The organism is Paenibacillus glycinis (genome assembly GCF_009909185.1).
GTDB classification, from domain to species: domain Bacteria; phylum Bacillota; class Bacilli; order Paenibacillales; family Paenibacillaceae; genus Paenibacillus_Z; species Paenibacillus_Z glycinis.
The window spans coordinates 57,672-115,342 of record NZ_JAAAMV010000001.1; the positions used below are offsets into that span (position 1 = coordinate 57,672).

Consider the following 57,671-nt stretch of genomic DNA (forward strand, 5'->3'; position numbering starts at 1 on the left):
CGATCACGGTCGCTCGATCGCCGATGCGAACGTCCAATTTATCGATGCCGCCCAAGCAGCAATGCAGCGTTTCCGCTTGGGTGGCTTCCGCGAAGCCGATCGCGCCCGGCAGCCGGTACAGGTTGGCCGACGGGACGACCATGAACCGCTGCCACCCTCCCGGGTAACGAAGGCCGAATTCCCCGGCATCGGGGCAGCGGTGCTTGTTCCCGGATAAGCATTCGCCGCACTCGCCGCAACCCGTTAGCGGGTCGATGCACACGCGGTCGCCGGTCCGCCATGCGGTGACGCCCGCGCCGACCCGCTCCACGACGCCCGCCAATTCGTGTCCGAGCGGCAGCGGCGGCTCGCCGAACTCGGCATGGCCGCTCATGATGTGCAGGTCGGTGCCGCAGATGCCGATCGCCCGAATGCCGACTTCGACTTGACCGGGGCCCACATCGGCGCGTTCGGCTTCGCGCGACATCACGGCGTTCAATCCCGTCCATTCCCAGATTTGGTTTCGCGTGCTTGGATTGCGCATGTTATGGCGCGACCTCCGAATCGTATTCGACGTATGCGCCCGATCGATCCAGTACGGCGAATGACAACGGCTTCAGCCGAACCGGATACCGGTTGCCCGACCATTTCACGACGCCTTCCGTTTCGGTTTCCGCCAGATTGAACAGCACCGTTTTTCCGCTGTCCGCAAGCCAGGTTAGTCCGATATTTTCGCCCTCGGCGATCCAAGGGAACGCCCAGGCTTTCCGGTTCGCCAGCTCGCGAAGCTGCGCGATGCCTTCCGCGGCGCTCGCCGCGGACGCGTCCTGATCCCAGAAAACCCAATTGGAGGCGGACGTCTTCGATTGCTCGAGTATTTCTTTGTTTCTTGCCGTGGCCGTCCGGTCGAAAATGACCTGCTTGTAGTTCGGCAGCTTCGCTTGCCATAGCTCGCTTAACCGGTAAGCTCCGAAGAACAAGAGCAGCTCCCCGTCGCCCGCGGATTGGTCCGCTCGAACCGGCTTCGCGGGCAAGCCCGCCAACACGGGCAAGGTCGCGGGGATGAACGCTTCCGAATACGCGCCGTTCGTGCCGTAGGCGACGTGCACCGGATAGTTCCGGACGGTATCCGAGCACGCTCGGTCGAGCGCTTCCAATACCGGGCGCGCGGCGGCCAACGCTTTCCAGTAGCTTTCGTCCAGCAGCCACGTGCCGCTCATGAACAGCACGTTCTCGATGCCGGCCGTAATCGCCAGTTTCGCTTTATAGACCAGATTGTGCGCCTTGAGCGATCTCGGCGGGAAAATCGTCGATTCGCTGTACGCTTCCGCGCCGGCCATGAAATTCAGGTGATAGGCGATGCCCATCATCTCTTGCGCCTTCCCGTTCGGGTTGCCGAAGGTCCCGTCGTGGAAGTGAAGCTCCCCGACGCGGAATATCGCGTTCGGAATCCGCTCGCGGATGGAGGGAACGTCGATGCCGTGCCGTTCGTCCCCGTAATGCATGACCATGATGCCCGGCCGAACGCCTTCGATGTCCGTCGCTTTCACGACGTCCGTCACCTTGTCGCATTGGAACGCCGCCCAATCCAGCATCAAGTCCGCGTCCAGCTTATCCGTCGTCGCGTCGCGGAGCGATTCCCTTGTCGCTTCCCGATGATAGAGCCGGTTGAATTCCGCGATGCAGGCTTCGCAATAGCAGCCTTCGATGTCCGGACCGTAGTTGGCGGCCCGGAGGTCGTCGTCCAGAAACACTTCATGGAAGCCCGCTGCCTTCAAATTCCTCGCCGCCTGCGCGTTGTCCGCGATCAAGCTCGCATCGATCGCGCCGCAATAATAGACGGTTTCGCCCGATTTATCGATCCGATAATGCCAATGCTTCGGAATTTCCAGATGGGCGAGATCCGGATCGTCCGGGTTCAGCGCGTTGCCGGGATGCCCGATCGGAATGGTGACCGCTCCGACCTCGAGCCCGTGCTGCTCCGCGAAGGCCTTCGCCTGCTTGAGTTCTTCGGCATCGATCATTTTCCCGGAGAAGAAGCCGGCGATCCAAATCTTCCGTATCCCCGCGTCCTTCATGAGACCGATCAGCCGATCGCGCGAGGCGACGTCCAGCAGCGGTCCATGCTCCATGCTATAATTCAGCTTCATTGGTTTGCTCCTTTGCTTAGTCGTCTCTTCATATGGCAATCGGTCCGAACACGACGAGCGGAATGCCTAATTCGTCCTTCACGTTAACGACGGGGTTGAAGCCGGCGCCATGGGACAGCCGACACGCGGCCGGGACGGATTGCGCGAAACGCAATCGGATCCGCTGCCGGTCTTCCGTCAATTCGGCCGAGAACGGAATGCTCCGCTCCTCCGCCTCCGCCCGGAATCCGCACGCGCGGCCGATCTCCTGCAACCGGCCGTTGACTCCGGACAGGGCGATCGTCAGCTCCGTTCGTTCTTCGTTCCAATGATACCCGGCCGGGCGAGGCCCTCTCTTCGCGACCTGCATGCCGTAGGCAATCCGCAGCGCCTGCCAGGCCATTCTTCGTCCGACTTGCCGAAGCGATTCCGTATCCAGATGGATGATGTCCGCCAATCCGGCATCTATCGTCGGAACCATGGCCGAATGCGGGATGGCTTTCTCCAGCGCCAACTGATCGTCTTGCACGCGGTTCCACAAGGCCGGATCCGGCCACCTCGCATCCGGCTCGAGGACGTAGAACACGGAGAGCTGCGCGTAGATAAAAGGAAGCCGCGGTGCGTTCAGGTCCCGGCGCAAGGCGGCTACCCAGGAAACCATCGCGTCGTAATACCGGGGCGCCGTTTCCGCGCCGGTATCGCTTTCCCCTTGATACCAAAGGCAGCCTTTGACTTTGCCGCCAAGCTTGTCGACCCGGCGAAGCAGCGCTCCATAGAAGGAATGGCCTCCTTTGCCTGCCAGCCGGTAATCCCAATGCGCCATGCTCGTGCCGGAATGGGAGCAAACGACGAGGCCGATCGGCACTTGGACATGCTGCCTGACTTCCTTGGCGAACGGAATGCCCAACCCCGCGCCATGCTGGCGAAATTGCCGTTGTTCGGCAATCGCGCGCGCAAGCTCGGCGTCCGGCACCTCCCGGTTGACGGGATCGACCGATTCCAGCAGCCAACACAGCGGATCGCTCGCGACATCCCAGCGATCGCCCAAGTAGAAGCAGCTGATTCCGGTTTCCGGCGGCGGAATCTCGCCGAGCTTGCCTACGCCGTCCATATTCGATTGGCCGGCCATGATCCAGAGATCTCCGACGAATACCGGCGCGGCATGAATGCTCGCCAAGTCGGAATCGGCCATGGCCGATACGATGCGTACTTCTATGGCATATTCTCCGACGGGAACGTGCTTCAAAACGCCCGAAAAGGCGCTGCCCGCTGCCGAATCCAGAGGATTCCACGGGCCGACCGCGTTCGCCCCGACGATTCGCGCTTCCGCGCGGAGCTCCGAACTTGCCGGCGGAACGCCCGCCCATTCCAGCTTGACCGGAATGACGGCTTCGTCCCGTTCGTCTCTTTGAAATACCTGATGCGGCGAAGGCTCGACGAGCTTCAATGAATATGCCGGATCGCTCATGCGAATGCCCTCCTTCTCCATCGGGAATGACCGTGCGTTATCCGTCGATATTCATTTCCGCGTATTCGGTTTATTGCCGTTCTTCCTCCGTCAGCAAGATCAGCTGCGACGTCAAAGCCGTGTCCAATCGGATCTCCAGCCCTTCTCTCGACAGGTCGTAGCCGCCGCGAGAGAACTCGCTGCCTTCCGGCTCGATGTTCACCCGGTAAACGGCATTCTTCTTCAGACCTTTGAACTTGATCGGATACGCGCTTTCTTCCGCGTTGACGAGACGGAATACCGCGGCGACGGCTTTGCTCCGGTCCTCCGATACATACTCCAGCGCGGCCCAACCGCTGCCGTCGGCTCCGGGAATGACCGGGGTATGATGATAGACTTTCGCCGTCCGATGGAAGGTTCGAATGAAATTTTTGTAGATGTCGATATATTTGCGGGTCGTCGCCATAATGGCCGGGTTGGCCTTCTCCAGCGACGGCGTTATGCCGAACAATGTCGGATGCCCCATGACGATCGCGTGCATTTGCGTGTCGAGATTGCCGACGTACGCGCTTTCGATGCCGGTCGACCGGTTGATGTATTCGGGCGGCAGCGCCATGCTCATGCCGTTCAGGATGCGAACCGTCCGCGGCATCTTGAACCAATCGGACACCCAGGTCGTCGTGAACCGGCTGACGATGCCGATATCCGTCCGCCCGCCTCCGCTTGCGCAGTTCTCCAGCTGCAAGTTCGGAAACCGCGTCCCCACGCGCTCGAAAATATCGTATACGGCTTCGACGTGCCTCCAATGCGTATTCTCGTTCCGCCCGTCGCGAAGGTTGAATCCGCCTTCGTTCGAGCTGGAGTTGTAATCCAGGCGGAACATATCCAGATCGTACTTCTCCACGAGCCGGACGATTTCCGATTCCACGAATGCTTTGACCTCCGGTTTCGCCAAATCGAGGACGCGCTCGACGGCGTTGCCGTGCTTATGGAGGAACCAATCCGGGTGATCTTCCGCCAGCTTCGATTTGGAGCCCGCCGTTTCCGCTTCGACCCACAATCCGACCTTCAGGCCTTTGGCGCGCGCGTAGTCGAAGACGGGGAACAGATCGTTCGGCAGACCTTCCGCGGGATGCCAGTCTCCCGTCGTGTTCCCCCAATCCGTGCCTTCTTTGCCGTTGTTCCCGTACCATCCCGCATCCACCATCAGGAGCTCGGCTCCCAATGCCGCCGCGATATCCGCCTCCCGCTTCAATCCTTCCTCGCTCATTTGCGGCTGCTTGTAGCCCGGCTGCATGTAACCGGCCTGGTTGTAGATGACCGGCTGCAGGCCGTCGCCGACTTGGCGCAGGACCGACTTTCGCAGATGCGAATGGAGGTGCTGGACCGCCGTATCCAAGTCGACATGGCTCATGCCGAAATGCACGACGGGCGCTTGGATCGATTCCCCCGGCGCGATCAGTCTGGCCGGGGCCGACGTCGCCGGCATGATCTCGAAATTCAAGTTCACTTTCATGGGCAGCCGGCCGTCGTTGAAGTAATCCGCGAAGAAGGCCGTTTTCCAGTTGGAGGACCAGCCCATTTGGCAAACGAAGTAGCCGCCGTTAATATTGTTGCGAAGCACGAAGAAGGGATGGCTGTGCCCGCTCATGCCGAAGGTCGACTGGAAGAATACGCCGGTGTTCAAGGGGATGTCCTGCCAATCGAAGTTGCCCTCGTGCGACCAATACAGATCCTTGAACCGTCCGACCGAATACGGAGCTACCGTATTGTCGCGCAGATTATCCGCCAAATTGTCGGTTACGTTCCAGAGGCATCCCTTAAACGGAACCATGCTCGTCAGACCCAGCGTCGCATCGTCCGAGAGATTCGTGAGTTCCATCGCTCTCGTGAAGAAGCCGAATCCGCAGCAGCTCGTCGTGATTTTCAATACCAACGGCTTCCTCGCATGTTTCAACGTCAACGTTCCGCGCGCGTTGCCGACCGCGTCTTCGTCCGTGACGAAGTCCGCAAATTCCCACCCGTAGTAGAGGGATTCGCCGTCCACGACCAGATCGAACGCCGGCTTATCCTTGAGGTCGCTTAACTCGTAGATCGTAATGCCGTTATCCTGAAATCCCGCAGCCAGCAGCCTGCCGTCCACGAGCGATTCCGTGTACATCGACAACTCCGATCCGTATTGGAAGCGTTGCTTTTCTACATCCGCGAATATGGCACGGGACGATACGCTCATTCGGCATCCACCTTCTCTTTACTGGAAAAGGGACTCCTCTAGGCAGTCCCGCGTCTTATGCACTCATTATAAAAAAGGGATTCTCCGAGAAACATGGACATTTCGGCGGAATCTATAACAATCCGGCGCCTCGCTTGCCATGCGGAATTCGTTCGGGATAAAAATTGTATTTTCTTTATGATTTTTGGACTTTCGGCATCGGTCAGGCCGATTCGGTTCCCATATCCTCGTGATGCGACAGTTCTTCTACGCAATGATCACCGGCTCACGACACTCGTATTTAAGACTGGCTTTTTGACATAAAAAAAAGCCGCAACTATGCGGCTTCTAAAGCATTATTGTTCTTGTCCTCCTACACCGTCTCTAACGAACGCGAATGCGACTCCCTGCAAGTAGACGGTAGCCGATATTGATTTACTTGGTAATCGCGTTATGTTTGCTTTGCGACGATTCAATCGTAACCGCGAACGTATTCCGCTTCAACTAAAGCAGTGGCTGCGTCACTTTATATCGCCGGATGCGTCTGCGAAGGTTAACATGCAACTTATCTTCGCTTCCGCTCCCTCTTTGAACCACCGCCGCGGTGCCTCGCCGGCCAGTGCTGCCAATTCCTTCGCGCTGAGCGGCGAAGCCTTCCAGTTGCTCTTGATTCCACCTCGATGGTTAGTTCTTTATCCGGCTGGCTATAAGGGGGATTGAACCGAAGAAATCACGAACCAACGGCCGTTAAAAAACGTAGGATTGCGCGGAGACGCGATGAATTCTTCTCGCGGCTCGTGCTCCGGAGGATCGTCGGGAAAGTTGTACTTCACCTTCTGCTTGAAGCTATGCAGAGGGCCTGCCGCCATATTCTTATCTTCGTCCATCGGCCAAAGGTTCGCATAAGTATCTGCTCCGCCGAACGCCAAGTCGACGACGTGGTCCGGTTGACAGCTTTTTTCCCACATGTCGAATCCGAACTCTTCCAGGTCCTCCCGGTATTTCTTTGTCACGGACGCGTCTCTCGGGGTAGGATTGCGCTGCAGCTTCGTTCCGATTTTCGGCCAGAAGTTCACGCCGATGAACTTCGAAGAGCGCGGGAGCCGTTTTCGCAAATTCCGGTAGTAGGGCTCTTTCTTATCGTATGGATCCGACGGGTCGGACGGATCGAACTTTAAGTAGATCGGATTTCGGTATGCTCGAAGCGGCTTATACCAAATCATCTTGATCGGATCGTCTAATTCGCCGGTCGGAGCTTTATGTTTAGCCTCCGGCCTGGGCTTCGGCTTGCAGATGGCCATCGCTTTTGACTGATCGTCGACGCTGAGCGGCCCGAGCATCGTGAATTCCGGTTTCGCGAAGCCGAATAGATTATGAAGAACGCCGGACGCCGAGAAGACACCGTCAAGGCTTGCCGGCGAGATGCCGATCAAGTTGTCGGCAGCGCCGCTTTGTTCTTCTCCCCATGAGTCGGTAGACCCGCCTCCACCCGAAGATCCGCCTTGCGCGGCTGGATTGTTGTTTGCAAGCGTAATAGGTATGTTCCAGCAATTCTCCCAAGCATGATCCGCAAGATGCCAGGAGCCGGATGCGACCGGATAGTCCAATATGAATAGTCTAAGCATTCCGTCCAAGGACAGCGCGAAACTGACGCACGGATCGAAAGATATGCTATCCTGCAAGGTAAATTCTCCGTTCTCGTAGTTGAGCATCACCCGCCTATTCAACGCGGCGGCTAGGGAAGGAGAGCCCGTCACCGAGAGCCCGCCCTCGATCCTGACGATCTCCTTGGCGCAATTCCAATCGGCCACTCCGCTCAAGATACCGGTCATCATAAGAGAAGCAGCAACGTCGGCTTGACCCGATAACGTACCCCAACCGCTAAAGTTATTTGTCTTGGTATCGTAGCGAAGCATGATGTCCTTTAATTGCACAGGTCCGACCCCGACTTCGCCGGATACGTCCATTTCTCCCCGTGCGAGCACGGATATGAACAGATAACCGAGCTCCTCCAGTTCCATTGTATATTGCCCGACCAACGCATCGTCGGTGCCATCGTTCCATGCCGCTCCCTTCGCGAATCTGCGGAGCAGCGTCACGTTAGGCAGGTCGAGCATGATGACGCCATCTTCGACCGTGAGTTTGCCGCCGAATCGGCTGACGATCGCCTGCGCGGCGCTCAGAGCGAGTCCGAGTGCGGCGTCCTTCGCGCTTCCCTCCGCAGTCTCGCTAACCGCATCCATGGCTCCGGAAGCCGCGCCCGTCGCCGTATCCCATGCCTCGCCGGCGGCGGTTGTCATGGCATCCCATGCGGACGTTGCGCCCTCCTCGATTACGCCAAGCGATTCGGAGACGTCGTCGAAGAAATCCCGCTGCACCCGGCGGTTGCCGACCTTGGTCTGTTGTATCACATGTGTCAATTCATGTGCCAACAACCGGTCTCCTTCCGGGGTGTAGGGTTGGTATTCACCCGAACCGAATGCGATATTGCAGCCAACGGTGAACGCCCGCGCCTGAAGCTTTTGGGAAGTTCTTGCCGCCTCGGCGTCCGTATGGACGCGCACGTTTCCGAAGTCCCACCCCATGCGATTTTCGAAGAAGGCGCGTGATTGCGGTTGAAGAGGTGCCCCTTTTCCTTGAAGTGAACTAATCGAACTTTCCATACTCGGGGAAAGTATTCGCGCAGATTTGGCGTCGCCTCCATCGATGGACTGCGTTTGTATATGTTTGTCGGTGGACCTTCTTATGGTTTGAAATTGCTTGTCTTCATCCTCAGCTTGGCATGCTGCGCACTTTCGTTGAATATGACTATCCTTTGCCGCCGCAGAAAAATGAGATTCCGAAGAATTGTAAGCTCTCGGCATCCGCATCACTTGCTCCGCCACGCGGTCCGCTTCCCGCTCATACGGGTCCCCGGGCTGGCTCACGGTCAGCTTGGTTTGTATCCAGGGAGACGGCTTGGATGTCCGTCCCCCTTGTCTATTCGACGTGGAGCTCGACTTCTTCTCTGCCTCCATTGCGCCTCTTATGGGAACCCCTCCCGTTCGGAATCATTTTGCGCGAGCAGTATTTTTTGATCATTAAGCAGGATTTTGCCGTTCCTCGCTCTAAAAGCCGCTCCTATCAAACGGCAATCCACGAACCGTTATCCCTGCTCTTCACGAGACCGGCACCTTCAAGCTGGGTGAGCAGCAGCTTGAGCGCATCCGCCGTCACCTTGGCTTGCGACAGCAGCGGATCGATGGACAGTTGATCGATTGTCCGGCCGCCGTACAGGATCAAACGGCTCAGCACGTAATCTTGGTACCAGAGCTCATCCGGCTTCGCTTCCAGGTCCTTATTGCGCTCCGCCGGCGGAATGATCCAGTAGCGCACCGTATACGCCATAACGAAATCATCCTTCGCCGGACGGATATCCTGCAGGAATAATTGAAACGTGAAATCGTTCAAGTTATAAACAGCCGTCAGACGGACATCTTTATCCGCTAGATCCCCCATAAAACCGCGCCGGGTTTTATCCGCATCGAACTCCATGGCCAAATTGACGGAGCAAGGCTGTTCGATCGGCATCTTGATCGCCGGGGAGAGACGAATTTCGCCGGGTTTCATTTTGCTGTATCTAACAAGGCCGGTCACGATCGGAGGTTCATCCGCGGGAACGGGGATCCCGCCTCCGCCGCCCGCGATCGTCACGACGGCCGTTTGATCGTGATTTTCTACCTTTACGCCGTCGCCGACGAATTGAATCGCAGTCGCTTCGATTGCCGTTCCGCCGCCATCGAGGACGGTCACTTTTTGCGGTCTCGCCAGCACGCCGGGAAGGTCGGTCACGTCTAGCTGATCCGAGCCGCCTGCCATATGGCTTAAGCGATGACGGAGCAGTTTGCCGGCTGCTTCGTCGCCGCCTCCGATAAGCTCAGCCAACAACGGATTGCTATATACATATTCGCGCACATGAGGAGAAATTTCCGTAATCGACCGATCGTCGCCCAGCTTCAGCTCTGCGAGATACATCATCGAACGATCGGGCGCGAGCCAGCCTCCGTCCGATTGATCCGCGAAGCGCTGCAGGGCGATCTGCTCGTAGACGGTCTCTTCCGCGATAACCGTGACATCGCTTGCGGGAGACACGGAAACCAAGTTCCCCGCCCCTGCCTGAATGGACGTCTGCCCTTCTATCGTCGCAACTCCGAGTACGCTGCCTGCTCTAACGACATACGATTGCTTAATCACGGTACCCGCCGGAACGTCTGTCAGCGTGAAGACGAGCTCGTCTTTGAATAACCAGGCGAAAGCATCCGGAAGCTTCTCCGTCACGTCTACGGTGATGACATCCGCCGCCGCGATCGTTTCGCCCACGGTCAGCCGCAGCACGACCTCGAAAGCGTCATTTGCTTGCACCCATTTCGGTACGACGCGCACCAAGTCGAACTGATCCGTATGAAGCAGCGTCGTCGTCTCGTGCCGATTCCCATGTCCGATCCCGACAGGCGCCTTGGGCGCGATGTCCGTGAGGGCGAGCTTATACCCTTCCCGAATCCGGTTCGGCTCGCAATCTTCCTTGCACGTTGGGGCATTCACGAGGACCGGCATCGGTTCCCTCGGGCATTCTTCATAGAGGAGAACCAGATACAGCATCGTCGAATGCTTCGCCTCCGGAGGAATAGCGTCCAACTGACGAAGATCGACCCGGTCGGATTGGTCGACGACGATTTCGCGGCCGATCTCGTCCAGCGCGACGCCGGAACCGACCTCGAGCACATGGTCGTCGACGCCCTGAACCTTCAGCCCCCATACGATGCCATGACCATGGATCAGGCGGTTCAGCAAATAACGCTTTTGGTTGAAATACGTTTGCTCCTCTTTGAAATCGCGGCTCGTCAGCAGCTTGCCGTAAAAATAATGGTTGCGTTCGAACACCTGGGACATCGCTTGGCCTCCTCGTTCTTAATCAAGTCGCTTGCTGCCTGCCTCTTGCATCTCGACCGTCTTGGGAATCGCCCACCAACGAAGCGTGCTGATCTCGGTTCGCGTCTCGCGATTGTCCGTGATGCGGAAACGCAGCAACTTCTCCCCTCGAATATAAGTCGCGATGACCTCGATGTCGGTGCGATTCGTAAAAGTAAGCACGCTGCGAGAATCATCCATTCCGTAATAGACGAGCGGATCGTCCAGATCCAGTTTGATCATATCCGACACGAACACCGCCCCGCGAGAGCTGTTCTTGAACACGACGGTTCCCGAGTACACTTGCATGGCATTCGCGGCGCGGATCTGCACCGAATCTTCGCCAAGCTCCTCGACGGTCAGACCGTCTCCGATCCGGATATTCGAAGCAATAGCCTTGTCTTTCCCGTCGTTATAGGAAATGGCGACTTTCTGCGCATCGGCGAGCGTACCGCGGAGTCCGGTTACCTCGATCGGATCGCTTCCTCCCGCTTGATGGGTCCATGCATGCAAGGGGAGCTTGCCGTACCCTTCCTCGTCGCAGCCCAATCGCTTGTCGAGATAGGCGTTGCCGTACACGTACATGCGATCGGAACTGTCGATATTCGAGATGACGTCCTGCGCGTTCACCGATAGCGTTGCGATTAAGACTGCGGATGGGATGGAGCCTTCAGCAAGCTGCGCTAAATAGCGCTCCATCTGCTGTTGCCGGTACAGATGCGGCGACAAGATGTCCACGTTGCTTGGTTCGAGCTCCGAAGCAATCTGGTTGCCAACATTCACTGTGCCCGTAATCGAATATGTCCCGCCCGTCTCGACGGTCTCTACCCGTACCGCATAGCGCTTCTCGATTCGGCTTCCTTTCGCCGTTCCGTTCTCGAGCGCAAACGTCAAATCGTCGGCATGCAGGAGCGAAAACGGAAGTTTCGTCTGTTCCGCGATCACGTATCGAGGGCTGCCGTCGATCGTTCGCCGCGTCGTCAACGTTAGCGCAACCTCGAACGCTTCACCAGGCCGAACCGCCAGCGGCGCGGATCTTTCGATCGTCACGTTCGAATCTTGGAAAATAACCCGCGTATCTCCCATCAGCGAGCAAAAGCCGTCGCTGGTATCCGGAGCCGTCGTCGATACGGACAGCGAGAAACCTTCCAAAATTTTGTTTGCTTCGCACGCCTCGCAGCAGCAGGATGCCGCATGCGCCTTCGTATGCATTCGTTCGCGCGAGCACTCCTCGTAATTCAACAGCAAGTAGAGCGTTTTGCCCCCGTCCGTCTCGGCGGGGTAGCCGTCTAGTTTCCCGATGTCCGTCAATTGATCGTAGTCGCGGCTGACGACGATTTCGCGGCCGCAGCCGTCGATTGCGACGCCCGCTCGAATGAGAAGGCCGCGATTGTCCGCGCTCGCGCTCAAAGCTTCCACCTGAAGGCCGTACGCGATGCCGCACCCGTGGACGAGCCGGTTGAGCAGATGTCTTTTCTCGTTCAAGTAGCTTTGTTCGGTCTGAAAATCCCGAACCGTCATCAGTTTGCCGCTATAATACCGATTCCGCTCGAAAGCGTGCAGATGAACTGGTGTCATGCGTCCGATCCCTCCTTGGTTCTGTCAGGCGAGCGCCGAATGATCGGCTTTTAACGTAGAGCTTCCGACTTGACCGAAAGGCGTCGGATTGCGAAGCACGGCATCGCGCGGGATAACGCCCGTCTCGAGTCTGGGTTCCGGTTCGGTCAATTCGCTGTTGATCCCGACGTACGTGTGCATATCGAGGTAAATGCAGGGCTGAAGATGAAGGACGCCGCCGTTCGTATGCGCCGGTTTCTCGGCGTCCACGATACGCTTGACGGTCGCGTACTCGCCAGCGGTTCGAATCTGATCGGGCTTCAAGAGCACGCAGAAGCTATAAGGTTCGCTCCCGAACAAACGTTCCAGCAGAGCGGCGATCTCCGGATCTTCGGCGCATCGGATCCGATATTGTTCGACGATGATCGGCCGCGCGCCGGTAAATAGCCGGATCAGTTCCTCCAGGCCATCCCGGGTGCCGCGCTTGCCGTACAACGCCGGAGTGGCATGAATCAGCTGCCGCAGCTTATCCTCCGGCCAATGCTCGTCATACGCGATCGCCAGCCACGAGGCCAGCCATCGCAGGAAATCCCCGCCGACGCTGTCGGCGTCGAACCAGCGGGCGATCCCGTCGATCTGCCGTTCGGAGCTCGTCATCATCGCTTCGAAGATCGACAAATACCGTTCCAGAAAATCTCGGCTTTTCTCCTCTTCTTGGTATACCGCCGGCAAGTAGCGCAAATAGGAGATTCGAGGAAAGACGGCCTGAACGCTTCGTACGCGAGGGGATTCGTTTTCGCTTCCGACTAACGCGAGCTTGACCCGGAGGTATCGTTCCTTGCTTCGCAGGATCAGCATCTGCTTCGGGTTGATTTGCGGCTTGGACCAATCCGTCCTCGCCTCGACGTCGTCGATTTCTTCGTCGTCCGTTACGTACGACACTTCGATCTGCGTATTGGGCGGAAGATCCGCATCCACGACCAGCTTATGCCAGAACGATCTCGACTCGGTCTTGTCGAACGCCTTCGAATAATAAGTGCCGGTCGCGAGCGGATTGCCCGGTGCTCTATGCAGCACTTCGGTCAACAATAGCACGGTAATCTTGCCGGCTTCCCGGTCCAGGACGTACAGCCTCTTCTCGTCGTCTGCCCTTATGCGATCCGCGTTCCCTTGATAAGCTGCCAGCGCTTCCGGCTGCTCGCCGTTCGGCGAGAGCTTGAAGATCGATCGGTCATCGTCCTGCCCGAGCAGCTTCCGGCTTTCGCCCAAGTAGAGGAAGCCTTCGGCGTCGACGTCCATGGCGGTCGGGGATTGCAACGGCGGGAGGTCGAAGGAGGAAGCGAGTTCGCCCTGCGCGAAGGCCAGCATCTGCCGAGCCTGCAGGTCCAACGCGTACAGCGTGCCGTTCGCGGATACGGATATCGCGGCAGGCTGTTTGCCTCCGAGCTCCGAGACCCCGATCTCGGTGCGGAACCTCCCGTGTCCATCGAATTCGACGACGCGGCAGCGCCCGGCATCGAGCGCGTATATCAATCCGTCGGCATTCGTTTCGATCTGATCCGGTTGGAAGCTTACCCCTGCGGCAACGCGTAACGGCCTCCCGTCGGAATCTTCCCGATCGCCGACGCGCCAAGTGAGCTGCCCGTTCAGCTCCGCGAAATGAAGCAGCCGATGGGAACCGGCGCGATCCGCCACGATAATGCCGCCGCAAGCGTACGCGATGGATGTCGGAGACGCGCAGTAACTCCTCAAACTGACGAATTCCTCATACCGGGAGTCGATCGAATCATAGCGATAGATCACGCTCGCGACCGCGTCCAGGATGTAGAGCGTCCGGCATGGACCGATCGCAAAATCGGCGAACGCGGTACCGCGCGGCAGCGCCTTTGCTTCTATGATGTCGCCTTGCAAATATTGATTCATCGTTCGAAGCGACAATTGGTCTTGGCCGCGGACGTCGACGTTGATCCTCAGCCCTTCTTCCCAGGCCGCGCGATGATTGATCGTGAGCGAGGTGAATTCGGATTGTTCATTCGTGGCCATGGCAACCTCCGCGCGGTTCGCAATCCGCATCCGCCGTTATAATGTCGATACGATGGGCTTCGGAATAGACAAGACCGTGCGGCGGTATGAAGACGCTGCCTTCCGCATCTTGCCGGATCCCTTTCCCGGAAGCGGCGATGCGGACGCGATGCACGCGATCGACGCCCGGACTGCGCTTGACGACATCGTAAATTTCGGACACGTAAATCGGCCGGCCGAAGGGCCAGCCCGTTCCGTCGTTCCCGCCGATCAAAGGATGCAAGTAATGGAGAAGCGCATCGATCGCTTTTTGCTTCGTTGCCGCGGCATCGTAACCGGATTGCACCTCGATGTCCGCTTCGACGGACGCTTTCGCGTAATCCGGCGCCACGACCCGCAGCCTTGTCGTGAGCAGACGATGCGGATGAAGATGCCGGCAAACCGTGCTTAGAAATCCCGGGCTTGGTACCGGGTTCGCAGACTCTCCGTAGGGGACGACGACGACCATGACGACGCCGGGGGCGGGTTTGCCGTCCCGATCTTGCAGCGGTATCGCTTTCGCGCGGGCCACCCTCAAGCCCGGCGTAGACAACGCCATCGCTTCATAATCTTCGGACGTGGCTGCGCTGTGCGCGCTCTGCAGCTGTTTGCGCGTTCGAACTTGTGCTTGCTCAATCGTTTCTTGCGGTGCGCCGCCCGCGGCCGGAAGCCAATTGGTCAGCTCAAGCGCGTCAAATGCAGAAGTCGTGTCGACCCATCGCGTTATGGCAGCGGCGCCGACATTTCCTTTGACGCCCATCGTGGTTTGGTAACATGCGGCCTTAATCGTGATGGCGTCCTTCGGGTGCGCCGGCTGAGGAATGGCGCCGTTCACTCCGTCTCCGAACAGGATCCGGCCGGAATCCGGCAAGAGGAGATAATGTTTATCAGTCGGCCTCGAGGCATCCAGCGTATCGACGCGCTTCCATTCGATCCATTCCGTGCCCGTATCCGTTTTCTCTTCCACGAGCAGATGCAAGGATTCCGGCAGGACGGGAAATCGCGTCAGATCGAAATACTGCTCCGGCAGTCCGTTCGAGCTGCCGACAGGCTCATCCTTCACCGTCGCGCGCTGGACGACGGGCACCGTGTTGAGCAGAATGCGCTCGAGCTTGGGCGGGAGTTCATAGCCCGCCTGCTTTACCGTCGCGCGGATCCAATAGAGCTCCTCATCGATCGTGCCGATCTTGCGGTTAAGCGCGTCAGCCGGCGCCGTGAAAATCACGCTGCCGCTGAAAGTCAGCCGCAACGTCTCATCCGCGTCCATGACAAGCGGCAGCCAGGATCCGCCGGCTGCTGCCGAATAATATTCCCATGCGATCTCTGCGGACGGGCGAATCCAAAGACACCGGTCGTCCGCCGCGACCGGGTTCCCGGCAACGGGGTAGCGGTCGAATAATTCGAATGCGATCGGAATTCGCTCGCCGGCGGGGAACGGTCGATCGAAGCCGAGATACAGCCTGCTGCCCGCTTCCGCCTTCTTCCCGAACGCAGCGAAATGCATGCCGGCGCGGATATTCGCCTCGGAATAATCGGCGACGCCCGCCCTCGGCATGCTGATGATTTTACGCAGCTTTACGGCGGTTGCCAGGAGCGGCGCTTCCGTCTCGAACGCCACGTCCCCTTCGCGATTCGTGACAGAGGTATGGGCCGGAATGAGCACGGAAGCATCGCTGCCGGGTCGGTGCGAGACCGTGATTTGCGCCGAAGCGGGCTTCGCGGCCGACGGTTGCTGACCGAGCAGCTTTAGAAACTTCAGTTCGTTGTCGCTGCGGATTTGGTCCAAATAATAATGCTGTTGCTCCGTCAGCCAAGCAAACAGCTCGATCAACGTGATGCCGGGGTCATGGGCATTATGATCCGTCCAGACGGGGGCTTGCCGCGGTATCCGCTTGATTGCGTCTTCTACGAGCTGCGCGTACGTTCGATCATCCAATTTCGGCAAAGGCAACATGAACCCGCCCCCCTTCCTATCTATCCCAAGCGCGTATAGCCAAACCGGAGACGACCAGCTTGTGATCCCCGCTATAGATCAGCATGTATGGCACGGAACGAATGTCCGCGGACGTGTTCGGCGTCACGCGAATCGTCGATTCGCTCGCGGGATCGCGAATCGTCATCGCAAGTCCTTCGACATGGTCGACGTTCCGATCCGCTTCGAACAAAGCATACAACTCGCTCAGACATGGCAGTTCCCCGAAATCCCAACCGCGTCCGTCCTTCCCGCCTGTCAAAGGATGCAAATAAGCGGTTAGCTTCCGGTACGCTTCCGTCTCGACCGCCGGCATCGCGTCGAACGAGCTTGCGATCAGCTCGGCGGATACGGATACTTCCGCGTACACCGGCCCGAATACTTTGATATGCCTCGGATAGGCGGCAACGTTCGCGGCGCGGCTCCTCAGATACGCTTCGGCTTGCTGCCTTAACGGAGGCGCGGGCACGGGCTTCGCGTCGCTGCTCTGCGGCACGATAAGGACGGTTACCCACCCGCTATCCCGTTCGCCTTTGTCGTTGAAGTTCGGCAAGCACTTCGCCCTGGCGATGCCCCGGGATGCTTGCAGCGCCAGCTGCTCGTAATCGGCGGCGGTAACGGCGCGGTTGCGGGTTCTAATCAAGAGCGGCCCGCGTTCCAGCGCATGGCCGAGCGGCTCCGTGTCATAACCGCAATCGTAAGCATAAGGATTGCTCGCGCCATCGACGTAAGCGATCGAGGTTCGCATGATTCTGAGCTCGCCGGCTCCGATATTACCGGCGCCGCCTCCGCCCGCTTGATAGTCGGCGGCGATGTTGTCCGAGCCGATCGGCGGTACTTTGCCATGGATGCCATCGCCGAATTGCACCGTTCCGAACGTTCTGTCGATCTCGTAATGGCGGCCGTCGCCGTCCGATTCCAGCAGGTTTTCAACCGCCGTCCAACGAACCCAGAACGCCGTCGTCACGCCGGCATCGTCTTTCTCCTCGCGCACGACGACGTTGCGGTCTTCTCGGAGCGCGGCTTGCTCCTCCTCCGATAAAACGCCGAGCTCGTCAACGAAGAGTTGCTCGGCCAGCACAGGATATTTGGTCAACGCATAGGTAGACGAGGCCAGGCCGAGGCCGGAACCGACAATTTCGTTCGCGATACTCTCCGAATGGGAGGCCATCGTCGTGTTGAGGAAGATTCCGTTCAAGAGCGGCGACGGGATCAGTCTTCCGCCGGCCGCGGCGGAGAAGCGCGGGTCGAACAGCACGAAGCCCTTGCACGGATCGGGGCCGCAACCGCATCCGCATCCGCAAGCTTCGTCTTTCTTCGCGTTCGCGGAATGCCTTGGGACGATCGAGTCGGCAGGCATGCCGTTCAGCGATTCGATCGGCTGGAACCGGTCTTTGACGTCGACTGCGCGTATCCAATAATACGAAGTCCCGAATAACGAATCGGGTATCGCGAAGTCCGGAGCGCCGACGAACGCCACGCAACCGCTCTGCGTCAGATGGCGCGTGTCGTCCCGCACCTCCATTCTCGTCCAACCTCTCTTCGCTCCGCTTGCCCGGTAATACTCCCACTCGAGCCGCGGGAATGCGGTTTCGCTATACTCCTGATCCTGCACGCGAAAATAGACGCTGATCGGCCCCTTGAGCGGAGGCTGATCGAATCCGAGATACAGCGCGGGATGTTCGTCGGCGAGTCGGTTAAAGGGCTGAATCGGCCGAGCGCCCGAACCGATCTCGGCTGTACGGTCGCGGTACTGCAAATTGTTGCAGGTGACGACTCGTTGCGCGGGCTTGCTTTTAAGCTCGTATTTGATTTTCACGTCGCTGATGTTGGGGACGTAGAATTGAGGTTGAGGCTCGTATCGAGTAACCACTTCCCTGCCGTAATTGCCGCTGGCGATCCTGCACCGGATCCAATAGCTCGATTGCCCTTGCACGACGGTCTCGGACATGGAGCTTGGAATCGTAAAGGTCAGCGTGACGGGTCTGCCGGACGGCCCCGTCTCTTCGGCCGTGATCCAGAAATGTTCATCGAAATTCCCTAAACGCATCCATCCTTGCCCGTTCCAATACTCCCAGGAGAGCTGCGCGGTTACGGGCATTGTTGCGGCTGTCGTTGCCGTAGTCATTGCAGTCGTTGCTGTTGTTTCTGTTGCTGCTGCCGTAACGATTTCGGGCGGGACGAGTGTCGACCAGTCTTCATGCTTCAACGTGAAGCTGAGCGTGATCGCGGCACCTTTTTTGGAGAAAGCTTCTTTGCTGGACAAGTAAAACGTATCGTACAGCCGGGGCGTAAGTCCGAACGGATGATAGTCGTTTTTGTCGACATTCTGCGGAACGTTGTTCGCAAACGCCATGTCGGGATGCGGAAGCTCGTTGGACATCGTTATCGCGAGCGTATCGAACTGAACGAGCTCGGCTTCCTTGATTCGGTTCGGCTGCACAAGCGCGCGAATCCAACGGTTTTGAAGTCCGTTTACCGCCGTCTCGGCAATGCCGGTCAACGTTGTCGTATCGATCTCGATACAATCGTTTACGAATTGCGTTTTTATTGCGCTCCAACCGTCCTCCGTATCCGTACTGCTGCAGTGCCATTGCACGGTTTGAGATTGCGCCAAGAGCGCTAAATGCCGCGCGGCGTCGGGATTGGTTCCGATGAATGCCAGCTTGATATTGGCTTTCGAAGCGATATTGAACAACTCGGCATGACCGATATACAACGCATGCGCTTGCAGATTCGACACCGAGAATAACTCGAACGGGAACCCGGAATGCGCGCCTAGCAGTGCCGATCCGGCTTCGGCGAGTCTGTCATGCTCGGGGAAATAGGTCATCGCTTTCATCAGCTTGGCGGGCGTCGCCGCGATCGTTCGTTCCGTCTCGAACACGATCGGTTTCCCTCCGCCGGGCGGCTGCGCGGCGACTTGACTGCGCGAAGGAACCGTAACGGGATCGACGGCTCCCGAACTTAGCGCGAACGTTACCGGTCCTCGCGCCTGACTCGCCGGGAGCAGCTTGATTCCGAGCCGATTCAGGAAAGCGACGAAGTTTTTGTCCGGCACCCGATTGAGACGTCCCAGGATTCCCCCGTACATCCTAGCGAATATATCCATTACCGCGGTACCGGTATCCTGGTCCGAATCCGGTTTCCATTCGGGCGTGAAGAAAGGAGCCAGTTCCCGCATTTCCTTGAAGATCGCGTCCACGTCTCTTGCATCGATTAACGGAGCTTTCATGGCTTCACCACCGGAACGAAAAGTCGTTCAACCCTCTCTCAAATAAAACGGGAACACAAGATTGCCGGGCTGATTCGTGGCGCGCACGACATACTGGATGTCGATCAGGAGTTTCCCGAGCGAGATCTCGATCGGATCCTCCGACACGGTTACTTTCGTCACCGCGATTCGGGACTCCCAGCGCGCAAGCGCATCGCGGACGCTCGATTCCATCAAGCCGATCGTCGCCGTATTCAGCGCAGCAAACACGTAATCGTGAATGCCGCAGCCGAAATCCGGACGCATGACGCGTTCGCCTTTGACCGTAAACAAAATGATGCGGATCGCCTGTTCGATGTCCTGCTCATGGGAAGACATGGCGATGACGCCCGAAGAACCGTTCACGATCACGGGGAAGAGCCAACCGACGCCCAGAAAATCGTTTGCCATATTCGAACTCCCCCTTATCCAATCATCACGTTCGGCGCTCCGGACACGATCGCATTCGGAGGGCCTCCTTCTACGATCGTATCTCCAAGCCGGGCAGCCGGCATCGCGTTGATGAATACCGTCGCGCTCCCCATCGCGACGACGCCGCCGCCATGAGGATTCGGCGTGGCAAGCGGGCAAACGTGCGGGTCCGACGCCGCGCGCCATGCGGGCATTCCTCCGATGAACACGTTCGCGCTTCCCGGTCCCGGGCCGAGCGGCGATCCGTGACTCGTCATGTCTCCGGCTCTCGCGGCAGGCGGCATGTTCTTCCCTCCTAAGACTACTTCGTTCACGTCATGATTTTAATTGATATTCACCATGGCGCCCTGAATCGTGACCGTCGCTCCCGCCTTGATCGTCAGCATGGCATCCGCGTCGATCTCGATCGTCCTCGACTTCAAGACCAGCTTCAAGCCGCTTTCCATCCGGATCTCGTTCTTAACGGAATCGATCACGATTTTGTTGGAGCCCGTATGATCGACAATCTCGATATTCTCGGAACCGGACGTATCGTCCATGACGATCCGATGACCCGATCTCGTCTGCAGCGTCACTTTCTCGTGGCCGCGCTTGTCGTCGAATTCGAGCTCGTGTCCGCTTCGGGACTTGATTTTGCGAATATCGTTTTTTCCGTCCGCGTTCGCGCCCGGCGGGTTGTCTTGCCCGTTCCAGAAGGCGCCGATCACGTAAGGGTGGTCGATATTGCCCATCTCGAAAGCAACGAGCACCTCGTCCCCGACTTCCGGGATAAAATAGCAGCCGCGGTCCTTGCCGGCCATCGGCGTCGCCACTCTTGCCCAATGGCTCTCGTCCTCGCTGCCGCGCCACGGAAATCGGAGCTTTACGCGTCCCATATGCTCGGGATCCTGATTGTTCGTGACGATCGCGTTGGCGACGCCCTGCACCTGCTCTCCGTTCCGGTCTCCGGGCTGCATCAGATCCAATAAACTCATAGCGCATTCTCCTTGACGTGGAAAGTCGTCGTATAACCGGAGCCGCCTATCGTATGGGTGCTCTTCTCGATGTAGTAGGCTTTGCTGAACCGCTTGCCGAGACCGTCCAGTTCGATTCGTTTGCCCGGCTGTATGTCCGGAATGCCGATCGACTCCGCGCTGCCTTTGATCAGTCCTTCCGCATGCTGGTTCAGAATCGACCTCGCCAGCTGATCGGCTTCCTGCTGCGAGAAGACGGGATAGCGCGCGTTCTCGCTTATTTTCTCGGACGAGGAGGAGGAGATGAGCTCCCCGCCGCTTTTCTCCTTGGAGTGGGACTGCTTGCCCGCTTCGTCTCCGACGCGCGCCGTCCCCACGATTTCTTTTTTGGCTTTGGGATCCCAGCCCCGCACTTCGACTTCTTCCACTTGCCCGGCGAAGTTGAGCTCCGGCTGGAAGCTGATCAACGTTTTATGCCATTCGAGCTTCACGACCGGTGCGCTGTCCAGTGCCGGCGCGCGGAAAGTAAGGGTGTCCCCGAACACGAAAAACTCGAAGTAGTTTTTCTGCGCGAACGACTGAATCAGCTGAAAGTCGTTTTTGCCGGCGTCTTTGGTGATTTTCGGATAGGGCACTTTCGTGTCCTCGACGGCGCTCTTCAGTCGATATTCCGCAGCGAGCGCGGCGACGACGTCGCTGTGCTTCATGTTGTTCCACGACCGGGGCTCCTTCTTCTGCATGAGCTTGTTCGAGAGGTCGAGTCCGCTCACTTCCAGCTGCGGAGCGCCGCTCGCGGGGAATTTGACCGTCATGGAAGTAACCATGCCGACGAGCATGAGCTTGAGCTTGCCGGCGTAGCCCATTCGAATCGTCAATCGTTTGGTCGCGGGCAAGAACAGATCCATCCACTTCATGTCGCCCGCGATCGCATCGAACGCATGGTCGATCGTAAACGAGAAATGATCCGCTTCGTCAAGCGATTGATCGACGGTTACGCCGGAGATGATCATGCCTTCCCGAATCAAGTTCCGGCCTTCGACCTCGATCTCGAATACCGGCGCATAAAAATGGCCGTAATCTTTGTCCAACTGCGCGAAATCCATGCGATCACTCCAACGGAGGTACGGTTATCGGTTGACCCGGCGTCAATCGGCGAGGGTTCGCGATGTTGTTCGCTTGGGCGATTTCTCGCCATTTGCCGGGGTCGCCGTATTGCTGCTGCGCGATGGCGGACAATGACAGGCCGGCGTTCGCCGTCACTTGTCTCGTCTGAACGGATGCGCTGCTCGGGGTCAACTGTTCTTGAATCGTCCTGTATTCCTTGAACGATACGTTAAGCGTCGCGCGCACCGGAATGCCCGAATCGAGGAACATCGTGAACTTCTGGGACACTTTCTCGATGACGCCCTTGAACTCGAGCTTTCCCCAGATGAACTTGCACACCGGAGGCGCGCGCAGGCTGCCGTCGATGTCGAGCAGACCGGTCACTTGGTTCGTATACGCTCGCACGTCCTCGCCTCGTTCGTAGCTGTCGAAAAACAGATCCATCGTCAGCGTCCCGGCGTTCCCGCTCACGAACTGCGTCGCGGGTACGGATAGGCCCGGAATCGAGACGGATTGGTATTGGTTGCCCTTCTCGATCGAATATTCGCTGGGATTGAACAGCACCTTGACCGGTTGTCCTTTATGGCCGCCTTGTTCGTCCAGCGGCTGAATGAGCGCTTTCTCCAAAGCCATGGACGCCTCCGGGAACTTGGCTTATAAGCCTTTTCTTTGTCGTTCGATTCGCAGCTTCCGCTCAATCGCTTGATACACGTCTTCCGTTAACCGTTTCATGTCGAGAGTAGGCGCGGCCGGCGCAGTTGCCTCGGGCGCAACGGGTTGCGCGACATCCTTTACGTCTTCTTCGCGACGAGGCGGCGAGCCGACCGAGCCCTCGTCGGGGTTCGGATGGGCGTGATGCAAGCTGACGGATCGCGCATCGCGATACGTGCTAGATGCATGCTGATGCATAAGTCGTTGCGGATGCGGCATGCCTGCGGTTGAGGGGGTGTCCTGCAGCGGTGATGCAGGCGGCGCCGGAACCCATGAGGTCGTCATGGGAACAGCCCTCTGCGGTTGTTGCGCCAACCGGGAAGGATGATTCCGCATAATGGTCGGGTTATGAAAAATAGAGCCTAGGCGCATGACACGTTGAGGCGCGAGAATTGTCTGCCGCACGTGAAGCTGAATAGGAACTGGATTCGGGTCTCCCGCGCGCTGCGCTTCCCGGTCATGACGCGACAGATGGCGATGCTCCCGCACTGCTTGTCGTGAAACCCTCATCCGCTCATACCGGTTACCCCGTCGATAGGCATGCAGATTCGCCGTATGCCGTACGGTCGTTCGATTCCCGACGCTCACGAGCAAGCGCACCTCGATCGGCCGCACGATCGTCAGCCGTTCGCGTCGTTCCATGAACTTCTCCCGCTGGATATGAATGGTGCGGGCGGGAGATGCGGCGGCGAGAAACACCAATGCGGTGCGGCGGCTCTTCGACTTCTGAACCGTTATGCCGTGCTTGCCTATGATGCTCTGGGCGAATTGAAGCGGCGTCGGCGTCATGTCATCATCCGTCCTTGCTAAAGCCGTTGTGCACGAGCTCGATCGATTCGAAGGCGACGCTGCCGCTGTCGGACTTCAGGTCCGGCCCCGTCCATTTGACCGGAAACGCGTTCGTGAAGTTCCAGCGCCACTGCTCTTCGCCCGCCGCATCGACCATGATGACGGAACCGCTTCTGCGGGTAATCTGGCCGTTCTTCGCAGCTTGGAACCAAGTCCACAGCGTGTCGGAGCTCGTCAGCCCTCGTTTGAACGTCAAGTTGGGCACTTTCGACGCTTTCACGAGCTTATGGACGTAGCCGTTGACGCCGCCTTCGCGGTAGTCCTCGGTTTCCAGCTCCGCCTGCACGCCGGACACTTCGGAGAAGCCGCCGACGACGAGCCCTTCGATCTCGATCTGGTACCGAAAGTTCGTCAGCGGATCTTGTCTTGCGCCAGTCGGCATACCGAATCCCTCCTATCGCTTGAATACGTTGTCCGGCGTCTGATTCAGCTTCCGGTGAATGGTCGAGATTTCCTCGCAGAAGCGTATTCGCTCCCGATGCTCCAAGTGCATGATCTCCGAATGCGGCCAATGAAAATAGTAAGCGATGAAGGCTATCTCCTCGTACAGCTTATCCAGAGGGTAGCCGCTTAAGCTTCCCCCGACGCGAGTACCTCGACGGCGAACTTATGCTCGCAGCGCGGGCATTCGGCTTCGACGCCCGTGGAACCGCTCTCGTTGATCTGCCGATACAGCTGCTGCAAATACGTCAGATCGGTCGAGAACACGCCTTCCACGACGCCGGGATTGATCACCTGCAAATCTCCCAGCTTCGTTATGACCCTGGAGAGCAGGATAATCGTGAGATAGGCGGGATTTTGCTGCACTCTAGGGTCCTTCAACGGCAATATCTCATCGGCCGCGGTCGCAAGCCTCATGATGCCGTCGCGGTGCAGATTGCCGTGCCGGTCTACGTAGCCTTTGGGCAGCGTGAATTCGAATTCGGTGACGAATGCCATCCGGATGCCTCCTGATCAATTCGGTAGTTTAGCTGACGCGGGTCATGCCTTCGTGCACGATTTCGAGCGATTCGACCGCGATATCGTTGCCTTTGGCGTTGAAATCAGGCGCGTCGTATTTGGTCGGCCATGCGCCGACGAAATCCCAGCGGCCCTTGTCGTTGCCGGCTTCGTCGACGACGATGATGGACAAGTTGCGCCGCTGGATGCTGCCCGCGATCGCTTCCTTGTGCCAGTTGTACAAGTCGAGCGAATCCGTCTGGCCCCATTTGAGCGTAATGTTGCCGTACTTGGTCAAGCCGGACAGCTTGCGGACATGCGTCGGGTCCGTCCCTTCCCGATATTCGATGACGTCGATCGTCGAGTCGAAGCCGGTCGCGTCGCTGAAGCCCGCCTGCTGGATACCGTCGATCTCGACGCGGAACCGGAAGTTGCGAAATGGATCTTTACGCTGCCCTGTCGCCATGAACATGTTCCTCCTCTATCTCAATCCTTCTAATGTTACGCCTGGTTAATGTCGGCGCCGGAAGCCACTTGCGCGATTCTGAATATGACGAACTCCGCAGGTTTGACCGGGGCGATGCCGATGAGCGCGATAAGCCTGCCGTTGTTGATATCGTCCTGCGTCATCGTCGTATCGTCGACCCGTACGAAGAACGCTTGATCCTGCTTCGTGCCCATGAGCGCGCCGTCGCGCCAGACGCGGGTAAGGAAGTCGTTGAGCGTGCGGCGGACCCTCGCCCACAGCTTCGCGTCGTTCGGCTCGAACACGACCCACTGCGTGCCTTCGTCAAGCGATTCCTCGATGTAGTTGAACAACCTGCGCACGTTGATATATTTCCAAGACGGATCGCTGGAGGTCGTACGGGCGCCCCATACGCGGATGCCGCGGCCGGGGAACGAGCGAATGACGTTGACGCCGAGCGGATTGAGAATCTCTTGCTCCGGCATCGTAATCTGGAACTCCAGGTCGACCGCGCCGCGCACGATCTCGTTGGCAGGCGCTTTGTGAACGCCGCGCTCGGCGTCGGAACGTGCGTAGATGCCTGCGACATGACCGCCCGGCGGCACTTCGATCGTCGCCCCGCTCGTAGGATGAACGATCTTGATCCACGGATAGTAGTAGGCAGCGAACATGGAATCGTAATGATCCGCGCGCGGGTTCACATCCGTAATCTGCGCCGTGCCTTTCTTCGAATCGATGATGACGACGCGGTCTCTTAGTTTCTCGCATTGCGTGATCAATGCGGTCGTTAGCCCGGGAACCGCTTCGGAGTAAGGCGCGTGAAGCATGGAGATATCGTCGATATCCGCGAACGCGAACAACCCTTTTTTTTCCGGCTTTTCCGTCTTGTCTCTCTCGAAGTCGGCGACGGCGAGCGTTGTTGTCGTAATCCGGTAGGTGGAGGTTAGGTCCGGAGCAATGTCCCAAGCACGATCGATCGTTACCGTCTTGGAGGCCTTGTCATAGGCTGTGATCTTATATTTCTTATCTTTGCCGGAGCCCGTGCCTTCTACGATTTCGAGCGTCATGTTCTTGTAGGCATCAATATCGGACGAAGCCGAATCCGCCAGCTTCAGCGTTTTAGCCGCCGCATCGACGTTTAACGGTTTGCCTTCGTTCTCTTGCGAGTCCAAACCGCCAATTAATAACTTGACTTCATTTTTGTCTTCCTTCGTTAACGCCCCCGTGTCGCCGCTTTCGATCTTCAGGACGATGTAGGCGGATGCGCCGTTCACTTTGATGCCGTAGAAGTCCGGGGAGGAAGCATCGGTGGAGACGTTATCGAAGCTCTCCGTAATCGAGGGCTGCTTTTTTGAATCAGCGAACATCGCGGCTAATGCGGCGGAATCCAGATTTTCATTTTTCAAGTCATACACGTTGATCTTGATTCCGCTAAGCGATCCGCTATCTACCATTACGGCGATTCGGTTGCCCCAGGCGCCTTCGCCGACCGCGAAGACGGTCAAGGCGTTCTGAGCTGCCTTATTTAGCAATTTGCATTTGGCGGACACGGCGCTTGCCTTGGTGATCCGCGCGATGCAGCAGCGTTTGCCGCCGTTATCGAAGAACCCTTTCACCGTATGCGGCAAGTACGGCGTATCGCCGAGCACCCCGCCGTATACGCGCTGAAATTGCAGCCAGCTCGTTATGAATTTCGGCGTCGTCGGACCGCGTTCGGTCTGGCCGAGAAATCCGGCCGTGCTCGTGGACACCCCTTCGATCGGTTTTCCTCCGAGTTCAATCTCTTCCACATACACGCCAGGCGCAAAATATTGCGGCATCTTCTCTTTCCTCCCATCGTTCTGCGCTTGAACAATCGTCAAGCGTCACCGTCTTTTTGCACGATCGAGTTAATCGGCGCAGCGAATTTGAACCTTCTCGTCTCCACCGTTTTCGCAGGTTCAGGCGCTGCGGGTTCCGGCAAGATAACGAGCGGCGATACGACGTAACACACCGACGGACGCAAATTATTATCCGAGAAGGCCGTCCAGATGTCGGATAACTCCGGCACGGTTACCGGATTGAGCGTGACGCGCAATTCTTGCTCGCGTTCGGCCAAGCTCCCTTGCAGCACGGCGCCTGCAAGCGAAGCGTGATTGTGCAGGACGCTCATCGCCCTTCCGAGCAGCTGATGCTCTTCGATCGTCCGTTCCGTCAAGATCGCCGCTGCCGAGTACGCGGTCAGCATGTAGTGCAGATCCAAGACGAGCGGGGGCAGCTTGTAGGCCTCGGTCTTCGGAAGCAAGCCTTCCTGATAACGCATGTACGGATTTTCGAGGATGTTGTACAAAAATAACGTCAAGCGGATGTTCGAAGCGACGATTTCCGCAGGCGAATGCAGCACGATCTGATCGTGCGGGACCATGTCCTTCATCCCGTCCTGCAGCAGCAGGAGGAGCGTTTTCCCGACATCCGCGATCCCGTTGGCGCTCACGGTTCACCCCCTCCCAACAAGGCGTAATAAGCGCCGAAGTCTTCCTTGGACGTCAACTTGCCCGTTTTGTCCATCTCTCGCTTCACGGAAGGGATCAGATGCTCCATCCCGATGGATCGGCCTTCTTTGGCCGCGAGAAACGCGGCGGATAGTACGACGTTCTTGATATGCCCGCCGGCCATTTTAAACTGCCGCGCCAGGAACTCGTAATCGATGTTCTCGCGCCGCGGAGCCTCCTCCGGGAACATGGCTTTCCAAATCTCGCGGCGCTGGCTGTCGTTCGGAATCGGGAATTCGATGCAGTGTTGCACCCGACGGATAAAGGCGGCGTCCATGTTGTGAAATAGATTCGTGGCCAGAATGGTAATCCCGTCGTATTCCTCCATCTTTTGCAGCAAGAACGCGATCTCCGTATTGGCATGACGGTCCAGCGCGTCCTTCACTTCGGTGCGTTTGCCGAACAGCGCATCCGCTTCGTCGAAGAACAGAATGGCGTAGCTTTCCTCGGCTGCTTGGAAGATGGCGTGCAAGTTTTTCTCGGTTTCGCCGATATACTTGCTCACCACTTGAGCGAGATTGATTCGGTAGAGGTCCATCTCCAGCTCGTTTGCGATTGCTTCGGCAGCCATCGTTTTCCCCGTGCCCGGCGGACCGTGCAGCAGAATATTGACGCCTCTGCCCCGGGACAGCTTCTTCCGGAACCCCCACTCTCCGTGAACGACGCTGCGGTACTTCACTTGATCGATGATTTCTTGCAGGCGCTTGTTTTGATCCGGAGGAAGTATGAGGTCGTGCAAAGTCCCCGCTGGCGTCAAGTGATCGGCAAGCTGACCGAGGTTATGATTCGACTGCGCATGACAGGATGCTTGCAGGTCCTTCATGCTGACTCGCGCATGATCCGGATCGCGCCATAACGCCAGGTTACGGGCCATGTTCAGCGCGTGCTGGATGCGACCGGGCGTAAAGCGAAATTTGTCCGCGACGGCCTCCAAATCCACGCGTTCCTCCATGGGAACCAGTGCGGCCAATCTGTTCCAAAGCGATCTTCGAAGCTCGGGACCCGGCAATTCGAACTCGACGTCGACAAGTCCTTCGTTCCCGCTGGATTTCAAAGCCGGCCAAGAACGCGTGCCCAGTACGAAAGTCAAGTTGGGAAACAGATCCATCGTATCCAAGAATGCCGCGATTTCTTTCGGATGCCGGTCTGGGTGGGCAAAGAGCGAATCTGAGTGAAGGAGACATAAAGCCGCGGGGTGCAGATGCGCTTCTCGGCATAGGAGGAACAAACAATCCGCGAATGTCATGGGGTGTTGAAGCATTTTGGCGACGTCTCCGAGGAGCAGCGAGATCCCGAGTTCCCGGCATACGGCCTCCGCCGATCGCCGTTTCCAGGATCCGGCCTCGCCGGAAAAGACGAACATGAACTTTCGATTCAGGGCTCCGCTCGCAGTGAGCTGTGACCGGATCAGTTTTTGCATGCGGCCGAGATGACGTTCATGGAGCCAATCGGTATCGGGATCGGGGAGCCGGTCTGCAAAGTATGCCGCCGCTCCCAATCTGCCGTCCAGTTGCTCGATCCCGATCAGATAGTTGACGATTTGCGAATCAACATAGAGGCTCTTGGATAGCAACCAATGGGAAGGATCGGATTCTTGGAATCGCAGGAGCCGGAACTTCATCAGCTTTGCCGAGGGATCCAAGATCGCTTGCGCCGGCATCCGGGCGGTTCGAAACGTTCGAAGCAGCTGCATCGCCAATTCGACGCATGGTTTCGTCCGCGTGGCATCATCCTGCAAATCGGCATACTGCCGGGCATATTCGATATTTAGTTCAGGCGCCATGGCGATCATCAGAATCGACTGTTCGATATCGGATAATCGGAAGAGCTGAGTCACATACGGAAGCGCCAAATGAACGCCCGCATGCCTGCTAAGTATCGTTCTCCTCTGCATCCGAGCTTCGAGGGCATGGCATTCTTGCAAGAGGCCCTCTTCTGGCCAGCCAAGTCCCGCCGACGCATCCGCAGGTTGCGCGGGAACCGATTCCGATATGCGCAATCGGTGAATTTGGATCATGTAGTCGAGGCGTTTTAATTCGTCCCGGAGATATTCCGAATTGTCTGCATAAGGTACTTCTGCAGGGCTTGCTTCCGTGCCGGTTTGCAGCAAGCGATCCATGGGGAATCGGTTGGCCCCCCTTCGTTATCATGACTTCGTGCAAGCAAGCGACGGGCGAAGCATGAACTACTACTACTATAACTTGTTCGGCGGTACCCTCAAATCCATCTCATTACCCAACGCGAAATACTCGCATGTTGTCAATATTGAGCAGCTAATTAATAACCATACCGGTTATTGTCCGAAATGATTTCTTGTGCCATGGATCTTCTGGGCCTATAGAAGCGGAACCGCGATTCAAATCCTATGTACGTCCATTCTTCCGCAGAGAAAGCAATGTCGCTGCCGATCAGAGCCTGCCTGTGTTCAGACGAATCTGCAAGGCTTTGATAACCCCTTTTCTAGCGCCTGCGCGATTGCTTGTTTCATTATAATTCCAACGATGATACAATTTGTATGCCAACTTATTGGGGGTATTTTTTTCGTTCGGGGGAGGCGATGAAGGGTGAAATTCAACGGACGCTATCAACGAGCATTGGTTCAAATCAAGCGCCTGTGCTACTCCGGATTGGACGACCGGCAATTGCGCAATGAAATCATCGGCCTATTGCACCCCATCACGAAATCCGATCTTTGCTGCTTTCAAACGGTAGACCCGGCGACCGGGTTAATCACGTCCAATGTAAGGGAAGGGATTCACGATCATGCGGTGAGCGATTCGGAGCATGTTTTTTTCGAGCACTTGTATTTCGAGGATTATCTCCCCGCTTACCGGCGTTTATTGCATTCCGGCTTTCCGGTTAACCGCTTGTCGGACGAAACGTCGGGAAATCCCGGCAAAGCTTACCGCCATCGCATGCTATACGCCCCGATCGGCCTGGATGACGAGATCCGCGCCGTCATGCATGCCGGCAAAAACATGTGGGGCACGATGGTGATGGCTCGGGAAAAGACCGCCTCGCATTACTCCGAGCAAGATGCTTGGCTTCTGGCCAAGCTCGCGCCCCATATCGGCGCAGGTTTTCGAACGGCCATGCAGCAGCGGATGGCCGCTACCGAACCGGAGGCTGCCCCGCAGAATATGGATATTCCCGGCCTGCTCATCTACAATCCCGGCGGTTATATCGAATCTTATACGGCTGCTGCGGTACATTGGTTGAGAGAATTAGGGGAGCTCCATCCCGATTGGTGCCGCAAAGAACTTCCCGTCTACATTACGCAAGTCGTCAGTGCCCTCAAGAGATCGCAGTCCATGCTTTCCGATCATGATTTCGAAATCGTGCCGGAGCTGGCTCGGCATGGACGGAACGGGCGCTGCATCACGATAAAAGCCTATGAAATGAGCGCCGATGAGGATAAAGACCGCAAAATCGGCATCATCCTCGGACCGGCCGTCCATCGTGACCTGATCCAATTTCAGACGGCGGCTTACGGATTGACGCCGCAAGAAAAGGCGATCGTTCATCTTGTGGCCAAGGGAAATAATTCGGCGGAAATATCCGCAAAATTATCCATTTCGACGCATACCGTACAGGAGCATCTGAGCAACATTTTCGACAAGGTAGGCGTAAGGAGCCGGCGAGAGGTCGTGAAGAAGATCTTTTTGGCCAATTTGTTCGAGGGAGCAAAATCATTGTAGTTCAGATTCCTGCACTAGAATCTCTTGCGTTGAACTTTATCTTATAAATACGAAAGGCCGCGATTTTCGCGGCCTTTTACATATTTTATCGGTTATTCAGGACGACAATGACGGCAAGAACGATCAACGGGTTGCCTGGAAGGAATCCAGCGTGGTCCAGCCGTCCTTTCTTGCGCCTTCGATAGCCAGGCTGACGCCCGGAAGTCCAGTGTCCGGATCGAGAATCGCGACGGCCAAGGCGTATTTGCCCGGATGCAGATTGCGGGGCAGCGTATAGCCGAGCTTGACATCGCGGCGACCCGGAAGCCATTCGGTCACGTCCTCGGTCTCCATTCGCTGAACGCTTCCCGATACCAGCTTTCCTGAGGAATCGACGAGCGCAAGCGCGAGCGGCCATTCAAAGTAAAACGGCGCCACGCCCTTGTTGTTCCATTTCATGCGGATATCCAGGGACTTACCGGCTTTGGCTTTCTTGTCATGCGCGACCGATTCAAGCACGAACCTGTACCCCATGGTGTTGTGCATCAAATCGATATTGGCTTGTTGGCCTTCCGTGATGTCCTCGCCCGGCTGATACCCGGCCGGTGAAGAAGGTCCCAACCAGGAGGTATGGCTTGCCCTCGTTTCGCGCAATGTCTCCATGATCGTGTCGTCGCCCAGGGACAATAACGGATTTCCATTATAAAATTCCCCGCCGGAATAACCGGTTTTCCAGAAATCCGGCATCTTCGACGCGGCTTGCGCAGCTGCCGGATCTTCGCCCTCCTCCACATACGGAGCGATTTCATTCCAGCCGTCGACGGTCCAATTCACCCAAGTATCGGTTGCGCCTTTGCTGCCGAACACATCGTTGAACAATCCAAGGCGATTGGAAGCCGCGATCGGGTATGGTTTTCGCATGCCGATTTTCTTATGAGGGAACGCGTCGATATATTGCTGCACGTATTGGTCCGACACCTTCACGCTCGGGAATTTGCCGGATACTTCTTCCGGCCAATTGTGAAATTCTCCCCAATGACCGAGACTGCCGATCACGATAAATGCGACCGTCGGGTCATTATCGTACCGTTTTCCCCATTCTTCGAGGACCCGTCCATGCTCCTGAATGAGCAGCGGACTGCTGTAGTTTGGCGCAAACCCTTTTCCGACTACGGAAGACGGAGTATCGTACCATTTGCCGGCGCCGCTTTCGCCTTCCGCTTGCGCCAATTCGTCATAGAGCCATTGCGGAATATCCATCTCCGGATCGTTGCCGGGATCGTCCAGCACGAAGCGCAGTATCAACCGGCTGCCCTCGGCGCGCCACTTTGCGAACTGGAACTTTTGCTCCACCCCGGCCCAATCGAAAGTGCCTTTCACCGGTTCGAGATCCCGCCAGTTGATGTTCGCGTAAACGAGCTTGTGGGGCTGTGGCAAGGGATCCGCGGCATCGCCCCATCCGGCCCAGCCCATGAAGGGGTTATCCAGGACATCAAACCGCTCTCGCGGCACGAAGTCATTGTCATGCTTCTTGACCGGTATGGCCTCTTTAAGGGCGAGGGAGTGGCCTCCCGCTGCGGGAAGATGATAGACTTCCTTGCCGGTATAGCCAATTTTCAAGGGCTTGGCTTTTTTTCTGCCGATTTGATCCTGATAGAAATAAAAGAGAGCGAAGCTGTCGTTTACTTCGGCACGCACGGGACCGGCCTCTGTCCACTCCCCGTTCTTCTTGTTATACAGGTACAGCTTGTTATACAGGATTTTGGCATCTGCGCCGAGGTCATCCCAGCCCGTGCCGCGGAAGCCAGTCGCAGCGTTATTGTCGGTATCCAGGTAAAACAGGTTCCGGGTATCCACGGCATCGTTGGCGACAAGCAGATATACCTTGGCATCATCCTGAGCCGCTTTTGCTTCCACGGATTCACCCGTTCCGGCAGCTGAATTATCGATGGATGCCCAATCGCCGGCTGCGCCGTCGATCGCGATCGGCGCGCCGCTGCCGCCGGATGCGAGGGCGTATTCGCCATCGGACGATTTGGCCGGCGCATAGTTCTCTCCCACGCCTATCGCCACGCGCACCGAGTTGCCTGCATCGGGGAACGCGGACAAGTCGGCATGAGCTTCCAGGCTACGGAATCCGGAAGCGTCAGCCGTATCCGACACTTTCCAATCCGCCGGACCGATCTCTTCCCATGTCCAGCCCGGGCCGGTGCTGCGAAACAGCTTGCCGTTCTGGATCAGATAGTCGGCCCCGGTGCGTTTGAACTCCCAGCCGAGGTAACCGGTATCCGGATCATTATCGCTATTGATGAAGATGTTCGTTTCCGCATCGAAGGATGCAGCCTGAGCCAAGACATACAATTGCTTGTCCTTCGCAAACGCCTTCAGCGCGGAAACGGATGCTTCTCCCTGCGCCGTGACAGGCAGTAAACTCCACTCGTCGGAACTGCCGTCCACCGTTATGTCGGGACTCGGGGGAGCCACAAGCGGGGCCGGAAGAGCTCTGTCCGGTACCGTAATGTCATTGGACGTAAATCCGATCGAGAATGCCTTGGGACCTGTCAAGCCGATATTCGTAAACGGAATGCGGTATTCCACCGTCTTGATCCCGTTCTCGTCCTTCTGCTTGTACTCGAGGACCGCGTCGTTGACCGGCGCCCAGTTCCAGCCTGCTCCCGTGCTTCGGAACAGCGCACCGTTCTCGATTAGCCAATTGCCGCCGAATTCCGGCCATCCCACGTCGGTGTACCCGGTATCTGCACTGCGGTCGGTATCCAGATAAATGTCGTTGAATTCCGCCATGCTGCCTTGCACCAGCAGCACCAGGCTGCCGGCGTCTTCCGCCGCATATAGCGAGGTCTTGCCGTCAGCGGACATGGCGGCCGGCTCCGCACCCGACCAATCCGACGCATCCGCATCCACCGTCACATTCAGATCCGGTCCGAACACGTTGCCGGACGGCGGCGGGACAGTCAGCATCAGTTTCCCTGCAGCCGGCAGGTATTGATCGCCTGCCAGGGCGAAGCCTACCCTCATATTAGCGGGCGTACCGGCGCCCAGAATGCTCAATTCAGCCTCTGCTTCCAATACATCGCCTTTTACAATTTGCCGGACCGCTCCAACCTCGTTCCAGCCCCCGTCAACGGCACGCCATATCTTGCCGTCCGAAATTTTCGCATCGATCCCGGAGCCGTTGTTCCATATCGGAACGGCCGACCCGGTCTTGTCGTTGCCATCCGTATCGATATACCAGACGCCTTGGCCCTCCAATCCGGGCCCTTGCACCAGCAATTGCAGTTTTCCATCCTGTTGTACCGCTTTAATCGCTTGCAATGATTGCGTCAAACTCGTTGAAGCATGAGGTACGTTTGCCCATTGTTCCGGTCTTCCCTCGAAGCCCGCGCCAGCTCCGGCCGAAGCATCGGGGGCTTTCGCCCAAACGCCCGAAACAGCCAGAGAAGAGACGAGAACAGCTGCCAATGCCGCGCCTAGCAACCGCCGCGCCTGGATTGTCGTGAACATTTTTCCTAGCCTCCCTTAACCTGTCATTCGATGTAAGCGCACTCATTCCTGAGAATCGATAAACCTTGGCTTACTCTGGCAGTCTTCTGCGCAAGTAAGCGTCCTCCGCTTGTGGGCAGTTCTTCGTTATTGGGAGGGTCGTGAATATCTATTGGCGCTTGTCGCCTCCTTCCGGATTCAGCGCGGCTTGATGAAACGGCAAATGAAAATTCCATGCCGCCGACGCCGGCAATAGCCAAATGCAAGAACTTGGGCCTGGGCCTGGCTGCCGCTTCAGTAAGTCGCGCAAAACTGTTCATATTTGCTGCAAATTCTGTTCTAAATTTACGCAATTTTCCGCAAACTGTCAATGATAAATTAGGCGCAAATTATTTGATCACACCGATTGTTTGCCGCAATTTTTTCTCATTCCGCATTTCCGTGTCCGTAAAAGACAAATCATTCCCTCCCGGTATGCACATCGAAAAGATCGATTACCTATTCCCCTTCTCTTCAGCATCCATCAACGCCAAATTGTTTGTTAACATCCGTTTGAGATGCGTTTGAACTTGCTCCAATTCATCTTGTTTCCTTCCGATCTCTTGTATCTTTTGGCGAAGAAGCTCGACGATCCTTGACAGGGGAAGCGCTTTGGCTGCATCTGCCTGAGTCAATTCTTTCAGTTCCGCTATCGAAAATCCTACGGCCTGAATCTTTTTGATCATCCGAAGATGTTCGACTGCTTCCTCGCAATAGTCGCGATAGTTATTTTCTCCTCGCCGCACATGACGTTCATCCAGCAGCCCCTCCTTCTCGTAGAATCGAATGGTAGGAGCCGTTAAACCTGTCCTTTGCGCCAACGCATGAATTTTCATGGGAATCTCCTCACAAAAAATAGGTATTGACCTTCAAGTATACTTTATCGTTTATACTCTAAACGTCGAATCGCGTGATGTCAAAATGTTCAAAAGAAACCAAAAACCGACTAAGAAGGGATGACGAACATGAAAATCATAAGCATGCACGAACACGGCGAGCCGGACGTTTTGAAATTGGAAGAAACGGAGATCCCTAAACCGAAAAAGGGAGAGATGCTGATCCGATCCGAAGTGATAGGCGTCAACTACACGGATATCGCAAGGCGTCGTAATTCCACTAGAGAACGGACGCCTCTACCGTTTACGCCGGGAGTAGAGATCGTAGGAAGAGTAGTTGAAAGAGGAGAAGACGCCACGTCCCTCCCTGTCGGCACTCGGGTCATTGCGCTGCTGCCGCGAGGCGGCGGCTATGCCGAGTATGTGACGGTACCCGCAGCCTTGCTCCTGCCGATTCCCGATGGAATCGATGCGGTCGAGGCCGCGGCGCTTCCCGTTCAGGGGATTACCGCCTATCAGATCGTCGCCGCCTTGGGGCGATTGAAGCCTGGGGAACGCATCTTCATTCAGGCGGCCGCGGGAGGCGTAGGACATATGGCCGTGCAATTGGCTGGCGTACTTGGAGCGGGGCAGATTATCGCGGGAGCCAGTTCCCGAACGAAGCTCGATTTTGCCCTTTCGCTTGGAGCGGATGCGGGAATCAATTACAGCCATTCGGATTGGAAGGATCGACTTATCGAAGCTACGGAAGGAAAAGGCGTAGATCTGATCCTGGATATGCAGGGGGGAAGTGCCTTTTCGGATCATTTCGCCCTTTTGGCACCGCTTGGCCGGATTGTCATGTTCGGAGCAGCCAGCGGGCAACGCGGGGTCATCGACGCAGAGAAGCTTACGTCGCGTTGTCATTCCGTTACGGGGTATTACGCTGGATTTATGGGTTCTCGGCCCGACTTGTTTCTCCCGGATTGGCAGGCGCTCCTCCGGTACGTGCTTGCCGGCCAAGTCAAACCGCAGATTAATCACCGTTTCCGGCTTGGGGAGGCAGCCGAGGCGCATCGTCAGATCGAAGCGCGCCGAACGTCAGGCAAAGTTATATTGCTCCCTTAGTCCGAGCGGTGCACCGACCCATGAGCGATGAATTAATCAAGCCGGTACGGTATCTTCGACGAGGCACTCTCCTTCGGTAACGGGTGTATATGCAACGCTATGCTGCGCCCGATTCCCCTGCTGGAACCGGTAACGACAACGGTCTTATTCAGGATCGAGCTCTCCTCCCGCCGAGAAGCATCCACTGGCTAGGATTTCACCATTCTCGCCCGCTACCGTGACCTCAACCTCTTCGCTAATGGATGATCCAGCAGCACGGGCACGCAGCCTGCATGGACAGCACCGATAAAAACCTCGACGAACTCGACTCGATTCCGCGATAGGATGGCTATCCTATCGCGGTCGAAGCGGCATTTCCGGAAGCCGTCGGCAATCCTTTCGACCCGTTCCATGAGCCGGGAGTATGTAAGCTGCTTCCGCCCGCCCGTGCGTGATCGCGATTCGGTCCGGTTCCCGTGATGCGCGGTTTAGTATTGGCTCTACCAGATTCATTTTTCGGTCACACCTTAATTAGGATGGTTTGTTTCGAAGCCCAGCCGATGGAGCAGATGCACGCCTCCGTCAGGAAGCCGATGCCTAATGGTTTGAATTATAATTCGGCGGCTTTGAATTATAAACCAAAATAATTATTTCAGGTTAACATATCGCCACTCGGCCGCATCCAATGCCTAAACAGGCTTGGAGCACAAGCATCGGCCTTCGCCCATACAATGGTGTAGGCATGCGATGAAGACGAGGAGGATGAACCACCATGTATTTCGAACCGATCTTGCGGTCGAATATTATTGCTGCAGCCAAGGATATGAGCGGCAACGGAGCGGAATTCGCGACGTTTCGGACAGCGTTTTGCAATCGGGACTACTGGAAGTTGACGAAAAACGGAGGATTTCAGCTGAGGGATGACGTGACGCCGGCCGATGGCGTCGGGGACATTTTTTCGAATGCGAAAAAGTACGGCTTCGAGTGCGCGACGGCCATCATCATAATCATGTACAAAGGCGTTCTGGATACGCTCGGCTCGGCTCGGTTCAACCAGCTGTTTCCGAACCTGTACCTGTACTCGTGGGAGGCCGACAGCGACCTTGGGCTGACTACGGAAGACGCCCCCAGCGCTTACGCGCGGCCCGGGGACGCATTGTACTTCAAAAACCCGGAAGTCAATCCGGAGAAAATGGAGTGGCGCGGCGAGAACGTCATTAAGATGAGCGACGATCTCTATTTCGGACACGGAATCGGCATCAATACCGCAGACGGCATCATAGCCGCACTGAACAGGCACCGCGTGCAGGGAGCAACGGAATCCGCCTACCTGGTAAACCAGTTGACCTATCCCGCTTACCGCTCGTTGTCTCAATTCGCGCCGGCCGACATGCGCCCGTACTTCAATAAAGCCGAACGGCCCGACCCGAACGCGGTGCGTGCGATCATCGGCGTACGGAGATATATCCGGCATTAGTCCAGCTTATTTATTTCAGTGCCTATCCGCTAAATAAACGTATGACCTGCATTTTCCAATACCGAGATTGCTTTTTCCACGGCATGCCGTTTTACCAATAAATAATCGGTGTTAAAGGTAGAGATCGCAAAAATGCTGATCTGATGATCCGCCAGAGGATTTGCCAGCGAAGCGAGTATGCCCGTCAGTCCGAAATCCAACACGCCTTCCACTTTCATGCACTTCCAATCCTGCTCGACGTTTATTCGAATGTGGTCGGGGACGCATGACGACGCGCACACGATCGAAAGTTCTTCGCTCGTATAGGTGATCGAGAGGAATTCGCCTCTGCCCGCCCAAGTAGGCATTTCTTCTGTCGGAGGTAATTTCACTACGGAAAATGTCGCGTCCAGCATGATTAATTGCATGGTTGTCCCCCAATAAATTAGAGTTCTACAGGGTCGTTCCTTTCTCATTCGTTGAGATAAAGATTAACCTTGTTCTGAATAAGCTTGGCGACGTCCGCCGCCGATTTCTGCCCCTTGAAGAAAGCCTCGCCCTCTTCGGATACGATCTCGCCGATCCTGGACGGTTTCCCGACGGCGTGAACCGCACCCGTCAAATAGCCGTCGAGCCGATCGAGCATCGCGCCGTCGGCTTTGACGGTCACGCCGTCGGCGGGACCGTTCGGCGCGGTGCTGACCGTTCCCGCCTTGCGTAATTGCTCGGTCTGCTTGGTATAGGCGATTCGGCTGATCGGGAAGCCCCCAAAGGAGATATCGCTGATCGAGTAGCCGGAGGCGGCGTTATCGTCGTGAACGGTCGCCGCTTCCTCGGATACGAGGAAGGCGATGAACTTCCAGGCTTCCTTCTTGTAGGGCGAGCCCGCGTTGACGCCGACGGTCTGGTTCGTCTGGAAATACCCGCCCGGTCCGAGCTCCGGCGCATGCGGCTTCGCATAGAGCTTGGCGTGGCCGTCGAAGGAATCCATGGCGAACAAATAATCGGTCAGTGATTGAACGGGGACTTCCCGGAAATATGTGGGTACCGCCCCTTTCCCGACGCCGCGATCGAGCTGCTTGGCCACGCCCTCGTCGAACATCGACTGGATCCGCTGAAGCATTCCGATGAAGGCCGGCGAATCGAACTTGGCTTTGCGGCCCGCTTCATCGACGTACAAGGGATAATTTTCGCTGACCATCTCGCCGAGCATGTAATCCTTGGTGCTGAGCAGCACCGTCGTATCGCCGCCCTTCTGCGCAAGCCGCTTCGCGACGGCCGTGAAATCGTCCCATGTCCAGTTCTTGTCGTCGATCTGCTCGCCGGAACGTCCGATTGCATCCGCATCGCCGATCAGTCCGTCCAGATAGAACGAAAGCGGCATGGCGTAAAGTCCCCCGCCGATCTCGGCGTTGTCCAGCACGTTGGCAAAATAATCGGTCTTGTCGAACGATTCGTCCTGCGTCATCAGATTCTTCAGATCGGCGAGCAGATGACGGCTTGCGTAGTTGTCCGTCGGAAGCAGATCCATCTCGAGCAGATCGGGGCCTTTGCCTGCAAGCATCGCCGTATTGGTCGTCGTCACGTATTTCTCGATATTCGCCTCTTGGGAATCGATGTCCTTGAACTCGCTTTGCGTATAGGTCAGCTCGATCGTGATATTCGGATGCAGCGATTCGTACTTCTTCACGGACGCCTTGAGCTGCGCGCTCGGATTGACCGTGGCGAATACGAGTTTTATCGGCTTGGACGGATCGGCGGTTTGATCTTCCGGAGCCTGTGCGGGGAGATCGACGCTTCCTTCGTCCGTCCCCTCCCCTCCGGCATGATCGCCGGCTTCTTGTCCGGGAGCCGTCGGCGGCGTTCCGCCATTCGCGTTATTGCTGCTGCAAGCAGAAAGCGCGAGCACGATCAGACCGAGCGTAATGGACAACCCTTTCTTTATCATTGTTTTGTCACCTTTCCGGGTACACTCATACTGGGTTTTGGGCAAGTGTCCCGATTTACAATGTAAAGGAGGGATGTGTTCAACGCTTCATCGACTTGTAAACAAGTTGTCTCTGCCTCCCGGCGGGCAGAACGAATCGCTTTCTTGCCAGGCATGGAAAGGCGGCCAATTCGAATTCGATTTGGCCGCCTCAAAGCAAGACTGATTTTAATCTTGAATCGATATACGGATGCCTTGCGTTCCTTTATGCCGATCCCGATGTATCCGGACCGTCCGGACCATCGATAATATCCACGACGCCGACGGCAAGAACCGTGACCGCGGCTGCTCTTCCCAGCTTCTTGGCGCCTTCTCTCATGAGCGCTTTATCGTTGTCCTTGATGCCGGTCATCAAATCGATTCCGCTGTCGACCACGTATTCGAGTCCTTGGCCGGCGCTTTTGACCGTTGTCGTTACAACGTCTCCGAGTTCGCCCAGGCCAGTCTGCGTTTGATGCTTATCCGACGTAATCAAGCCGGCTCCTACGTCCCATACGCCGCTCGCGGCTTGACCGGCGATTTCCCCCGTCTTCGCCGTCACTCGTTCCACGTCATTGCCGATTTCTTTAATGTACTCGCTGTGCACGAGCTCTCCCGCAACGCGCACCGTGCCTCCAAGCACTTTGCCCGTTACATCTCCCGCCAGCTTCCCAATGCCCTTCAGAAAATCCATCTCAGACACCTCCGTCGCTTCTGTTCTTCTATTATAACGGTTATTGACGTTCTTCGTTTCAATTAAACTTATCGAGGATGCCCCTTGCGAATTCGGGAGATTTTATAACTTGTAAACATCATTTTAGACAGTTAAAATAGAACATAATCAAATCCTGGTCCGACTAGGAATCCGAATTCGATCGATGGAGATGAATCGCTATGGAATCGTCCGATTTCCTATTTATCGGCAATCAGTTTACCGCGGATTTCGTGAATACGCGGAAAACGATCAAAGGCGAGCGCACCGAGCTGCTGACCTCCTGGGAGGAGCTGACGCGGTGGCTGGAGCAAGCCGGCAAGGCCCATGTCGTCACGGGAAGCGGCGACGCGCTCCCGGAAGAGGAACGAGCGGACCTGCTTCGGCGCATTATCGCTTTCCGGGGCAAGCTGGAGCAGGCGTTCGCCGCGATCGAAGACGAGCGGACGCTCCCGGCTCCGTTCGTCGCCTCGCTCAACGATGAGCTGTCCGGCTATCGCAGCTATTGCCAGCTCGACGCGACCGAATCGGGCGTCGCGGCCGTGCGCCATTATGACGTATCGCAGCTGCCTGCGCTGTTCCTGGAGGAAGCCGCGCTGTTCTTCGCGTCCTTCAAGCCGGACAATCTGAAGAAATGCGAGAACGAGACCTGCATCCTCCACTTCTACGATACGAGCCGCAATCAGCAGCGCCGCTGGTGCAGCATGGACAGATGCGGCAACCGCATGAAGGCGAATCAGCATTACCACCGCAGGAAGAGCGGCAGCTGACGCTTTCCGTCGACGCCGTCAAGGACGAGAGGCGACACATTAGCCCGCTTGCAATGCGATTATCTCGCTTTCGACACGCTACCTCGTTTGCGATACCATAGCTCGTATGCGATGCAATCAGTCGATTGCGACACGTAAGCCCGAAAATATTGCGCTGCCTGCGGCTTCGATGCCGGTTCGGCTGTCATTCCCTGCGCAAGCCGTGCCGTCTGCGGCGAAGCGCCCAAAAAGACTCCCCTCCGCTCAGCGGCACGGGAGTCTTTTTGGTATACCCGGACGAGCGCCGCTGCAGGACGGCGGCATGTCCCGGAGAATAAAATTGGCAAAGGCAACCAATACTACCATCGGCTTATTCAAGCATGGCTAGCGCAAAGGAGATGCAACCGTGGCAGAAGACGATAACCTCTTAACCAATCGGCAAGGACATCCGATTACCAACAATCAAAACATCCGAACCGTCGGCAACCGCGGTCCGGCGACGCTCGAAAACTATGATTTCATCGAGAAAATCAGCCACTTCGACCGCGAACGCGTGCCGGAACGCGTCGTTCATGCGCGAGGCGCCGGCGCCCACGGCGTCTTCGAGGCGTACGGAACCGTCGGCGGGGAACCGGTAGCGAAGTACACGCGCGCGAAGCTGTTCCAGGAGAAAGGCAAACGAACGCCGGTCTTCGTGCGCTTCTCCACCGTCGTCCACGGGAACCATTCGCCGGAGACGCTTCGCGACCCCCGCGGCTTCGCGGTCAAGTTTTACACGGAGGACGGCAACTGGGATCTGGTCGGCAATAACCTCAAGATCTTCTTCATCCGCGACGCGGTCAAGTTTCCCGACATGATCCACGCGTTCAAGCCGGACCCGCTCACGAACGTGCAGGACAGCGAGCGTTTCTTCGACTTCTGCGCCAGCTCGCCCGAATCGTTCCACATGGTGACCTTCGTCTATTCGCCATGGGGCATCCCGGCCAATTACCGCATGATGCAGGGATCCGGCGTCAATACGTACCGCTGGGTGAACCCGGAAGGCAAAGCCGTGCTCGTGAAGTATCACTGGGAGCCGAAGCAGGGCATCAAGAATCTGACGCAAAAGGAAGCCGGCGAGATTCAGGCGACGAATTTCAACCATGCGACCCAGGATCTGTACGAGGCGATCGCGCGCGGAGACTTTCCGGAATGGGAGCTGCTCGTTCAGATCATGAGCGACGACGAGCATCCGGAGCTGGACTTCGATCCGCTGGACGATACGAAGCTGTGGCCGAACGACCGCTTTCCTTGGCTGCCGGTCGGCAGAATGACGCTGAACCGGAATCCGGACGATTATTTCACGGAAGTGGAGCAAGCCGCGTTCGGCGTAGGCGTCCTGGTCGACGGCTTGGATTTCTCCGACGACAAGATGCTGCAGGGACGAACGTTCTCCTATTCCGATACGCAGCGCCATCGCGCGGGCGCGAACTACCTGCAGCTCCCCATCAACGCCCCCAAGAAACGGGTCGCGACCAATCAAAGCGGCGGACTCATGCAGGTCAAAGTCGACCGCGCCCCCGGACAAAATCCGCATATCAATTACGAGCCGTCGATGCTCGGTGGGCTTGTCGAGGCGAAGCAGCCGGGCAAGGAGCATGAGCCCTTCGTGCAAGGAAACCTGGTGCGCCGGTCGATCGACCGGCAGGACAACACCAAGCAAGCCGGGGAAACGTTCCGGAATTTCGAGGAATGGGAGAAAGCCGAACTGATCGCCAACCTCGTAGGGGACCTCTCGCGCTGCGATGAGCGGATCCGAACCCGGATGATGCAGCTGGCGGCAGAAGCCGACGAAGAGTACGGCCGCCGGCTGAGCGAAGGATTGGCGCATGCCGCGAAGGACGGCTCCAGCCGGAAACCGCTGGGCAATCGGAAAGGCGACCAAGCTCCGGGGGATGCCGTGCGCAAAGGACATGAAGCCGAGCCATATTAAGCGCGCAACAAGCTCAGGCGCAGCCGCGCGTTCACGCAAAAACAGACTCTGCCCGAAGAGGGGCGAGTCTGTTTTTATTGTCCGTATGCATCGGGTTGTCTTTCCGGCATGCATGCGTATTAGAGCGTTTTGTCGCCGGGCTTCCAGTTGACCGGGCACAGGCCGCCGGATTGCAGGGCTTGCAGCACGCGCAGCGTCTCTTCGACGCTCCGGCCGACGTTCATGTCCGTCACGACCTGATAGCGCAGGATGCCTTCGGGATCGATAATGAACAAGCCGCGGTGAGCCGCGCCCGACGCATCGTCGAGAATGCCGTACGCGTGGGCGGTTTCCTTCGTGAAATCGGACGCGATCGGGAAGCGGATGTCGCCGATGCCGTTCTTGTCGACGGGCGTCTCGATCCAGGCGCGGTGCGTATAGACGCTATCCACGGAAGCGCCGACGATCTCGCAGTCGAGCGCCTTGAATTGCTCGTAGCTGTCGCTGAAGCCGACGATCTCCGTCGGACAGACGAAGGTGAAGTCGTACGGCCAGAAGAACAGCACGAGCCACTTGCCGCGGTAATCGGCCAGCGCGACCGTTTCTTCGAGCGATTCCAGGTTTTTCGTCGACGGGAGTTTAAAATCCGGCGCGGGCAGGCCGACTTTGGCGAACGGGTAAGCGACGGCAGGTTGATTATTCATCGTAGAGTTGAACCTCCTGTTAGTGGGTGAATTGGGGTCTAGGCTTGAAGCTCGGCGACGGCGCGATTGAGCTGGGTCTGGTTGAAGCCGAGAATCTTCGCCTCTCCGATGACCGTCACGGGCACGGAACGCATGCCCGTATTCCACAGTTCCTCGGCGAATTTCTCTTCTTGGTCGATGCTGCGCTCCTCATAAGCAACGCCTCGGTCGCTCAGGAACGATTTCACCTGCTTGCAATAGTTGCAGTGCGTGCTCGTATAGACAATGACGGGATTCGTGTCGGACATCGTTCTTCCTCCTTCGTTCTTATGCGTTCAACATGTTGCGTTCAAATTCGCATGCTTATATCATTCAAGCCGATCCGCGCCATCAGACCGCAGCGGTCTCCGGCACCTCGGCGGCTTCCAGGAACCGTTCGCAATCGAGGGCGGCCATGCAGCCCGTTCCGGCGGCGCTGATCGCTTGGCGATAACGGCTGTCCTGCACGTCGCCGCAGGCGAATATGCCGGGAATATTGGTCTCGGTCGTACCGGGAGTGACGACCAGGTAGCCATGGCTGTCCGTCGTCAGCTGCCCGCCGAGAAACTTCGTGTTCGGCGAGTGGCCGATCGCGATGAAGATCCCGTTCGTCTCGAGCAGCTCTTGTTCGCCGGTCTCGTTGTTCAGCACTTGGAGCCCTTTCAGACCGGATTCGTCCGCGACGACTTCAAGCGGCGTCCGGCCGAGCGCCCAGCTGATCTTCGGGTTGGCCCGCGCGCGATCCTGCATGATTTTGGAGGCGCGAAGCTCCTCGCGGCGATTGACGATGACGACTTCCGAAGCGAAGCGCGTCAAGAAGTTCGCTTCCTCCATGGCCGAATCCCCGCCGCCGACGACGATGATTTTTTTGCCGCGGTAGAAGAAACCGTCGCAGGTGGCGCAGGTGCTGACGCCGCGGCCGATGTTGTCGCGTTCGCCCGGGATGCCTAAGTATTTGGCCGATGCGCCGGTGGAGATAATCAGCGTCTCGGCCTCCAGCTCGCCGAGCCCCTCGACCTTCAGCGTGAACGGCCGCTTCGACGTATCGATCTCGTTGACCCATCCCGTCTTGAACTCGGCGCCGAACCGCTCCGCTTGCTTGCGCATATTGTCCATGAGCTCGGGACCCATGATGCCGTCCGGGAAACCGGGGAAGTTCTCGACCTCCGTCGTCGTCGTGAGCTGGCCGCCCGGCTCCGGTCCTTCGATGACGAGCGGGTTCAGGTTCGCTCTTGCCAGATAGATGGCTGCCGTCAATCCGGCGGGGCCGGTACCGACGATAATCGTTTTGCGCATCGCGTTTCCCTCCTGTTTTATATTTAGATTTAGTTTAAATATTGGCTACAAAAAAATCATACCACCCATGCGAAAGGCTTGCATGAAGGTATGATGAAGGCATCATGAAGGTCTGATGAAGAGATGATAAAGGTTGGATGAAGAAGTCCTGCCCCATTCGCCGAAGCCGCGCCGGGACCGGCCCGGCGCCCAGAGGTTACTCCACGATCCGATAGCCGACGCCGCGAACCGTCGCGATATAGACCGGGCTTTTCGGATCGTCGCCGAGCTTCTGCCTGAGGCTCTTGATGTGCACGTCGACCGAGTTGCTGCCCCCGAAGTAACCGTCGCCCCAGATGGCTTCCATGATCGCCTGACGCGTCAGGACGCCGCCGTCCGACGACAGCAGGACGCGCAGCAGGTCGAACTCCGTCTTCGTCAGATCGATCTTCGCCCCGCGGCGCAGGACGGTCATCCGCTTCAGATCCATCTCGACGTCCTTGAAGCGCAGCCGGTCGGACGCCGTTTCCGCTGGGGCAGGGGGATTGCTTTGGCCCGCAAGCGATTCGATCCTCGCGATCGCCGTCTCGAGCGCGGCTGGCCATGCCAGCGTATGTCCGGCGGGGACGGGCGAAGGCGTCCGTTCTCCGATCAGGTACAGGCGCTCCGAAGTCGCCGCTTCGGCAATCGTTCCGTCTTCTTCCGTTCCCCAAGTCCGATCCACGACGATCAGGTCGTTTTGCAGCAGCGGGAGAATCGGCTCCTTGGCGTTGTGAAACGTCAGCACGTCGTAGCAGCGTGCCATCAGCTCCGAGACCAGCCCCTGCAGGAGCGCCGGAAACGGGCTGATGACGACGATCCGCTTCGTCGTTTCGCAGAAAGCTCCTTCCGGAAACGGGACAGGCGATTCGTTCATTGAACCGTTCGGTCGTTCGACGCTCGGCATTCCCCGCACACCCCTTTAAACAAAAATTGTTCCTCCGATATCGAATATCCGGTCTCTTCCTCGATGTGCCGAAGCCATTCCTTCGGCGACTCGGTCATCACTTCGCTTACTTTCCCGCAGGAAACGCAGACGATATGCTGATGGTCCTCGGTCCGGGAATCGTACCGGCTCGCGTCTCCTTCCAGCTTCAATTCCCGAATCAGCCCTTGCTCGGTCAGATAGCGAAGCGAATTATAGACGGTCGCGTACGCGACGCTCTGGCCCTGGGTCTTGAGACGGTCGATAATATCCGAGGCGGTAGGATGATCGTGCGACTCCGTTAAGATGTCCAAGATCAACCTTCTCGGCGCGGTCAAGCTTTGACGGGACATGCGATCGCCTCCTTTATATTTATACTTAGTTTAAGTTTAGCACTTTTATAAGATTCGTCAAGGCGGGGGCATCCCAGCCCCAAGGAGCCGAAGCAACCGCTTCGCATAAGGCCGGACGTGAACGAGAACACTAGGAGCAAGCGCAAAAAAGCGCGGAACGCGTCCCGAGGACGCTATTCCGCGCTGTTTGTGCAGGCTTCCGAATCCCATAGATTCACGGCCGAACCGAAGTGCCGTCCGGCGTGCGGGCGAGCGTCCAAGCCGGCAGACGATTGTCGCACGGATAATCGGCCGCTTTCTTCTCGTCGAGATCGATGCCGAGACCTGGCTTGTCGTTCGGGTACGCAAACCCGTTCCGCAGCTGCGGACAGCCCGGGAAAACTTCCTGGATGCGCTCGGAGAAGCCGTACCATTCCTGGATGCCGAAGTTGATCGAGCTGACGTCGAGATGCAGGTTCGCCGCGTGTCCGACCGGCGATACGTCGCCCGGCCCATGCCAAGCGGTGCGCACGCTGAATGCCTCGCACAGCGAAGCGAGCTTCTTCGCCGGCGTCAATCCGCCGATCGCGCTGATATGGCAGCGGATGAAGTCGATCAGCCTGCCGGCGATAAGCGGCGTCCACTCCCGCGGATGCGTGAACAGCTCGCCCATGGCGATCGGGGTCGCGGTCTGGCCGCGCATCGTCTCGAACCAGTCCAGCTGTTCGGGCGCCAGCGGATCTTCCAGGAAGAACAGCCGGTAGGGCTCGAGCTGCTTGGCCAGCCGGATCGCCTCGATCGGCACGAGCCGCTCGTGGATGTCGTGCAGCAGCTCGACTTCCCAGCCGACGGCGTTCCGGACATGCCCGAACAAGCGCGGCACGCTGCGGGCATAGGCGTTCGGGTCGAAATACGCGCCCGGCAGCGGATTTTCCGGTTGGCGAAGCTGATGTCCCCGACCGCCGTAGCCGCCCATCTGACAACGGATATAATGAATGCCCTGCTCCATGTACTTGCGTACGTTGTCTTCGACTTCGTGCTCGTCCCGGCCGTCGGCATGCCGGTAGACGGCCGCCGCTTCCCGGCATTTTCCGCCGAGAAGCTGGTAGACCGGCAAGCCGGCGGACTTCCCTTTAATATCCCATAACGCCATATCCACGCCGGATAGCGCGTTGTTCAACACGGGGCCGTTGCGCCAATAGGAGCTGACCATGGCGGATTGCCAGATGTCCTCGATCCGATGCGGGTCTTTGCCGATCAGAAACGGCTTCAAATACTGCTCGATCGCCGTGGCCACCGCCAGGTAGCGCTGCGTGAAGGTCGCGCAGCCCAGCCCGTACAATCCGGGTTCGGACGTTTCGATTTTCACCACGACCAGGTTAATGCCCTCAGGTGCCGTCAAGATCACGTTCACGTCGCGTATCGTCAAGTTCGACATGTGTTCCCTCTCCCTGCCTGCGTATTGGTCCTGCATCTTACTTGGTCCATCCCGTCCCGCCGCCGCTTTCCGGCATCCCCGGCAAGATCAATCCCCCGTCTACGCGAATCGCCGTGCCGGTCGTATAGCCGGCTTCCCCGGAAGCCAGCCAAGCGACCGCGTTCGCGACATCCTCCGGCGTGCCGATCCGCGCAAGCGGAATTTTCGCGCCGAGAGCGGCGTAGCCGGCCAACGAACGCGGGTCTTCCCGAACGGCGGTCGCGCCGGGAGCGACGCAGTTGACCCGAATGCCGTGCGGCGCCAGATCGAGCGCGATCGATTGGCTGGCACGCATCAAGGCCGCCTTCAGTCCGCCGTACGTCGCGTCCGCCGGATACGCCCTCTCGGCCCGGGACGACGTGATGTTGACGATGGAGCCGCGCAGCCGCCGTTCGATCATATGCTTGGCTATGGCCTGCATCAACAGCATCGGCGCGCGAAAATTGATCGCGTACATCCGATCCATCTCCGCGGCGTCGAGCTCGGCAATCGCCTTGAACCGCACCAAGCCCGCGTTGTTCACCAGCACGTCGACCTCGCCGAGCGCTTCGATCGCGAACGCGGCCAGCTTGCCCGGCATCGACGGCTCGGCAAGATCGCCTTGAAAGACATGGCATGCGCGGCCGTACTCCCGCTTGATCCGCTCGGCCGCCAGCTTAGCTTCCGCCGGCTCGGCATAATGACCGATCGCGACGTCGTACCCGCGGGACGCCAGCGCCAGCGCGATGCCTGCCCCGATCCCGATGCTTGCCCCGGTGACAAGCGCCGTTCGATTCCGTTCCGTTTGCCCCATAACGCCCCTCCGTTCAGCGAATGAACCCGATTCCGCCGCGCATCCGCCTGTCCCAGTTTCCGACAAATGAAAGCCCTTACGCATGCTTATTAAAGCATTCGCAGGAAGTCATGTATCTCCTGCAATCGGATGGAAAAAACATAAGTTCGGCTTGCTCGGGGGACTGCATGCACGGAAAACGTTCCGGAAAGGCCCGGCATGACAACCTCCGCATGCACATAGCAACATAGTGAAACGTTCCTCAGTTCAGCTCGAGACCGTGCTTAACCCTTCATTCCCTCGCGCGCAGGAAAGCTGCGAATTGTCCAAGGCTTCGGAATCGCCGGATGTCGACGCCATTCGCGCGAAGATGGCTTTCCCTTTCCGAATCTCGCGCACGAATTAGCTTGTACAAATGCACGTATGCGCCGCGCAACCGCGACTCCGCCATGTCCGCGAATTGACGCGCGTATTCCGGCTCCTGCAGGGAGGCGATTCCATTCCGCAGCCGCAGGAATCGTTCACGGTCTTCGTCCGAGCGGGCATGCAGCAGCCGGCAATCCGCGATAATCGACGTCGTCGGTTCCTGAAACGAAGCCATCCGCTCCGCCCGCTCCCAGCTGATCGGCCAGAAGTCGAAGCTGATGTCGTCCACGATGAATTGCAGGCTTGCGCCATGCCCGGCAGACGTCGCCGGAATAAAAACGAAATCCAAATCGGAGCGCCTCGTGGCCGTCCCTTGCGCATAGGACCCGTAATAAGCGACGATCGCGACGTCATCCGGATAGGCGCTCTTGATCCGCTCGACGAGCAGATCGGCAACATCGAATACGTTCAGCAACTTCCCCCCCCCCCTTTCGCCTGCCAAATCTTCCCTTATCATAGCAGAGTCGATCGGGGCCACGGGAACTATAAACCTACGTCCCCGGTTGGATCTTATTCGCCGCGGCCCGGTCGCGGCACTCGCGCCGTCGCGAAAAGGCCGCCGGAACGATCCCGGCGGCCAAGCGGCTCGTGCAGCGTTAACGATTCACGGGTCGGAAGGTTGCGGCTCGCAGCGCTTCACGGGCCATCTTCATGGATCCCTTTGCTCGACGTGTCCGGGCAGTCGGCTCAGCCCTGGCCGGTCCAATCGGCGGCAGCCTTCGCCTGCCACCGCGCGCGGATCGCTTCGAACTGCTCCCGCGTCAGCAGCCCCCGCTCCAAGAGACGGGCATTCTCGTGCCACCGGTCCGGATTGGCCGTGCCGACGATCGCGGCATGCACGCCCGGAATGGAGAGCGTGAAGCGCAGCGCCGTGCCGATCGATTCGCTTAAGCCCGTGCTCAGAAAATCGTAATCCAGCGCCTGCAGCCGTTCCCAATACGTATGGTGATACCCGGATAACGGCTTGCTCCCCGTCTTCCATGCGGCGTTCGCGATCGGGCGTTTGGCGACGACGCCCATCCCGCGCGCCTGCGCTTCCGGAATCGTCAGCGTGACCGCTTCCTGGTCGGCGATGTTCACGGACGTCTCGAGCGAGTCGAAAGCGCCGCATTGAACCGCGTATTGCGCGGCCTTGTGGTCGCCGCTGTATCCGATAAACCGCGTCTTGCCCTTCTCCTTCGCCCGCTTCAGCACGTCGATGACATCGCCTTGGCGCAACAGCGCCTCGGAGCAGCCATGCAGATGCACGACGTCGACGTAATCCGTCCGCAGCCGCTTCAAGCTGCGGTCGATGCTGGCCTCGAGCATCGCGATGTCCCAATCCGGCTGGTCGAAGCCGGAGGCGTGGCCGCACTTGGTGAACAGGTAATAGTCGTCGCGGCGATGCGATGCCGACCTGCCGATCAGCTCCTCGCTGATCGCGTAGCATTCCGCCGTGTCGATTACGTTCAGCCCGGCGTCGAGCGCGCTGCCGAGCAGCCTGTCCGCCTGTTCCGGCGTCGTCCCCTCGAAGCCGATCTCCGCCCCGCCGAAGCCGAGTATGCTTACGTTCATCCCCGTATTTCCGTACGATCGTTTCTCCATCGCGCTATCAGCCCCGCTTTCGTCCCTTTTGTCCTCATCTCCATTATAGGACGCGCCCATTCCGCTCGAAAGAAGGGAAAACATGATCAGTTTCTATCCTTGCGTATAGTTAGTTACGATCGATCGTCGATGCTGCGCGGCGCAGATTGGGTATATATTGCCAAATTCGTCTCACAAGCGTCCGTTAGACGCATCGCCGCGTCGTAGCTCCGGATCCCCAGGTAATATGACTTTCGAATGTCAAGTTTAATGCGTATACTGGTTACGAGGTGATGCGCATGTCGGTGAACCGGCATTTCGAAATCTTATACATGCTCTTGCACAAGAAAACGCTGACCGCGGCCGAGCTGGCGGAACACTTCGAGGTGTCCGCGCGGACCATTTATCGGGATATCGACATGCTGAGCGCCGCCGGAATCCCGGTCTACGCCAGCAGGGGCAAAGGCGGCGGAATCTCGCTCATGGACGGGTACGTGTTCAATAAATCGCTGCTGTCCGAGCGCGAGCAGGACGATATTCTGATCGCGCTCCAGAGCTTGACCGCCGCGAAATTCCCTGAAGCCGAGGAGGTCCTGGGCAAGCTCAGCCGCTTGTTCAAGAAAGAAACGAACAACTGGATCGAGGTGGACTTCTCCCCTTGGGGAAGCGAGGAAAGCCAGCGACGGCTCTTCCCGCTCCTGCGCGGCGCGATCGTGGAGAACCGGACCATCCGGTTCCGCTATTACAATTCCTACGGCAAGCAAAGCGAGCGAAGCGTGGAGCCGGCCAGCCTGCTGTTCAAGAGCAAAGCCTGGTACTTGACGGGGCACTGCCTCGCGAGCAACGGGCCTCGCATCTTCAAGATCGGCCGGATGAAGGACATCGTCGTCACCGACGAACGCTTTGAGCCCCGACCCGCGGTTCCGCTCGCGGAAGCGGAAGACAACATCATGGCGGATGCCATCGAAGTGACGCTCCGCATTGCCGCCGAAGGCGCTTACCGGGTCTACGACGAGTTCGCCGAAGAGACGATCACGCGCAACGCGGACGGTTCCTTCGGCATCAAGGCCGCATTTCCGGCGGGAAGCTGGCTCGAGAGCTACCTGCTGTCGTTAGGCACGCTGCTGGAAGACGTCGGTCCGCCGCCGCTTCGCGCGCGCATCCTCTCCAATCTGGACGCGATCCGCTCCGCGCTGGATCCGTCGGCCCCGTAAGAACCAAGCTCCTTCTCAGCGCAGGCGTTTGCGCTCCCGCGTGCCTTCCGCTTCTCGCTTTCAGCCCGCCTGCTCTTCCTCGAGCGACCGCAGCCGTCTGAGCGACGGAAACATCAGCATCCACAGCCCCGCCACCACGATGGTGCCGACGCCGCCGATGAAGGCCGCGGGCACGGCGCCCAGCCAGCCGGCCATCGTGCCCGACTCGAATTCGCCAAGCTGGTTGGACGTCCCGATGAAGAGCGAGTTGACCGCGTTCACGCGGCCTCTCATCTCGTCCGGCGTCTGCAGCTGCACGAGCGACGAACGAATGACCACGCTGATCACGTCCGAGGCGCCGATGAACAGCAGCGCGACCAGGGACAGGATCAGGCTCGTCGAGACCGCGAAGAGCATCGTCGCCAGGCCGAACACCGCCAGCGAGCCGAACAATATCGGGCCGAGCGCCCTCCGGAGCGGCACGTAGACGAGCACGATCGACATCAGCAGCGCGCCGACCGCCGGCGCGGTCCGCATGACGCCGAGCCCCCATGCGCCGGTGCGCAGGATATCCTGCGCGAAGATCGGCAGCAGCGCCGTAGCGCCTCCCAGCAGGACGGCGAACAGATCCAGCGAGATAGTACCCAAGATGACCGGATGCCGCCTGACGAAGAGCAGCCCCGAGAAGATCGAGCGCGCGGTCAGCGGCTCCAGCTTCCTGACGGTCCGCTCCATGCGGATCAGGATCGTCAGGATAGCGGCGGTCAGCAGCGCCGCGGCAGCCGTCAAATAAACGTAGACGGGTCCGACCGAGATCAACACGCCGCCCAGCGTTGGGCCCAGGATTTGCGAGGTTTGCCCGGCCGAGGTCGTCCAGGCGATCGCCCGCTGCATCCATTCCTTCGGCACCAGCATCGGCAGCAGCGCGGACGAGGATGGGCCTTCGAACGCCCGGCACGCGCCGAGAATCGCCGCCGCGAGCAGGATTTCCTCGCGCCCGAGCCAATCGGCCATGTTGCCGACGAGCAGCAGCACGGCGATCCCGCTTTCGATGATTTGACAGATGAACACGATCTTGCGTCGGTCGAAGCGGTCGGCGACATGGCCGACGACCAACGTCAGCAGCAGCATCGGCAGGAACTGCGCGAGTCCAACCAGACCGAGGCTGTAGGCGTCGCGCGTCAGCGCGTACATCTGCCAGCCGATCGCGACCGAGATCATTTGAAACGACGTGAACGACAGCGTGCGGGAAAGCCAGAATTTCGTGAAGGATGATTGCTTTAGAAGGGATTCGTCGGCTTGCATGATGCGGCTTACGCCTCTTTTCTGTTCGATTTTGCGCTACTGGAACTGCAGTTTGGCAGGGTCCGACCGGCGTTCGACGCCGCGATAATTCAGTTGCATTATATCATTCTAGCGACTGCTCGGGCATACTCGGCGTCAAAAAAGGCTGCTCCGGCAGTCTCGAAGGATCGGCTGCGAGCACGGCTCGCCCTGGGACATCCCCCCGATATTGAACGCGGCGAAGCTCGCACGTTGGCCGATTGCCGCGGAACCTTGCCTAACCGACGAACCGCGCCGTTTACGGTATCTCAATGGTTCCTCCGCAGAGACCGTGCTACACTATTGAAAAACCAAAAGGAGGCTCAACATGACTTCCATTCCCTACCCCGCAACCGGCACGTATCCCCTCCGATCCGGCAATGCCGTCCGACCGCTGATCGACAGCGGTCCCGCCTTCCGGCGGATATGCGAGGCGGTCGAAGCGGCGACCGCCAGCGTGTGGATCTCGATTACGTTCTTCGCGACGGATTTCCGGATGCCGGACGACCGCGGCACGCTGTTCGACGTCTTGGACCGCGCGGTCGCCCGAGGGCTCGACGTTCGGGTCATCTTCTGGCGTCCCAACCCGGAGAGCAGCGGCTACGGCCAGACGTTCCCGGGCTCGCCCGCCGACCGCGAGCTGCTCGCCGCGCGCGGCTCGCGATTCCGCGCCCGTTGGGATCGCGCGCACGGCCGTTATTGCCAGCATCAGAAGATCTGGCTGATCGATGCCGGGCAGCCGTCCGAGACGGCATTCGTCGGCGGGATCAATCCGACCTTCAAATCCGTCGAGCCCGGACACCGCGGCGAGGATCAACGCCACGACAGCTATGTCGAAGTGACCGGTCCTTCCGCGACCGACGTGCACCATAATTTCGTCCAACGCTGGAACGAAGCCAGCGAGAGGCACGAAGCGGACGGCGCATGGAGCATGGGCGAAGACGAGGAGCTTCCGTTCCCCGCTCGCGTCTCCGCTCCGCGCGGAGACAGCCTCGTCCACATGCAGCGGAACGTGCATCCCGGACGATACGCCCATGATTTCCCCACGCCCGGCGGGGAGCCGTATCCGATCGCCGAAGGCGAACGAACGATACTGGAGCAGTACAAGCTGGCCATCGATGCCGCGCGCAGCTCGATCTATATCGAGAATCAAGCGCTCCCGGTTCCGGAGATCGCCGACCGGCTGGAGGAGGCGCTGAAGCGAGGCGTGGATGTCGTGCTCCTCGTGCCGGCTGAACCCGAGTCCCATGTGCGCGAGCGCCGCCGGCAGCCGGGCGGAACCGACTTCTTCGCCCGCCTCGAGGCGCTGGGCCGCTATGAGCACTTTACGCTCGTCGGCATCGCGGGCCCGAACGCGAGCGGAACGCGCAGCAGCATCTACGTCCATGCCAAGATGATGCTGGTGGACGACGAATGGGCGACCATCGGCTCCTGCAATCTTCACTCGAATTCGTTGTACGGCCATACGGAGATGAACGCTTCGATCTGGGACCCGGCCGTCGTACGTTCGCTGCGCCGCGAGCTGCTATCCGAGCATCTCGGCACCGACACCGAGGCGCTTAACGACCGCGAGGCGCTTCGGCTCTATCGGAGCATCGCGCGCGAGAACCGGCTCCGGGCAGCCAGAGAGGATTATGCGTGGACAGGCCTGGCGGTGATGTTGGAACCTGCCGAATATGGCGGACGGCTGCCGTTCTAGTCCCGTTGCAGCGCGCGAAGCGCGCTTGACCGCTTCCTCGCTGCGTGCTGTACTGTCTTGCGACGCCGAGGCACATTACGTGCTGCAACGGCCCAAGAGGAGATTGCGCCATTCATCGCGAATACCCCGTAAGGGTCCTATCGATTGCGGTACGACCGTTACGGCAATCCATCATCCATTCGGGGGATAGCGACATGCATGCCTTTTTCGATTCCGAGCTTTCGGGCTCGCGGTTCCAAGCTTATTCATGGTCGCATATCGCCATGATCGCGGCGTTGATCGCGCTGGCCGCGATCTTGTTTCGCTTCAGATCCAACATCGCGAACCATCGGCGGGCAAGGTATGCGGTCCGCATGATCCTCCTGCTGGGGCTCGTCGTTCCCGAGGCGGGCTTGTTCTACTGGTATGCCGTCGAAGGCTTGTGGAACGTCCGATACACGCTGCCCCTCGAGCTTTGCAGCATTACGCAGCTCCTCGCCGTCGCGATGCTGCTGACGCGAAGCCGCCTGTTGTATCCGATCGTGTTCTTCGCCGGCATCGGCGGGGCGCTGCAGGCGATGCTCACGCCCGATCTGATCTATCCGTTTCCGCATTTTCGGTTCTTCCACTTCTTCATCGCGCATATCGCGATCATCTTGGCCTCGCTCTACATGACGTGGATCGAACGATTCCGCCCCACTTGGAAATCCATCGGCGCCGTCATGATTTTTTTGAACGTGCTCGTCATCGTCGTGGGCGGACTGGATTATGGGCTCGACGCCAATTATATGTTCCTCAGGCACAAGCCCGAGGCCGCTTCGCTGCTGAGCCTGCTCGGGCCGTATCCTTACTATTTGGCCGTGGAAGAATTGATCGCGCTGGCTATCTTCACGCTCATGTATCTGCCGTTCATTCGCGGGAAGCAGCCCTGACACTCGCGCCGAATCGGCATGAATGGCCATCCCCATTCGCCGGTTCGGCGTTCTCTTGTTGGATGCTTCCGTTCCGACGCTTCGCACTCAATCATTCGAATTCCCGATCGTTATTATAGAAAAACATGTATTGATCTATCGTTCTCGTATTGCCTACACTGTAGCTATCCATTCCGACTCGACAAGGAGGCTACAACCGATGGAATCAAAACTCTTCGCCCGCACGAAACGCTTTCAACGATCCGAAGGAACGACGGCCGGACTCCCCGTTGCGCCCGCATCGTTCTTCGCCATGACCCTCGGCTTGGCCGAGACGGGGAACGCGCTTCGCTTCGCGCACGACATCTGGCAGGTGCCGCGCCTGTTGGGAGAGCTGCTGGAACTGTTGGCGCTGCTCTCCTTCATAGGGTGGGGAGGGCTGTATATCCTCAAATGGATCCGCCACCGATCGGCAGCCCTGCATGAATGGCGCGATCCCGTCCAGGCTTCCTTTATCGCCTTGATTCCCGAATCCCTGATCCTGCTGGCCTCCGCGTTCCTGCCGTACCAGGCCGCATTCGCGCACGCGCTCTTCTGGACAGGCTCCGCGGCTAATCTGGGCTATGCGGCTATGCGATTCTCGCGCATGTGGACGATTCAGCGCCAGCCCGCGCAGATCACGCCTTCCTTGTTCCTGACCTATACGGCCAGCGTGCTCGTCAATGCCTTGATCGCCGGCCAGATGAGCTATTCCACGTACGGCTGGATGGTGTTCGGCATCGGCGCGCTGTCCTGGCTCATTTTGGACTCGGTACTCCTGCAGCAGCTCGCAACCGGAGGCTTGGATGCGAAAACCCGGAATTTCATGGGCATCTATATGGCTCCGTCCGCCATCGTCCTCGTGGCCTACCAGGTGCTGAGCGGACAATCGTCGAACTTCGTCACGTACGCGCTGGCCGGCTATGCGCTGTTCCTCACGGTCTCGTTGGCGTTGTCTTACCCTTGGCTTAGACAGCAGGAATTCGCGCCGGGCTATTGGGCGTATACGTTCGGAATCGCCACGGTCGCGCAAGGTTTTTTGCTTATGGCGCGGGAACGGTCGGGGGCATTTGCTATCGTCGCCGCGATCCTGCTGATCGGCTCGCTGCTGCTGACGTTGATCGTGGCCGCCGGCACCGTTCGGTTGTTCTTCGGAGGCAAATACTTTCCGCCGGCTCCCGTTCCGGAGAAGGCATGAGCGGATAAGAAGCACGATCGACGCACGAAAAAGAGCCGCCTGCGATCAGGCGGCTCGATCTCGTTTATCGCCGGTTTCCCGTCCGTTCATTTGAAATAATAGTAATAATTTCCGCCGTAACGCTGCTTGACGATTTCATCGCTGTCGGTCTGAACGAGGTTCGCGGTCTGATTGAAGTAGCCGTATTCGTCCAAACTCCGTATGTACGCATGGCAAAGGTTCTTGATTTCTTCCGTCGTACCGTTCGCGTCGTTCTCGTCTTCGTGCCGAATCGTATCGTAAA

At 58.1% G+C, this 57,671-nt stretch carries 49 protein-coding genes (2 of these 49 cut by a window edge); 9 read left to right on the top strand and 40 right to left on the bottom strand.

Translation table 11 applies throughout. The features are described 5' to 3' along the window. From GT019_RS00210 to GT019_RS32375, 23 genes are all read right to left on the bottom strand, one after another. Positions 1 to 523 carry the 5' portion of a zinc-dependent alcohol dehydrogenase gene (locus GT019_RS00210; RefSeq protein ID WP_161740016.1) on the bottom strand. The gene continues 524 nt to the left of window position 1, outside the view, so 523 of the gene's 1,047 nt are visible here — the first part of the coding sequence; the start codon lies at positions 521 to 523; its stop codon lies off the left edge, out of view. Position 524: 1 nt separating this feature from the next. Beyond that, positions 525 to 2,129 (bottom strand): hypothetical protein, encoded by a 1,605-nt coding sequence (locus GT019_RS00215; RefSeq protein WP_161740018.1) that lies wholly within the window; start codon positions 2,127 to 2,129, stop codon positions 525 to 527. A 28-nt stretch (positions 2,130 to 2,157) separates the two neighbouring features. Continuing rightward, the gene (locus GT019_RS00220; RefSeq protein WP_161740020.1) at positions 2,158 to 3,576 is read right to left on the bottom strand and encodes a sialate O-acetylesterase; all 1,419 of its coding nucleotides are present in this window, start codon (positions 3,574 to 3,576) and stop codon (positions 2,158 to 2,160) included. 70 nt (positions 3,577 to 3,646) lie between these two features. Beyond that, positions 3,647 to 5,788, bottom strand: a complete 2,142-nt coding sequence (locus GT019_RS00225; RefSeq protein ID WP_161740022.1) for an alpha-galactosidase — start codon at positions 5,786 to 5,788, stop codon at positions 3,647 to 3,649. Between the two features lie 683 nt (positions 5,789 to 6,471). After that, the gene (locus GT019_RS00230) at positions 6,472 to 8,652 is read right to left on the bottom strand and encodes an eCIS core domain-containing protein (RefSeq protein ID WP_161740024.1); all 2,181 of its coding nucleotides are present in this window, start codon (positions 8,650 to 8,652) and stop codon (positions 6,472 to 6,474) included. A 238-nt stretch (positions 8,653 to 8,890) separates the two neighbouring features. Further along, the gene (locus GT019_RS00235) at positions 8,891 to 10,696 is read right to left on the bottom strand and encodes a hypothetical protein (RefSeq protein WP_161740026.1); all 1,806 of its coding nucleotides are present in this window, start codon (positions 10,694 to 10,696) and stop codon (positions 8,891 to 8,893) included. Positions 10,697 to 10,714: 18 nt separating this feature from the next. Then, the gene (locus tag GT019_RS00240; RefSeq protein ID WP_161740028.1) at positions 10,715 to 12,292 is read right to left on the bottom strand and encodes a hypothetical protein; all 1,578 of its coding nucleotides are present in this window, start codon (positions 12,290 to 12,292) and stop codon (positions 10,715 to 10,717) included. A 24-nt stretch (positions 12,293 to 12,316) separates the two neighbouring features. Further along, positions 12,317 to 14,314, bottom strand: a complete 1,998-nt coding sequence (locus tag GT019_RS00245) for a phage tail protein (RefSeq protein WP_161740030.1) — start codon at positions 14,312 to 14,314, stop codon at positions 12,317 to 12,319. Beyond that, positions 14,301 to 16,286, bottom strand: coding sequence for a putative baseplate assembly protein (locus tag GT019_RS00250; RefSeq protein ID WP_161740032.1), 1,986 nt, complete (start codon positions 16,284 to 16,286; stop codon positions 14,301 to 14,303). Before GT019_RS00250 ends, GT019_RS00245 begins: the two co-directional genes overlap by 14 nt. A gap of 16 nt (positions 16,287 to 16,302) precedes the next feature. After that, positions 16,303 to 19,539 (bottom strand): putative baseplate assembly protein, encoded by a 3,237-nt coding sequence (locus tag GT019_RS00255; protein ID WP_161740034.1) that lies wholly within the window; start codon positions 19,537 to 19,539, stop codon positions 16,303 to 16,305. Between the two features lie 27 nt (positions 19,540 to 19,566). Further along, complete coding sequence (locus GT019_RS00260) at positions 19,567 to 19,968, bottom strand: GPW/gp25 family protein (protein WP_161740036.1); 402 nt, start codon at positions 19,966 to 19,968, stop codon at positions 19,567 to 19,569. A 14-nt stretch (positions 19,969 to 19,982) separates the two neighbouring features. After that, on the bottom strand, positions 19,983 to 20,273 hold the full coding sequence (locus GT019_RS00265) for a PAAR domain-containing protein (protein ID WP_161740040.1): 291 nt from the start codon (positions 20,271 to 20,273) through the stop codon (positions 19,983 to 19,985). 39 nt (positions 20,274 to 20,312) lie between these two features. Then, a complete protein-coding gene (locus tag GT019_RS00270; RefSeq protein ID WP_161740042.1) occupies positions 20,313 to 20,963 on the bottom strand; it encodes a phage baseplate assembly protein V in 651 nt (216 codons plus the stop codon). Continuing rightward, entirely contained in the window at positions 20,960 to 22,045 is a 1,086-nt protein-coding gene (locus GT019_RS00275; protein ID WP_161740044.1) for a phage late control D family protein, read from the bottom strand. The genes GT019_RS00270 and GT019_RS00275 overlap by 4 nt, the downstream gene beginning before the upstream one ends. Positions 22,046 to 22,049: 4 nt before the next feature. After that, positions 22,050 to 22,679 (bottom strand): CIS tube protein, encoded by a 630-nt coding sequence (locus GT019_RS00280; RefSeq protein WP_161740046.1) that lies wholly within the window; start codon positions 22,677 to 22,679, stop codon positions 22,050 to 22,052. A 21-nt stretch (positions 22,680 to 22,700) separates the two neighbouring features. Next, on the bottom strand, positions 22,701 to 23,546 hold the full coding sequence (locus tag GT019_RS00285) for a hypothetical protein (RefSeq protein ID WP_161740048.1): 846 nt from the start codon (positions 23,544 to 23,546) through the stop codon (positions 22,701 to 22,703). A gap of 4 nt (positions 23,547 to 23,550) precedes the next feature. Further along, on the bottom strand, positions 23,551 to 23,988 hold the full coding sequence (locus tag GT019_RS00290; protein WP_161740050.1) for a phage tail protein: 438 nt from the start codon (positions 23,986 to 23,988) through the stop codon (positions 23,551 to 23,553). 12 nt (positions 23,989 to 24,000) lie between these two features. Further along, positions 24,001 to 24,165, bottom strand: coding sequence for a DUF6760 family protein (locus GT019_RS32370; protein ID WP_328803900.1), 165 nt, complete (start codon positions 24,163 to 24,165; stop codon positions 24,001 to 24,003). Positions 24,166 to 24,176: 11 nt separating this feature from the next. Next, complete coding sequence (locus tag GT019_RS00295) at positions 24,177 to 24,545, bottom strand: phage tail assembly protein (RefSeq protein WP_161740052.1); 369 nt, start codon at positions 24,543 to 24,545, stop codon at positions 24,177 to 24,179. 28 nt (positions 24,546 to 24,573) lie between these two features. Then, positions 24,574 to 25,011: a phage tail protein gene (locus GT019_RS00300; protein WP_161740054.1), complete on the bottom strand. Its 438-nt coding sequence runs from the start codon at positions 25,009 to 25,011 to the stop codon at positions 24,574 to 24,576. A 35-nt stretch (positions 25,012 to 25,046) separates the two neighbouring features. Continuing rightward, a complete protein-coding gene (locus GT019_RS00305; protein ID WP_161740056.1) occupies positions 25,047 to 26,831 on the bottom strand; it encodes a phage tail sheath family protein in 1,785 nt (594 codons plus the stop codon). A 38-nt stretch (positions 26,832 to 26,869) separates the two neighbouring features. Next, positions 26,870 to 27,484, bottom strand: a complete 615-nt coding sequence (locus GT019_RS00310; protein ID WP_161740058.1) for a DUF4255 domain-containing protein — start codon at positions 27,482 to 27,484, stop codon at positions 26,870 to 26,872. After that, positions 27,481 to 29,661 (bottom strand): ATP-binding protein, encoded by a 2,181-nt coding sequence (locus GT019_RS32375; RefSeq protein ID WP_407945050.1) that lies wholly within the window; start codon positions 29,659 to 29,661, stop codon positions 27,481 to 27,483. The genes GT019_RS00310 and GT019_RS32375 overlap by 4 nt, the downstream gene beginning before the upstream one ends. Positions 29,662 to 30,106: 445 nt before the next feature. Here GT019_RS32375 and GT019_RS32380 point away from each other — a divergent pair, with 445 nt between their 5' ends. Beyond that, positions 30,107 to 31,240: a helix-turn-helix transcriptional regulator gene (locus GT019_RS32380; protein WP_161740062.1), complete on the top strand. Its 1,134-nt coding sequence runs from the start codon at positions 30,107 to 30,109 to the stop codon at positions 31,238 to 31,240. Positions 31,241 to 31,363: 123 nt separating this feature from the next. On the opposite strand, the gene GT019_RS00325 is transcribed toward GT019_RS32380, so the two are convergent. Continuing rightward, the gene (locus tag GT019_RS00325) at positions 31,364 to 34,504 is read right to left on the bottom strand and encodes a DUF4832 domain-containing protein (protein ID WP_328803901.1); all 3,141 of its coding nucleotides are present in this window, start codon (positions 34,502 to 34,504) and stop codon (positions 31,364 to 31,366) included. Between the two features lie 710 nt (positions 34,505 to 35,214). Next, a complete protein-coding gene (locus GT019_RS00330) occupies positions 35,215 to 35,595 on the bottom strand; it encodes a MerR family transcriptional regulator (protein WP_161740067.1) in 381 nt (126 codons plus the stop codon). Between the two features lie 171 nt (positions 35,596 to 35,766). On the opposite strand from GT019_RS00330, the gene GT019_RS00335 reads away from it, so the two are divergent. Beyond that, the gene (locus GT019_RS00335; protein ID WP_161740068.1) at positions 35,767 to 36,702 is read left to right on the top strand and encodes a quinone oxidoreductase family protein; all 936 of its coding nucleotides are present in this window, start codon (positions 35,767 to 35,769) and stop codon (positions 36,700 to 36,702) included. A gap of 212 nt (positions 36,703 to 36,914) precedes the next feature. On the opposite strand, the gene GT019_RS32600 is transcribed toward GT019_RS00335, so the two are convergent. Continuing rightward, positions 36,915 to 37,094: a hypothetical protein gene (locus tag GT019_RS32600; protein ID WP_407945051.1), complete on the bottom strand. Its 180-nt coding sequence runs from the start codon at positions 37,092 to 37,094 to the stop codon at positions 36,915 to 36,917. Between the two features lie 359 nt (positions 37,095 to 37,453). Between GT019_RS32600 and GT019_RS00345 the strand changes: the two genes are divergently transcribed. Beyond that, complete coding sequence (locus GT019_RS00345) at positions 37,454 to 38,158, top strand: protein-glutamine gamma-glutamyltransferase (RefSeq protein ID WP_161740070.1); 705 nt, start codon at positions 37,454 to 37,456, stop codon at positions 38,156 to 38,158. 29 nt (positions 38,159 to 38,187) lie between these two features. On the opposite strand, the gene GT019_RS00350 is transcribed toward GT019_RS00345, so the two are convergent. The 3 genes from GT019_RS00350 to GT019_RS00360 all read right to left on the bottom strand — a co-directional run bounded on the left by GT019_RS00350 (position 38,188) and on the right by GT019_RS00360 (position 40,797). Then, on the bottom strand, positions 38,188 to 38,565 hold the full coding sequence (locus GT019_RS00350) for an ACT domain-containing protein (protein ID WP_161740072.1): 378 nt from the start codon (positions 38,563 to 38,565) through the stop codon (positions 38,188 to 38,190). 44 nt (positions 38,566 to 38,609) lie between these two features. After that, on the bottom strand, positions 38,610 to 40,085 hold the full coding sequence (locus GT019_RS00355) for an ABC transporter substrate-binding protein (protein ID WP_161740074.1): 1,476 nt from the start codon (positions 40,083 to 40,085) through the stop codon (positions 38,610 to 38,612). A gap of 244 nt (positions 40,086 to 40,329) precedes the next feature. Then, complete coding sequence (locus GT019_RS00360) at positions 40,330 to 40,797, bottom strand: hypothetical protein (RefSeq protein WP_161740076.1); 468 nt, start codon at positions 40,795 to 40,797, stop codon at positions 40,330 to 40,332. A gap of 200 nt (positions 40,798 to 40,997) precedes the next feature. Here GT019_RS00360 and GT019_RS00365 point away from each other — a divergent pair, with 200 nt between their 5' ends. Beyond that, positions 40,998 to 41,585 carry a CGNR zinc finger domain-containing protein gene (locus GT019_RS00365; protein ID WP_161740078.1) on the top strand — a complete coding sequence of 196 codons (588 nt, stop codon included), beginning with the start codon at positions 40,998 to 41,000 and terminating at the stop codon, positions 41,583 to 41,585. Positions 41,586 to 41,970: 385 nt separating this feature from the next. Continuing rightward, positions 41,971 to 43,536, top strand: coding sequence for a catalase (locus GT019_RS00370; protein ID WP_161740080.1), 1,566 nt, complete (start codon positions 41,971 to 41,973; stop codon positions 43,534 to 43,536). Between the two features lie 119 nt (positions 43,537 to 43,655). Here GT019_RS00370 and GT019_RS00375 read toward each other — a convergent pair whose 3' ends face one another. The 9 genes from GT019_RS00375 to GT019_RS00415 all read right to left on the bottom strand — a co-directional run bounded on the left by GT019_RS00375 (position 43,656) and on the right by GT019_RS00415 (position 51,067). Further along, entirely contained in the window at positions 43,656 to 44,219 is a 564-nt protein-coding gene (locus GT019_RS00375; RefSeq protein WP_161740083.1) for a peroxiredoxin, read from the bottom strand. A 38-nt stretch (positions 44,220 to 44,257) separates the two neighbouring features. After that, positions 44,258 to 44,506 (bottom strand): glutaredoxin family protein, encoded by a 249-nt coding sequence (locus GT019_RS00380; protein ID WP_161740085.1) that lies wholly within the window; start codon positions 44,504 to 44,506, stop codon positions 44,258 to 44,260. A gap of 82 nt (positions 44,507 to 44,588) precedes the next feature. Beyond that, complete coding sequence (gene trxB / locus GT019_RS00385) at positions 44,589 to 45,533, bottom strand: thioredoxin-disulfide reductase (protein WP_161740087.1); 945 nt, start codon at positions 45,531 to 45,533, stop codon at positions 44,589 to 44,591. Positions 45,534 to 45,729: 196 nt separating this feature from the next. Beyond that, positions 45,730 to 46,458 (bottom strand): winged helix-turn-helix transcriptional regulator, encoded by a 729-nt coding sequence (locus GT019_RS00390; RefSeq protein ID WP_161740089.1) that lies wholly within the window; start codon positions 46,456 to 46,458, stop codon positions 45,730 to 45,732. Next, positions 46,425 to 46,829 carry a Fur family transcriptional regulator gene (locus GT019_RS00395; RefSeq protein WP_161740090.1) on the bottom strand — a complete coding sequence of 135 codons (405 nt, stop codon included), beginning with the start codon at positions 46,827 to 46,829 and terminating at the stop codon, positions 46,425 to 46,427. The genes GT019_RS00390 and GT019_RS00395 overlap by 34 nt, the downstream gene beginning before the upstream one ends. A gap of 214 nt (positions 46,830 to 47,043) precedes the next feature. Further along, positions 47,044 to 48,246 carry an enolase C-terminal domain-like protein gene (locus GT019_RS00400; RefSeq protein ID WP_161740092.1) on the bottom strand — a complete coding sequence of 401 codons (1,203 nt, stop codon included), beginning with the start codon at positions 48,244 to 48,246 and terminating at the stop codon, positions 47,044 to 47,046. A gap of 37 nt (positions 48,247 to 48,283) precedes the next feature. After that, positions 48,284 to 49,078, bottom strand: coding sequence for an SDR family NAD(P)-dependent oxidoreductase (locus GT019_RS00405; RefSeq protein ID WP_161740094.1), 795 nt, complete (start codon positions 49,076 to 49,078; stop codon positions 48,284 to 48,286). Between the two features lie 271 nt (positions 49,079 to 49,349). Next, positions 49,350 to 49,898 (bottom strand): nucleotidyltransferase domain-containing protein, encoded by a 549-nt coding sequence (locus tag GT019_RS00410; protein ID WP_235946586.1) that lies wholly within the window; start codon positions 49,896 to 49,898, stop codon positions 49,350 to 49,352. A 272-nt stretch (positions 49,899 to 50,170) separates the two neighbouring features. Next, positions 50,171 to 51,067, bottom strand: coding sequence for an aldo/keto reductase (locus GT019_RS00415; RefSeq protein WP_161740097.1), 897 nt, complete (start codon positions 51,065 to 51,067; stop codon positions 50,171 to 50,173). Positions 51,068 to 51,345: 278 nt separating this feature from the next. On the opposite strand from GT019_RS00415, the gene GT019_RS00420 reads away from it, so the two are divergent. Beyond that, entirely contained in the window at positions 51,346 to 52,260 is a 915-nt protein-coding gene (locus tag GT019_RS00420) for a helix-turn-helix transcriptional regulator (protein WP_161740099.1), read from the top strand. A 60-nt stretch (positions 52,261 to 52,320) separates the two neighbouring features. Here the strand turns inward: GT019_RS00420 and GT019_RS00425 are convergent, their stop codons facing one another. Next, positions 52,321 to 53,544 carry an MFS transporter gene (locus GT019_RS00425; protein WP_161740102.1) on the bottom strand — a complete coding sequence of 408 codons (1,224 nt, stop codon included), beginning with the start codon at positions 53,542 to 53,544 and terminating at the stop codon, positions 52,321 to 52,323. Between the two features lie 346 nt (positions 53,545 to 53,890). On the opposite strand from GT019_RS00425, the gene GT019_RS00430 reads away from it, so the two are divergent. The 3 genes from GT019_RS00430 to GT019_RS00440 all read left to right on the top strand — a co-directional run bounded on the left by GT019_RS00430 (position 53,891) and on the right by GT019_RS00440 (position 57,388). Then, entirely contained in the window at positions 53,891 to 55,261 is a 1,371-nt protein-coding gene (locus GT019_RS00430; RefSeq protein WP_161740104.1) for a phospholipase D-like domain-containing protein, read from the top strand. Positions 55,262 to 55,455: 194 nt separating this feature from the next. Then, positions 55,456 to 56,172 carry a YwaF family protein gene (locus GT019_RS00435; protein WP_161740106.1) on the top strand — a complete coding sequence of 239 codons (717 nt, stop codon included), beginning with the start codon at positions 55,456 to 55,458 and terminating at the stop codon, positions 56,170 to 56,172. Between the two features lie 199 nt (positions 56,173 to 56,371). Beyond that, on the top strand, positions 56,372 to 57,388 hold the full coding sequence (locus tag GT019_RS00440) for an SLAC1 family transporter (protein WP_161740108.1): 1,017 nt from the start codon (positions 56,372 to 56,374) through the stop codon (positions 57,386 to 57,388). Between the two features lie 86 nt (positions 57,389 to 57,474). Here GT019_RS00440 and GT019_RS00445 read toward each other — a convergent pair whose 3' ends face one another. Beyond that, on the bottom strand, positions 57,475 to 57,671 hold the final stretch of the coding sequence (locus tag GT019_RS00445) for a hypothetical protein (RefSeq protein ID WP_161740110.1). Its footprint extends 559 nt past the window's final position; only the last 197 of its 756 coding nucleotides appear in the window; its start codon lies off the right edge, out of view — the gene reads right to left on this strand; the stop codon is at positions 57,475 to 57,477.

Excerpts from the sequence above, each read along its gene's own strand:
- GT019_RS00295 (WP_161740052.1), bottom strand. The coding sequence starts at position 24,545 with ATGGCATTCGTCACCGAATTCGAATTCACGCTGCCCAAAGGCTACGTA.
- GT019_RS00220 (WP_161740020.1), bottom strand. The coding sequence starts at position 3,576 with ATGAGCGATCCGGCATATTCATTGAAGCTCGTCGAGCCTTCGCCGCAT.
- GT019_RS00435 (WP_161740106.1), top strand. The coding sequence starts at position 55,456 with ATGCATGCCTTTTTCGATTCCGAGCTTTCGGGCTCGCGGTTCCAAGCT.
- GT019_RS00270 (WP_161740042.1), bottom strand. The coding sequence starts at position 20,963 with ATGAGTTTATTGGATCTGATGCAGCCCGGAGACCGGAACGGAGAGCAG.
- GT019_RS00285 (WP_161740048.1), bottom strand. The coding sequence starts at position 23,546 with ATGACGCCGACGCCGCTTCAATTCGCCCAGAGCATCATAGGCAAGCAC.
- GT019_RS00250 (WP_161740032.1), bottom strand. The coding sequence starts at position 16,286 with ATGTTGCCTTTGCCGAAATTGGATGATCGAACGTACGCGCAGCTCGTA.
- GT019_RS00345 (WP_161740070.1), top strand. The coding sequence starts at position 37,454 with ATGTATTTCGAACCGATCTTGCGGTCGAATATTATTGCTGCAGCCAAG.
- GT019_RS00415 (WP_161740097.1), bottom strand. The coding sequence starts at position 51,067 with ATGGAGAAACGATCGTACGGAAATACGGGGATGAACGTAAGCATACTC.
- GT019_RS00280 (WP_161740046.1), bottom strand. The coding sequence starts at position 22,679 with ATGGCTTTGGAGAAAGCGCTCATTCAGCCGCTGGACGAACAAGGCGGC.
- GT019_RS00245 (WP_161740030.1), bottom strand. The coding sequence starts at position 14,314 with ATGGCCACGAATGAACAATCCGAATTCACCTCGCTCACGATCAATCAT.
- GT019_RS00365 (WP_161740078.1), top strand. The coding sequence starts at position 40,998 with ATGGAATCGTCCGATTTCCTATTTATCGGCAATCAGTTTACCGCGGAT.
- GT019_RS00420 (WP_161740099.1), top strand. The coding sequence starts at position 51,346 with ATGTCGGTGAACCGGCATTTCGAAATCTTATACATGCTCTTGCACAAG.
- GT019_RS00305 (WP_161740056.1), bottom strand. The coding sequence starts at position 26,831 with ATGCCGCAATATTTTGCGCCTGGCGTGTATGTGGAAGAGATTGAACTC.
- GT019_RS00380 (WP_161740085.1), bottom strand. The coding sequence starts at position 44,506 with ATGTCCGACACGAATCCCGTCATTGTCTATACGAGCACGCACTGCAAC.
- GT019_RS00235 (WP_161740026.1), bottom strand. The coding sequence starts at position 10,696 with ATGTCCCAGGTGTTCGAACGCAACCATTATTTTTACGGCAAGCTGCTG.
- GT019_RS00425 (WP_161740102.1), bottom strand. The coding sequence starts at position 53,544 with ATGCAAGCCGACGAATCCCTTCTAAAGCAATCATCCTTCACGAAATTC.
- GT019_RS00290 (WP_161740050.1), bottom strand. The coding sequence starts at position 23,988 with ATGCCGACTGGCGCAAGACAAGATCCGCTGACGAACTTTCGGTACCAG.
- GT019_RS32375 (WP_407945050.1), bottom strand. The coding sequence starts at position 29,661 with ATGGATCGCTTGCTGCAAACCGGCACGGAAGCAAGCCCTGCAGAAGTA.
- GT019_RS00350 (WP_161740072.1), bottom strand. The coding sequence starts at position 38,565 with ATGCAATTAATCATGCTGGACGCGACATTTTCCGTAGTGAAATTACCT.
- GT019_RS00395 (WP_161740090.1), bottom strand. The coding sequence starts at position 46,829 with ATGTCCCGTCAAAGCTTGACCGCGCCGAGAAGGTTGATCTTGGACATC.
- GT019_RS00405 (WP_161740094.1), bottom strand. The coding sequence starts at position 49,078 with ATGGGGCAAACGGAACGGAATCGAACGGCGCTTGTCACCGGGGCAAGC.
- GT019_RS00300 (WP_161740054.1), bottom strand. The coding sequence starts at position 25,011 with ATGGCGACAGGGCAGCGTAAAGATCCATTTCGCAACTTCCGGTTCCGC.
- trxB (WP_161740087.1), bottom strand. The coding sequence starts at position 45,533 with ATGCGCAAAACGATTATCGTCGGTACCGGCCCCGCCGGATTGACGGCA.
- GT019_RS32600 (WP_407945051.1), bottom strand. The coding sequence starts at position 37,094 with ATGGAACGGGTCGAAAGGATTGCCGACGGCTTCCGGAAATGCCGCTTC.
- GT019_RS00430 (WP_161740104.1), top strand. The coding sequence starts at position 53,891 with ATGACTTCCATTCCCTACCCCGCAACCGGCACGTATCCCCTCCGATCC.
- GT019_RS00225 (WP_161740022.1), bottom strand. The coding sequence starts at position 5,788 with ATGAGCGTATCGTCCCGTGCCATATTCGCGGATGTAGAAAAGCAACGC.
- GT019_RS00260 (WP_161740036.1), bottom strand. The coding sequence starts at position 19,968 with ATGGCAAACGATTTTCTGGGCGTCGGTTGGCTCTTCCCCGTGATCGTG.
- GT019_RS00390 (WP_161740089.1), bottom strand. The coding sequence starts at position 46,458 with ATGCCGAGCGTCGAACGACCGAACGGTTCAATGAACGAATCGCCTGTC.
- GT019_RS00330 (WP_161740067.1), bottom strand. The coding sequence starts at position 35,595 with ATGAAAATTCATGCGTTGGCGCAAAGGACAGGTTTAACGGCTCCTACC.
- GT019_RS00360 (WP_161740076.1), bottom strand. The coding sequence starts at position 40,797 with ATGGATTTTCTGAAGGGCATTGGGAAGCTGGCGGGAGATGTAACGGGC.
- GT019_RS00440 (WP_161740108.1), top strand. The coding sequence starts at position 56,372 with ATGGAATCAAAACTCTTCGCCCGCACGAAACGCTTTCAACGATCCGAA.
- GT019_RS00275 (WP_161740044.1), bottom strand. The coding sequence starts at position 22,045 with ATGGATTTCGCGCAGTTGGACAAAGATTACGGCCATTTTTATGCGCCG.
- GT019_RS00215 (WP_161740018.1), bottom strand. The coding sequence starts at position 2,129 with ATGAAGCTGAATTATAGCATGGAGCATGGACCGCTGCTGGACGTCGCC.
- GT019_RS00240 (WP_161740028.1), bottom strand. The coding sequence starts at position 12,292 with ATGACACCAGTTCATCTGCACGCTTTCGAGCGGAATCGGTATTATAGC.
- GT019_RS00255 (WP_161740034.1), bottom strand. The coding sequence starts at position 19,539 with ATGAAAGCTCCGTTAATCGATGCAAGAGACGTGGACGCGATCTTCAAG.
- GT019_RS00375 (WP_161740083.1), bottom strand. The coding sequence starts at position 44,219 with ATGAATAATCAACCTGCCGTCGCTTACCCGTTCGCCAAAGTCGGCCTG.
- GT019_RS00355 (WP_161740074.1), bottom strand. The coding sequence starts at position 40,085 with ATGATAAAGAAAGGGTTGTCCATTACGCTCGGTCTGATCGTGCTCGCG.
- GT019_RS00265 (WP_161740040.1), bottom strand. The coding sequence starts at position 20,273 with ATGCCGCCTGCCGCGAGAGCCGGAGACATGACGAGTCACGGATCGCCG.
- GT019_RS00400 (WP_161740092.1), bottom strand. The coding sequence starts at position 48,246 with ATGTCGAACTTGACGATACGCGACGTGAACGTGATCTTGACGGCACCT.